The organism is Prevotellamassilia timonensis, from assembly GCF_900106785.1.
Taxonomy (GTDB): domain Bacteria; phylum Bacteroidota; class Bacteroidia; order Bacteroidales; family Bacteroidaceae; genus Alloprevotella; species Alloprevotella timonensis.
Map to the genome: position 1 here is coordinate 75,694 of NZ_LT629842.1, position 57,671 is coordinate 133,364.

The following is a 57,671-nucleotide window of genomic DNA, read 5'->3' on the forward strand; positions in this document are numbered from 1 at the left end:
TGGCGCACCCGACAAACCCTGTGGAGGGCTGTGCAGATGCTAACCCAAAAACTGAGTTGCCAAACGATACATGATTGCCCAAAAGTAGTACCTTTGCACTATGAATCAGAATGGCAATAAAAATATGTATGAGGGCCTCGCCTCATATTTCCTCCCCGAAGGAGTTCTTAAATATTTCGAGGTGACAGACTTTGCAACACAGCGTACTCTGGACAAGGATGTTCTTTACACAACAGAGCTTCACATCTATCTGGATGAGCGCGACAATCGCACACCAGACATGAAGGATTCCGTGAGCAATGGTTTTGGGGAAGAATCATGTTTACTTGACTATCCAGCCCGAGACAAGAAGGCGGTACTTCACATACGAAGAAGGCGTTGGACAATGCCGGATGGCACAACAAGAAGTGTTGACCTTGACAAGGAGTTTGAACTGAAGCATAAGGGCACTCGATACGCGAAGGACTTCGCGCTTTTTTAAAAGAGGGCGAATGGACTCTGAGACGATAACCGCTCGTCAGATTGGTTATACGTACATGATTAACAGCTCCACGTTTGCCAAAAGATACAAGGACGCCCTGAGTAACTTCGAGACGTGGGAGCAGAAGGATCACGCATCCAAGTGGATTCTTATTCCGCAAAACGTAGGTAAGGAGCAAGGCATAGACGAGACCTCCCTCCAGGGCGAACTGTACACTATCGTTCACAACAAGGATGCCCATGGTCGCAAGGGTGCAATCATAGCAGTAGTCAAGGGAACGAATCCTGCTGACGTACTGAAGGTTCTCATGCAACTACCTGCAGATAAGCGTGAAATGGTTGAGAATATCACGATGGATCTCTCAGATTGCATGCGTGTCATAGCCCGAGAGGCATTCCCTAAAGCCACAGTCATACGTGACTGCTTCCATGTCGTAAAACGCGGTGGAGAGGGCTGCGAAGAGATACGCCTGCGCCTGAAACGAAAAGCCGTAAAGGAGGCGAACAGACAGAAGGCAGAGTTTCGCAAATACCTCGAAAATCTGGCAGCGCAGAGAAAGGCTTACCGCGAGCGAATGAGGAAAAGGCATGGGAAGAACTGGAAGAAGAGCAAGCGCGGAAGAAAGCCTATGAGGCTGAACACTCGCTTTGAACCCAAAAGGCTTGAAAATGGCGAGACTCTTGTAGAGGCACAGACACGATGTCGCAAGCAATTGTCCATGAGCCGAGAGAAGTGGAGCGCAACGCAGAAAAAGCGTGCGAAGATACTTTTCGCACTCTACCCAAAACTTGAAGAAGCATACAATCTGATCAACTCCCTTAGAGCCATATTCAGAAACAAGAAACTCACAAAGGAGACTGCCAAACAGAATTTCAAGGGGTGGTATGAGAAAGTGGCTTCCTGCACTCTGCGTGAAATCAAGTCCGTACGCGATACCATCAGATTCTATGAGGATGAAATCCTGAACTACTTTGACGGACGTAAGACTAACGCTTCAGCTGAATCGTTGAACTCAAAGATCAAATGCTTTCGTGCACAAGTAAAAGGAGTCATAGACATACCATTCTTCATGTATCGTTTAGCAACAGTTTTGGGTTAGCATCTGCACGGCCTACTCCACAGGGTTTGTCGGGTGCGCCGCATTATGCGCGTATGGCTGTGGTGGCAGAAGCCATGCTCCATGCCGTTCCGCAGTTGGATTTGGTGCTTACACCCAATGGCTTTGGTGTCGTTTCAAACACCAATATAGCCCCTGCCAGTAAGGAGCGCGTGGAACGCTTGCTCCTTTCATTGGAGAAAATGCGTGATGACACGCTTGCGGTATTGTTTCCGTTACTGACGCAGGAAGTGGCATGGGCGACAAGCGACCCATGCCTATACTTCGAGCAAACGCTTTACCCGTGGTTGGATCTGCCTCGGAAACTCGGCAGTACCGACCACTCTTGGCTGCGTTATCAAGAATTGCATTCTAAACTCATCGCCATCGAGGAACGATTGGCGCATGACTTCTTCTCCTGTGAACTCTTGGAGACTCTGCGCCAAGCAGAGTTGTTGGGCAAATGGGGCGAGACCCCATCTGCACCACACTACAAGCGTGCCTGGAGGCACATCTTCGCAATAGAACTGTATATGTTACGGGAAGAAGGAGAAGTCCCCATACCATCTTGCATAGAGGTCGTGAACTCCCTCCGCAATGCTACCGATGGCATTTTTGAGGAGTGGAAGCAGTCGATGACCGCTGCTCTCTTTGAAAATCATGGGTACAAAAATGACAAAAGAAAAGGTGGGTATTGGTTCTAACTTGTCTTTTCTCTCAAATAGATGCTTCCATACTTTCGCGGTATGAAAGCATTTTCTATATCCCTGCCCAAGTCATGGTCGGAACTTTCCGACCAGCAATTGTTGTTCTTCTTTCGACAAGTCGCACGTGATTTGCTGATGAATGAGGTGTTAGCCCTTTGCGTTTGCAAATGGGCTGAAATTGTTGTGCTTTGTCGTGCAGACAAACACTCCTGTTTGGTCAAGAATAGAAAAAGCAAACGCCAAGTGGTGCTTGCCGATTGGCAAGTCACTTTTGCTGCGCGACAACTCGCATTCTTGGAGAGTTTTGCTCCCATGCCTGTGCGCATTGCTGTCATTGGCGGTGCATCGGCAGTCGCTGCCGATTTGCAAGCCGTCCCCTTTGAGGACTATCTTGCTTGCGAGAACTATTACCAAGGTTTTCTGCACACGCAAAGCATGGAATGCCTTGCGGAGATGGCGCATTTGCTTTATCCGAAACTTTCGGACAAAGCTTGTTTGGAGAACGCAGAACTGCTTTCTGTATTTTATTGGTTCGCTTCTGTCAAAGCGAACTTCACCCGTATGTTCCCACATTTCTTCACCAACATACCCCAAGAGAAAAGCAATCTCTTGGGGAGTGCTGATTTGGGGGTCGGAGAGGAACTCCGACAGGCGATGAACGCACAAATCCGTGCGCTTACAGGAGGGGACATTACCAAGGAAGCAGCCATTCTGCAAATGGACTGCTGGCGTGCCTTGACGGAGCTTGATGCCAAGGCACAGGAAGCACAAGAACTACGCAACCAACTTAAATAAAAAAGCCAAAGCAAATGCCTTGGCTGGAATGGGGGACGTGTCCCTAAAGGGATTAAACGCTCCCCCCACATCGCAAAGATAGTAATAAATATCTAATCATGTCACCTTATGAAATCAAATCTCAATTGGAATGCCACGGCATTCTTTCAAGACTTGGTTACCCGCAACAAGCTTGCCACCGCACAAGGCTTTGCCTTTGCCCGCGTGTCGGGCTTGGAAGGCTTTGAAGAGGCACTTCAAACCATGCAAAGCACCACGGCTTTTGTCTGCGTGAGCGACATGAGCCAAGGCTATATCGCACTCGCCAACACGCCACGCACAAGGCGCGTGAAAACCATCTTTCTTGCCATGCGCCATGCCATTGATGACATGGAGGCAAGGCTTTCCTGCATGGAAACACTCAGAGAAGTGTTCCGCCAATTCATGAGCCAACTCATTCTTGAACGGACACGATTAGAACAATCGTGCATTTACCTTGATGAACGCATCACGTTCAACGAGATGAACGAGTATTTCTTTTCGGGCTGCGCTTGTGCCTACTTCCAAATTGCTGTGGACACGTTTACGGATTTAAGATACAATGCCGATGAATGGGAATGACCAAGAACAAGCAGCATTAAGGGAACGCGAAAAATTCGTCACGGCTTTCAACGAAACCATGCTCAAAATATGGAAAGAGCAAATGACCTTGCTCGATGTGATAGACACAGGCGCCTTGCTCGCTTCGCCCAAGTCGTTACCGCTCCGTGCTGACGGACGGTTCATGGAACTCGGACTAAGTCAGTCTTTTTTAGAGTACGGACTTTGGCAGAACTTTGGTACGGGTAAGGAGATTCCTCGCGGTAACAATGGCGACATCGGCAGGGAGCGCAAGCGCAAGAAGAAACCTTGGTTCTCGCGTAAGTATTATGCTTCCGTCATGAACCTAAGGGACTTTCTTGCCGACAACATGGCAAAAGAATTTGTGGGCGTGGTAGCCCAATCTTTGGACGATAAGTACCTCAGATACAATCACTAAATAGTTTGGAGTTTTAAGGTTATGAGGTCATAAGATCAACTCTGCAAGCATTACGGACTTTATAACCTTATAACCTCCAAACTTAAAACTCAACTTATGAACACGACAAACATAACCAAGCAAATCACGGCTTTTCGGGCATTAAGCACCGAAGCAGCCATCATCCCCGAAAATTTGGGCGTGATATTGCAAGCCCTGGCAGACTTGCTTTCTGCTGCTGCAACAAACACGGACTTGCAGTCCCTCACGGCTTGGAAAGCCAATCTTCTGAAACTCTCCACGTTGTTGCAGAGCATCAGCCTCGGAACTGTCGGCACAGACAAGGTCTGTCTGTCCGTCATTCAGGGCAATACTGCAAGTGGCGTGCTGCAACGACAAGCAGACAATATAATCCTCAAAGCCGCCACCACCGCACAAGCCGGGGTGATGTCCGCGGCACAGGTGCAGAGCCTAACAAGTTGCACCGAGGACATGGCAAGGGCAAAGCTTGCCATATCCAACTGCAACACAAACATCGCTTCCCTAAAATCCTGGAAAGCCAAGTTGGGCGAAGCCAAGCAGGTCATTCAGCACTTCAAGTTGGGGGACGTGAACAAGGTGAGTGTGGCATTTTCTGCCACGCTCCTGAACATGGTCACGGGGGAAATGAAAAGCATCAACAATGCTTTTGCCCTCCCTGCCGCCACCTCTTCGAGTGCGGGCGTGATGACCGCTGCACAGGTGCAGCAGCTCAACAAGTATTATGACCATGTCTGCACCATCGACAAGGCGGTGTCCGCTGTCACAGACACCATAGCCACGTCCCTCGCTTATACAGGCAGTTCGCGCGTGTTGGCGGCAAGCAATGCCGCAGGCACACAGCTGTTCAGCGTCACATTGCCTATGGCTACGGCAAGCGTGCCGGGATTGACCACCACACGTGCCGTGACCGATGTGCAGAAGGCTTTGAACACGCGCGTCAAGGAGTTGGGCAATTTCTTGGAAGAGACAGCTGCGCTCAATGCCTTGCGCGACCCTTCAATTTCGGGCAATGCCGAAATCGTGGTGGCGCACCTCACGTATCAGAAGCACATGAGCATCACGCTCATTCAGAATATCGAGAACGACTACTGCCGACAAATCATATTCAACCATGCCAAGGTGTTCCAGCGTGCCATCTACTTTACGGGCAGCGACCGCAAAACGATAAGCTATGCCGAGGACTGGGGCTGTCTGTTCCCTGACCGCATGGCATGGGACGTGAACACGAACAAGTACGTGCTCTCGCAGTTTGGCATGAAGTTCAATGCGCTTTACACGGACGCCATTCCGTTGGCCAGTGCCACAACGGACGGTCTCATGAGCAAGGGGGATAAAAAGACGTTGGACGCCACTTCAACAGACTTGGTAAACCTCTACAACATGATCATGACGCTTGGCGAGCGCGTGGACGACTTGGAAAACAAGATGAAAACTGTTCAGACAAAGCTGAACGCTTGATAATACATATCTAAATGTAACGAACAATGACTAAACCCAAAGTAAGCATTCAATTTTGGTCCGCCCTCGCCATGCTTGTAGGCGGCTATGCCCTTGCAGTCGCAGGGTTCATCACACCGCCCAAAGGCGAAATCTCGGACTCTGTCCTGTGGATTTTCTCACAATGTCTCATCTATGCTGGCTCAATCTTCGGAGTAAGCATTTACTATGGTCGTAAGGTCACACAATTGCAAGACAAGATTGGTGAAACAATAGACAAGGCCATCAAGGAGGAGGAACAGAAGTTGAACAATCCTAACACTAAATCTCATGCGTAAAATCACCGAAATCATCATACACTGCAGTGCCACCCCCGAAGGCAAGGACTTCACGGTGGACGACATTCGTCGTTGGCACTTGGCACGCAAGTTTGCTGACATAGGTTATCACTATGTCATCTATCGGGACGGCAGCGTCCACAAGGGACGTGCTGAGAACATAGCTGGTGCCCATTGCCTGGGGCATAATGTCCACAGCATTGGCATCTGCTACATCGGTGGTGTGGCCAAGGACGGAAAAACGCCCAAGGACACACGCACGCCACAACAGAAGCAGGCACTTCGCCAACTCGTGCAGCAGCTTCAGTTCGTTTACCCCCATGCAACTGTGCATGGGCATAATGAGTATTCTAACAAGGCTTGCCCATCGTTTAACGTTCAAACAGAGTTATGAAGCCCTTTGTCTTTCCCATAATCATGTGGCTGTGCCTACTCACTTCGTGCCGCAGTATGCACAAAGTCACAAGTACGAACACGTTTGCCACGGACTCCGCTGTACAGGTGCAGCGGCATCAGTGGCAAACGTCACGCATTGATTCGGTGTGGCGGCACACCGAACTTTTGTTCGACAGCTGCATCGTGAGCTTCGGGGTTGGAGCAGAGACTCCAACTATCGAAGCTCCCCATGCGCTGCAAGGTGTTTCTAACGCCAAGGCGCAAAAGTATTCCCGGCAAAAGCCGCAATCCATTCGTATCTATGGCGCACACCTTTCGTCAAGCCGAAAGGAGAGCACCAAGACAGAGGCAGGGGAGGAAGACAGCCTCGCTGCGACTCGGCAATCTTCCTTACAACAAGTTCAGCAGAGGGAGTCCATGGCAAGACCATGGACTTTTCCTGTCAAGTTAATCTTGACCTTGGTATTTCTTGCAGCCTTGGTTGCCTTTTGGTGGTGCCATCGTCGGGACTCCGATGCTTGATTTTGCAGCGAAGCGAGACTTCGCTCTATTGTCTTGTAGCTTTGCTCTGTTTCTTTTAATGGGCTAAACACCTTTTCATGCTTCAAAGGAGATTAGCCCACGTTTCAGCGGAAAGGCTTCTCAGGGTTCAAAGCCATTCCGTTCAAGCCCAATCCACCCTTTCATGCTTCAAGGGAGGTTGGGCTTCTTTCATGCGCGGACCTACTTTTCATGCTTCAAAGTCAGTCCGTCAAGCCCACATCACCTTTCTCGTACCTCGAAAGAAGATGCAGGCTCTATTGGTGGCGGACAGGCTACGTGTCTCGCCAGTCCGTTTTACCGCATAGCGTGCCTTTTTTAGGCAACAAAGCGTGTTGTCGTGCTATGGCGGACAAGTCCGCTAAAACACGACAACACACTTTTTATGCCCTTCAGCGGTCGTCTGAGTACGTGCCTTCAAGTGCCTAACACTATGGCAGATTATCATCTGCTAAAGTGTTAGGCATTTTTCGGCACGTACACAGACGGATTACCGCCCGTTCGCGGTGGCGCGGGTGGTGGTCGGTCGAGACCCCCAAGGTGTGAAATTTCCCCTTGAAAGGTGGGGCTTTTGGAGGCTATCAGAGACCCCAAAATGCTTCGGGGGTGTGGGTGTTTGGTCGGGTGCGTTAGGTCGTTGGATAGTCAGAAACTCCCGAACCTCATGAGTATAAGGAAACTTGGAGGGTTGTTTTAGATAGTCAGAAACCTTGGATTTTGGCGCATTGTGAAACTTCGGGGTGCTTTGTTGCGTAGGTGGAAACTCGGAGGGTTGTTTTAGATAGTCCGAAACCTTGGATTTTGGCGCATTGCGAAACTTCGGGGTGCAAATTGGGGTGTGCGGAAACTTGGCATCTATGCACATGAGAAACTTGGAGTGTGCAATCGTGGTATTTGCGAAACTTCGGGGTGTATTCGTGGAAACTTCGGGGGTATTTTGTAGTGTGGGTATGGTGTGTGCGTTGTTTGCCTTTTCTTCTTTTTCAATGTGTTCAACCTTTTCGGCATTCGTGCATTTTGGGGACTTTTGTCGGGGTGAAGGAACTCAAAGAAGGGTATTATTTAAGATATGTTTACATATTCCGCTTTGGTGTGGGGGTGGTCGTGGTTTGACGATGTAGGGCGGTCGGGGGGTCTTCCGACGGAGGGGTTAAGGGGAAACCCCTTAACAACCCCCTAAAGCATTGATATTCAATGCTTTTATTTTTCTACCACTTAAATTTTTTCGGTTTTCATCAAAAATAGGCTTGATTTTTGAGCTTGAAACGCCTGATTTATCGTCTTTTGTGGGTGGCTCCCATAGCAGTATTTTCGTGATATTATTCACTTTCTAATTGTTAAAATTATGTCGGATATTAACGCAAATGCTACGGTCACGCTTACTGTGAACGGCAAACAGGCACAAAATATGCTCGAACAACTGAAAAAACAAGCTTCCGATTTGGAGGAACGCATCACAAAGGCGGCAGCTGCTGGGGATAAGGTGCAACTGAAGAAATTGCAAAGGGAGCTACGCCAGACACATCGCCAGATTGGGCAGATTGAGAGTGCAACCCAAGGAGTGGAGAATGTCATGAAGAGACTGGATAAAGCTTCGCCTAAGGAACTGAATAGAACGCTCAAGGAACTCAAAAAGTCCTTGAACGGCATCGAACGCGGTACGGACGAGTGGAACAAGCAGTGTGAGAGCATCAAGCGCGTAAAGGCTGAAATCGCGAATGTCAATGAGGAGCTAAGGGAAACCGAAAAGGAGAATGTGGGACTTGTGGACCGCATCAATGGTTTTGTGGACAAGTGGGGCAACATCATTGCAGGGGTGGCTGCTGTCGGCACGGGACTTGTCTTGGCAGGACGCAAGGCAGTGAACGCTTTTGCGGAGATGGACGCGGAAATGGCGAATGTGCGCAAGTTCACGGGGTTGGCTGATGACGAAGTGAAGGAACTGAATGAGGATTTTAAGAAGATGAACACCCGTACTTCGCGTGAGGACTTGAACAAACTCGCAGAGGAAGCGGGGCGACTCGGAAAATCTTCAAAAGAAGATGTCTTGGGCTTTGTCAAGGCAGCTGACCAAATCAATGTGGCTTTGGACGAGTTGGGAGATGGGGCGACCTTGACGCTTTCCAAACTCACCAACATATTTGGTGATGAAGCGAGACTTGGCACAGAAAAATCCTTGCTCGCTGTGGGTTCAGTGATTAACGACCTCTCGCAAAATTGTACAGCTTCTGCTGGCTACCTCGCGGAGTTTGGCAAGCGCATGGCTGGCGTGGGGGCGCAAGCTGGTATGACTATTCCGCAAATCATGGCTTTTGCAGCAGTATTGGATAGCCAGGGACAAGCTTGCGAGATGTCGGCAACGGCTTTATCTCAGTTGATAATGAACCTTTTTAAGGAGCCAAGCAAGATAGCCAAGGCAACGGGCATGGATTTGGACGAACTGAACAAGGCATTGAAACGCAGCACCAACGAGGGACTGCTTATGCTCCTTCAAAAGTTGAAGGAGTTGGGCAACATGGACGTACTCGCTCCTGTTTTCAAGAACATGGGTGAGAATGGCGCCCGTGCTTCACAAGTTTTGGCAACCTTAGCCGGCAATGTGGAAATGGTGAAGTGGCAACAGGAACAAGCGACACAGTCGTTTGAAGATGCCACCTCGGTGACGAATGAGTTTAATGTGCAGAACTCGACTGTAGAGGCGGAGCTGGATAAGGCAAGAAAGCGCGTCACGGAGTTGGCTATCGAATTGGGCGAAAAACTGATGCCCGTCATGAAGCATGTAATCAGTACTACGACCCTCACACTGAAGGCTATGAGTACGACAATAGACTTCCTTGCAAGAAACAAGGAAGCCATTATCGTATTGACTTCAATGGTGGTAGCTTACACCATTGCAGTCAAGGCAAATGCAATAGCTCTTAAAGCACAAGCGGCATGGCATGCCGTGTGCAAGGGTACGGCTATCGCGTACCATGCAGTGGTGAACACACTGCAAGCTGGACACATTGCTTTCAATTTGGTATTGGCGAAGCTGCAAGGAAATTGGGCGCGTCAATCCTCACTCATGGTGGACTTGAAGCGAAAGGGACTTTCGTTGGCAAGTGGTTGGGGTGTTTTGCTCGCTGCTGCTGTGGCGCTTGGCTATGGCATTTACAAGATGACTAAAAAAGTGAATGAAGCTGCCGAGGGCGAAAAGGCTTTAGCTGCTGTTCGCCTGAAAGGTCAAGAAGGTATTGTGGAGGAGAAGAACAAGATTGATGCACTGGTTAAGGTGGCACGTAATGAGAAACTTTCTTTGGACGATCGCCAAAAGGCGGTGCAAGCACTCAATAAAATAATACCCAATTATAATGCGCAGCTGGACGCGACCACGGGTAAGTACAAGGAGAACAAGGATGCTTTGGACGCTTATTTGCTTTCTCTTACGAAAAAGTATGAGATTGAGGGAGCAAAAGATATGCTCAAAGAGATTGGCAAACAAAAGGCGCAACTTACCATGGAAATTAAACAGCTGGACGAGGAAGCTGATGCGTATGATGCCAAACAAAAAAGTATCGAATCGGCAAGCTCGAACACGATGTATAGCTATGGTACAGCTGGCGGAACAATGGCGAGTTACAGCGGTATTGCTAATGGTTCACAAGCTGCACGCAAACGAAGTAAAGCGAACAGCAAACGCAAGGAACTGCAAAAACTGAATGCGCGTCAGAAAGCTATTACAGACACTTATGGCGATGATCTCGGCAAACAAGCTGCCGAGGAAACCAATCATAAACCTGTCGTCACAAACAATGGTGGAGGTGGTGGCGGTGCGCCTGTAGTGGACGATGATAAGAAGAATAAAAAGTCGGACAAGTTCAAGGCGGAACAAGATTGGCAGAAAGAACAGAATGCGCTCAACAAGAAAGCATACATGGAGGGGGAAAAGGACTATGAAGCCTATGTGGAGCGCATGGAGGAGATTGAGCAAGAATTTTATCAAAAAGTGCTTGCTAACAAGAAGATCACCGCGGAAGAGAAAGCCGAAGCGGAAGCGAACTTGGCGGAAGCAAAGAAAAAGCAGACTGACCGCAAAAACTCTCCCGATGATTGGAAAGCGAAAGAGGAAGCGCTTAACCGCATTGCGTATGCAAAGGGTGAGAAGGATTATGAGCAATACACCGCACGCATGGACGAGATCAACGTGCAGTATTGGAAAAAGAAGATGGAGCGTTCTGACGTTTCTGCTAAAGACCTCTTGGAGGCGCAAGCGCAATACCAGGAGGCTATGAAGAAACAGGAGGAGAACGCAACTTCTGCTTCTCGCGAACGAGAAGATAAAGCGTATAATGCCCAACTCGCGGAGTTGAAGCAACGCTATATTGATGGACTTTCTGACACAAAAACCTACGAAGATGCAGTGGGGTTGGCTGAGTTGGAACATCTTCGCAAAGTGGTGCAGCTTTATAAGGAAGGCTCCAAGGAAAGACTTGCAGCTGAAAAGGAATATCAGAACAAGGTATTTGCCAATCAGCAGAAGATTATCCAACGCCAGCAACAAGTGAAACAGCAACTTAAAGAGGAGTATTTTGGGGCAAATGCTGATGAACGACTTACGCAATACGATAGTGCGATGGCAGCTCTTCAACAAGTTTACAACGCTGAAGTAAAAGCAGCTGGCGACAATGCGGCAGAGAAACTGCGCATAGAGGAAGCGTTCGAGAAGGCAAAGCTGGCTTTGCGTAAGAAGTATGCCATTGATAGTATTGGTGTGACTAAGAACGGCATGGAGAAAGCCAATGAGAAATTGGCTAATTGGTTGGAGAGCGATGCCGGACAAGCCGTTACGCAATCGTTCTCCACTGTCATGAGTGGCATGGGTGAGATATTTAGTGGCGTTTCTTCTCTCGTCCAGGCGGAACTCGAGAAGGAAACTGCTGCCATCAATGCCCGCTATTCTGCGGAAATCTCTGCGGCAAAGGGTAATAACTACAAGGTGGCGAAGCTTGAAAAGGAGAAACAAGCCGCCCTTGCCAAAGCGAAGAACGAGGCAAACAAGAAACTATTTGCCATGCAGGTTATTCAAGCGGTGGCGCAGACGGCCCAAAACGCTATCTCTGCTTATGGTTCGGCAGCGGCTATTCCTGTGGTCGGTTATATCATGGCACCTATTGCAGCGGCTATGGCTATTGCTGCGGGCATGATACAGATTGCCGCGATCAAAAAACAACAACAGGCAAGTGAGGCACAAGGATATGCGCAAGGTGGTTTTACTCCGCAAGGCAGAGTAAACGAAGAAGTGGGCGTAGTTCATGCCGGGGAATGGGTGGCATCACAAAAGTTGCTCGCATCACCTGTGGCAAGACCTTTGATTAACGCTTTGGACTATGCACAAAGGACTAACACCATCGGATCCTTGCGAGCCGATGATGTTTCACGAACAATTGTGGGAACAGGTGCGGTGGCTTCGCCTTCACCGCAACCTGTAATTATTCAAGCGCCCACGGACAATGTCGCTTCGGCAGCTTTGGCACAGAGTGCAGCTGTACTCAGTAAGTACGAAGAAACAATGAATCGACTAAGCCAAAGATTGAATGAACCTTTTGTCACCGTGAATACAGTGACAGGGGACACAGGTATCAAGCAAGCACAAGACGAGTATGATACACTTATGCGCAACAAGTCTCCTAAATCAAGGAGAAAATGACTTAATTTCACTATATTTGCAGAAAAATCATTGTATTATGAAAATGAATGTAGAAGACTTTGAGTTAGAGCTTTATTTACCCGAGCCAACTCGCTTTTATTTTGATTCATCGCTGAAAGAATTTCATGATCTTACAGACCTTGAAAAAGTTCAACACTTAGCCTTTTGTTGTGCAAATGGTTGGAATATGCTTGAACATATAAAACTTATGTTTGAAGATTACGATGATGTAAACGCGTTCAAAATTCGCCTTAAAGAAACCCTCATTAGATATATTATTTTCTTGAGAGTACATGGCAATTGGGATAATGATGAACTTGTTGACAAAGCGTATAATATATTGCTTTCTTATACAGAAAAGTTTCATTCTTCTATAGAAGATCTTGTAGATATATTGAAGTCTGAATTGAATAGTTATGTTCATTGGACACTTGATAGAGGTAATATTGAATTTGAAGATGAATTAGATATCAAGCTTTGATGTCTTTTTTACATGAAATGTAATGTGCTACTTTTGCTAATAACAAAGGTAGCACATTACATTTATGGAAATCATCATCAACAACCAACAAGCCGTATTGAAGGAAGGCACATCGTTTGACTTCATTGCCGAGAATAGATTATTTACGGGAAGTGACAGCTATACGCTGACAATCACTTTCCCTTTGCGAGGGTGTGCCCAAAACATAGCGATATTTGGGCATATCCACCGCGCAGATGTGGCAAAGAACAAGGTGGTGTTCGATTGCGAAATTCGCGATCGTGACTTTTATCGGAGTGGCACCATCACCATCACGGAAATTTCTGATGTGGAAGTCAAAACGCAATTTTTGGAGGGACGCAGTGAGCAAAACTTTGATGAGACATTCGACGATATTTATTTGAATGAGCTGGATTTGGGTTATCCTACAAGCCGCGTGGCGGTTGCAGGGCATTGCATGGACGATATGCGTCCATACCCTGATAATTTCTGGGTCCCGTTGCCCTGGGTGAATAACACTTCGGGGAACATTCAGAATGAAATGGTGTGGAACGCAGACAAGAATGAATTTATTTGGCCGCATGAAACCAATGCGCAAACGGGAGCACAGGCTTTGTCGTTTCAGCCTTACTTGCTGTATATCCTTTACAGGATATGCAAGCAGGTGGGTTATAAGTGGGATTTCATGGCATTGGAAAACTCTGCCTTTGTTAATCTCCTTATATGCAACACCTTGCCTGCGGCATGGGGCGCTTATAACTTTGCACTTGCTTTGCCACATTGGACGCTGACGGAGTTCTTTGAAGAGCTGGAGAAGTTCCTGTTTGGGGATTTCACCATCAACCACAAGCAGAAAACGATTTCTTTCAAATTCTCTGATGCCATTGCCACGGAAGCAGATGAGGTTCTGTTGGACAAGGTGGTGGATAGTTATACCACCCAAGTTACACAGGAGGATAAGTCGGAATACTTGGGTAGCGTGAATGTGAAGTATGAGGACAATGGCAGTTTGCTTTGGGCATACTATTCGTGTGATTGGTACATTCGCAAATATGGCAAGGATGCCAAGGTTTATGATAAAATGGCAGATTTGTTGGAGGCGGCAAAGTCGCTTAAAATAAGTGGGGTGTACACAAGGCAAACAAGACCGAACGCCAGCAGCACGCAGTATGTGCGTGGCTACAAATATGGCTCTGATGGACACAAATTGTTTTATGTCAAGGAAAACCGCACATTCTTTGTCATGTACTGCTACAAATCGGAGTTTGTGATGGAGGGTACTTCGGGCTTTTCAGACAAGACGAAAACGAAGTGGTATCGCTATTATAATCGTTTGCTCCCTGTCAATGCCTATGGGGAACGCTTTGCGGACAAGAATGCAGAGGACTTGGAACTGAAGATTGTGCCTGCTTGGATTGAGGGGACGGGAGACAGTCACGGCAATATGCTTTTCATGAATTGTGGCGAGATGGGAAGCAGTGAGAATTGGACACTGACAGAAGATGGGAGCGGTTCTTCAAGCGGTAGTCGTTCTGACCGTGTGTTTGGCAGTTCAACGTCAGCCAACACCATTGACTACGATGCAGGAGATTTGGCGCAAGGTGCGGCAAGCCGTACCATTGCCAAGGGGGAGAACAAGAACACGGACGCTTACTTTGACCAAATATATATGGGCTTTTGGAACGGGGTGCAGTACTTCAAGCCGTATATGCCGCACCCTGTGGTGGATTTTGTGGAAGTTTCAGATGAGTTCCAGGCATTCGTCACGCCTTTTTCACTTCGCTTGAATGAGGGAATGTGGGAGGAGAAACGCGAAGTGTTATACAAAATAGATGGCAAGAAAAAGTATCAGTTCTCGTTCTTGTCTGATACTTTGCCCAATCCACGTGCCCTATATTATATAAGGGGAGGCAAGTATGTTTGCGAAAAAATAACTGCGACATTCAAGGAGAGTGGAATGTCGCAGCTATTGAAAGGCACGTTTTATCGTGTTTTAGATGAAGATGAATAAAGTTCAGATGATGGCGCCTTGGAGTGCGGTGGCATGGCGCTCGATGGTGGTACGCAAAACCTTTGCGTAAATCTGTGTGGTCCGAATGTCCTCGTGTCCGAGCATTCGGGCTACATTTTCGATGGGGACATCATGCGCCAAGGCGAGTGTGGCAAAGCTGTGGCGGGCAACGTGGAAGGTCAGATTCTTCTTGATGCCAAGCTGTGCTTGTATCAAGTGAAGGTAATCATTTGCCTTTTGGTTGGAAATCTTGGGCAATTTGAAGTCGTACTTTTTCAACACTTCCATGGCAGGCGCAAGGATAGGGGTGAAGAATTTCGTATCGGTCTTGATGCGGTTCCCGTCAATGAAAACCAAATCACCCTCCTTCACCGTCATGGACTGATAGTCAAAGTTCTGCACATCGCAGAAAGCAAGACCTGTGTAAGCGGAGAAGATGAAGAGGTCGCGCACCCGTTCCAACTTTCCATCAAAGGGATAGTCGCGCATTTTCTTCAATTCGCTTTCGAGCAGAGGTTGGCGCTCTTTGCTCTTGCCACGGGTGACACTCACAATTTTGTAAGGATTGCGTGGTATCTCGTCCAATCGTGCCAGTTCGCCCACCCATTTCTTCAGCCGTTTGTGGTAGCCATAAATGGTAACGTCACTCCGCTCGCCATTGTGCAGCCATCGGTCGAAGGCAAGAATGTTCTTGGGTGTCAAGTCACCATACGTCTTTAGTTTGCCGTAGGTTTTGACGGCATCAATCACTACTTGCTTGTGCTTGCGCGTGCCGATTTTAATGTCCTCGGCTGCCAAAGCTTCCTCGCAGTAGGCGATGAAATCTTTTTGAGCTAAAATCTCTTCGGGTGAAAGTTCTGGCTCATTGTTTTTTGCTTGTTCTTCGTAGAAATGCTTGTTGAAATTTTCAACATTCGATTCCTCACCAAGCACGTTCATGGTGACGAGAATGTTTTCACATTTCTCTACCACAGCTTTTACTTCTGAAGAATTGGAGTCTTTTTCCCATTCCTCGGGAGTTGATGTCCCTATAAGAACGTATTTACGGACCTTTTTGCCCAGATTTACTACAACATCAACGTAGCCATAACCCTTTTTGGCTGCTTCCTTTCTTCTGTCGAAAACGACTTTTACAGCTTTACTCTTCATGAGAATAGTAGGTGTTAAGCGGAAAAAAATCGCTCCGAGTAGAAAAAAATGCCTGTTTCGGCAATTTTTTTTGAAGGAAGTGAGGTGTATCACTTTTTATGTATCACCTTTTCCAAAGTTGTATCACCTATTGTATCACCTTTTTGGCTTATGAGGGCTTGTGGTGGCACATGTAGGCTACTTGGAGTAATTTTCAACCGCAGTAGTTGAACTTACCATCTCCTTAATTGAACATATACTTTTATGTTTTTGTTAGGCTAATCAAAGTGTGTAAATGCTTGATAACCAACGAAAAAGTGGACTCTACTTTCGTAAAATCCACTTGATACTTTTCTTTGGAATTGATTTTCCTTCGTGATTCTGCAATAGTCACTAAGTGACCCCGTTGGGAATATAAGTGACTTGCTTGGGGTTCGAACCCAAGACCCCAACATTAAAAGTGTTGTGCTCTACCAACTGAGCTAGCAAGTCAAACCGTTATTGCTGTTAAGCGAGTGCAAAGGTACGAAGATTGTACTAACGCACCAAATTATTTGCCAACTTTTTTTGTTTTTTCTGAAGTTTGAGGCTCCTCAGCGGGTGGAGCGGCGGGTTTGTGCGGCTTTTTGGCGTCCTCGTTTTCGTCCAGATAGATGCCAGCGGCCTTCTCCATGGCAATGGTTTCGGTGTCCAGTTCGTCGGTGATGCGCTCACTGCCCACCACGTAACGCCTGTAATATGATATGGCCAACGTGGTGACGGGCAAGGCAATGATAAGGCCGACAATGCCCAGAACGTAGCCCCATACCGACAGTGACAATAAAATGATGGCGGGGGGCAGCCCCATAATCTTGCCCATTATGCGCGGGGTGAAAATGGTGTCTTGCAACACCTGCACCACCAAATACACAATCAGTACCAGGCAGAGCAGCCACCAAAAGTTTTCGCCAGATTCGGCAGCCTTGAGCAGTGCCAGCAAGGCGGCAGGCACCATGCCGACCACTTGCAGGTAAGGCACAAAACTGATAACACCAATCAGGCAGCCAAGTCCTATGGGCATGGGAAACCCGATAATCAAAAATCCGATAGAGAACATCACACAGTTGCTCAGTGCCACCAGTGCTTGTCCGCGAAAGTAACCCGCCATGCCGTGTTCGATGTCGCTCACCAGTTGCGCGGCAAATGCGCGCTTGTTGCGTGGCACAAACTTTATCCAGCCGTTGGCATACTTCTCGTAGTCGGTAAGTATGAACAGCAAGTATAGCAAGGCTATGAGTGAGCAAACAATGTTAATGATGATGCCGGCCGTGCTCCACAACACATTCCACAGTTTGGGCAGAGTTGTCTTGAAGGCTGACATCACGTCCTTTTGCTGCAGCAGGTGCTCTATTTGGTATTCGTTGATGTGGCGGTGCAGAAATTGCTGCACAGGCACGGGTATGGTATTGTTGTTGATGCCCCCTTGTATGTACGAGAGAGCCACGTCTTTAAGGTGTCCAATCTCCTCAATCATGGGCGGCACCACAATATAAATGAATCCGGCTATGGCCCCGCATGTGAGCAGCAGGGTGATGATAATGGCCAGCAAGCGGTTGCGCAGCCTGCATTTGTTTTGCAAGAAACGCACCACCGGGTAGAGCAGATAAGCTACCATCCATGCTACAAAGAAAGGTATCAGCACCCCGCTCAAATAGTATAGCGCAGTGCCGAGTCCGGCAATGAGTAGCAGCCCGATTAGTCCGCGAATAAAGCGGTCGAAAGTAATGGGTGACTGTCCGCCCACCTTGAAGGCTGCATTATCAGGTGTGCCGTTGTTGGCAGAATTGTTCTGTGTCATAGGACGCATATTTAATAGAGTTTGAAAACCCTCTTTGGGCTTTCTGTGGCAAATATATCTATTTTATCTCAAAAAGGTGCAAGTCGAGCGCACAAAGTCAAACTTGTTTGAATTTTGTGCCGAGGCGCAGCCCCTTTTATTCAAAAAGGTGCAAGTCGAGCGCACAAAGTCAAACTTGTTTGAAATTTGTGCCGAGGCGCAGCCCGTCTTTACCCTAAAAAAGAGGAAAAGCCCCGCTTTTTGTTTGCACAACAACAAAATAGCTATATATTTGCACCATGGGAACACTCTATTTAGTACCCACACCCGTGGGAAATCTTGAAGACATAACCCTCCGAGCCTTGCGCATTTTGAAGGAGGCCGATGTGGTTCTGGCCGAAGACACCCGCACCTCGGGCATACTGCTCAAGCATTTTGAAATAAAGAATCAGCTGGTGTCGCACCACAAGTTCAACGAGCACCAAACGGCCGATGCCTTTGCCGCGCGCATGGCAGCCGGCGAGGTTATGGCACTCATTTCCGACGCTGGCACGCCGGGCATCTCCGACCCCGGCTTCATGTTGGTGCGGGCCTGCGTAGCCCGTGGCGTAACGGTGCAGTGCCTGCCTGGCCCCACCGCCTTTGTGCCGGCTCTTGTAGCATCGGGCCTGCCCTGCGAGCGTTTCACCTTCGAGGGCTTCTTGCCCCAAAAGAAAGGGCGTGCCACCCGTTTGGCCGCCCTGCAGGAGGAGCCCCGCACCATGATATTTTACGAATCGCCCTACCGCGTAGTAAAGACCCTCACCCAGTTCGTCGAGGTGTTTGGTCCAGAGCGTCACTGCTCGGCTTGTCGTGAAATATCAAAAATACACGAAGAGAGCGTGCGCGGCACCCTTGCCGAGGTGCTGGCCCACTTTACCGAAACCGAGCCGCGTGGCGAGTTCGTTATTGTGGTTGAAGGCTATGAAGCCCCCAAGAAAAAGAAAAAAGACACTAAACACGACGCAGAATAAACGTGCTAAGTCTGCAAATTATTCATATTCGCTAATATCTTTCCGTTATGAAGAAGTTAATCATGCTGCTTGCAGCAGTGTGCACCTTGTCGTTTGTCACATCGTGCAACACCAAAAAAGAAAAAGAGCAAGAGGCTCAGGACCCCAATGCGGCTACCATAGACTCTTTGCGCCAAGCACTTGCCCAGTCGCAGAACGAGTCGAGCGACATGTTTGAAACGCTGTCGCAGATACAGGACGGCTTTGACCAGATAAACGAAGCTGAGGGCATAGTAAATGTTGAAAACCGCCAGGGTGAAAAAGGCAACAAGCAGCGCATCATCGACAACATGACGCTCATTCAGAACAAACTGAAACTCAACCGCGAGCTTATAGCCAATCTGCAACAGCAGTTGCGTGCGTCAAACCAAAGCGACTCGCGCACCAAGGCCAAGCTCGAGGAGATGGTGGCCAACTTTAACAAGCAGCTCGAAGACAAGAGCAAGGAGATAGAAGACCTCCGTGCCCAGCTGGCTGAGAAGGACATCAAAATAGCCGAACAAGGCGAGCAAATTAACGCGTTAAACACCAATGTGAGTGACTTGACGCAAAAGAATGAGGAAAAGGCGCGCACTGTGGCTGCACAGGACAAGGAACTGAACACAGCCTACTATGTGTTTGGCACCAAGCGCGAGTTGCGTGAGCAGCGCATATTGCAACGTGGCGACGTGCTGAAGAGCAACGACTTTAACAAGGACTACTTTACGCGCATCGACCTGCGTGTGACCAGAACCATACGCCTCTATTCAAAGAGTGCCAAGCTCATGACCAGCCACCCGGCCAGTTCATATTCGCTCGACAAGGACGCCCAGGGACAGTACACCTTGCGCATAACCAATCCGCAAGCTTTCTGGAGCGTGAGCAAATACCTTGTCATTACTGTAAAATAAACCCGCACAAACCGCACTCTTTCCTACACAACTTTTTATTTGCAATAGTGCCTGCACTCTGTGCTAATTGTACTGAACGGTGTGATAATAAGGGCGTTATGTGACGTAGGTGACATCGAAAAATGCCTACACACTTGCCCACACTCGTCTGCACGTTTGTCTACACTTGCCTGCACTGTGCGCAAAAAGTTATGTAAGGTTGTAGCGCACGAGTCAACCACACCTTGGCAACACCCGTTGCGGAGCGTGTAAAAACTGTTGCGTGCGGTAAGAAATGGTAGAATGAACAGTCAAATGCGCTGTCGTTTCTGCCTCCCGTGACATGGTTTTCTATCTCCCGTAGTACGAACGGTTGCGGCACACGGTGCAAATGCGCAGAGCGTAGGCAAAATGTCGGACAACAAAGTGTAGAGACCATATCGGGGTAAAAGTGCATGCACTATGTACTGCACCCTGCACTCAACATACAATGTAAAATTTACAATCATGAACAGGATAAAGTTGTTAGCATACAAAGGCACAATGTCAGCCGCCATGGTGCTCAGCTTGGCCATGGGAGTGAGTTCGTGCAGCTACAACCAATTTGCGGGAGTGGCCACGGGCAGTTCGTTAGGTGGTATGCTCGGTTCGAGCATAGGCGGACTGATGGGCGGTCCGCGAGGTGCTGACAGAGGCACCTTGGCCGGCATGATAATAGGTGGTGCGGTAGGAGCCGCAGCCACTGCTCCCCATACACCAAAGGCTGACACGCAAAACGACAGTTACGCCTACGGCAACGATACCCCTGGCAGCGGCAACGATGTGCAGTATGGCACCTACAACAATCCGCGCTACAAGTCGGCTGTGGCTGTCCATAGCGATTTGCAGTCACTCGAGGTGAGCAACATACATTTTCTTGACGACAACAACAACCAGCGACTCGACGCCGATGAACAAGCCTGCATCGTGTTCGACATTTATAACCGTGGTTCACGCACTCTCTACAATGTAGCCCCCAACATTGTGTGCAGCAACAAGCGTGTAGGCATCTCGCCAGCCGCCACAGTGGCCAGCGTGCTGCCGGGGCAGGGCATACGCTACAAGGCCACCGTTGTGGCCCCCCATCGCCTGAAGGGGCAGCCATTGCGCTTCACCATCAGTTTTGGCACGGGCAAACAAGCCGTTGTGGCCAAGGAATTTAGCATTTAGCTTTATTGGTTGACAAGTTGACGGGTAAGTATCTCAAGTTTCGGATTTAGCAAGGGCGGGCTGAAAGCCCAATGGAGCCCATAGCCCAGGGCAAGCGAAGCGGCACCCTGGGTATCGCGTGTTGAAGCAGTCGCGCCCTGTAAGGGCAAAAGCTTTAAGACATGGTGCAGGTGTTGAACAAAACATACATGCGATATTCCACTTTAAGACCGCGAATTTATCTGTCATGTAAGAATAACAACATAAAGGATTAAGGCTTTTGCCCTTTCTGGGCGCGACTGCTCCAACACGGGGGCCCCAGGGTGTCGCTTCGCTTGCCCTGGGCTGTGTGCTACATTGGGCTTTTATTGACATCATCGGCTGCGGCTCAGCAATTCAAGCAAGCTTGATTGCATTCGCCTTGCACGATGATTCAGCCCGCCCTTGTTAAATCCGAAACTTCAGTAAGTATGCTTTACGCTGCTTATTACGTTAAAGTCAGAATGGTCAGAAACAAAACAAACTTACCCGTCAACCTGTCAACTCATCAACTCATCAACTCATCAACTCATCAACCCGCAAACCTGTCTACTAAGCACCGTAACTATATATGAATGCAACCACCGCCAACACCTGGAATCGCTATTACCGTCCCATATTGCAGCTTGGTGTGCCCATTGCCATAGGCCAGTTGGGCGTTATCATCATGGGTTTTGCCGACACCATGATGGTAGGGCGCTTCAGCACCGATGCACTGGCAGCCGCCTCGTTTGTCAACGCCGTGTTCAACCTTTTTGTCTACATGATGTTAGGTTATAGCTATGGTTTGACTCCCCTCATCAGTTCGTTGGTAGGGCAGGGGCGTCGGGCTGAGGCTGGCGGCACCTTGAAGTATGGCCTGATATGCAACCTCGTCTTTGCCCTGTTGCTCATGCTCATTTTGGGCGTAGGTTACTGCTTTATTGACCGCATGGGGCAGCCCGCCGAAATATTGCCATTGGTACGGCCCTATTACATAACCATTGGTGCCTCGCTCCTGTTTGTGGCACTGTTCAATGCCCTGCGCCAGTTTACCGACGGCATATCCGAAACCTCTACCGGCATGTGGGTCATACTTGTGGGCAATGTGCTCAACATTGTGGGCAACTTTGTGCTAATCTATGGTGTTGGACCCTTTCCGCGCCTCGGTTTGCTTGGTGCCGGTGTCAGCACACTCACGGCACGCATCATAATGGCCGTCATCATGGTGGCCTTGCTACTCGGGCGCAAGCGTTATGCCGCATATCGCCAGGGCTTCTGCCAGTCGGCAGTGCGCACCGCCAGTTTGTTGCACATCAACAGGCAGTCGTTCCCCATCTCCCTGCAAATGGGCATGGAGAGTGGTGCCTTCACCGTGAGCGGCATCATGGCCGGTTGGCTTGGTGCCGTCGATTTGGCCACCTACCAGGTGATGATAACCCTTGGCGGACTCGGTTTCCTGCTGTATTACAGTTTTGGGTCGGGCATCACCATACGTGTGGCCCACTTCTATGGCCAGAACGACTGGAGCAGTGTGCGCAGCACCACGCGTGCCGGCGTGTTCATATTGTTAGGCATGGCCGCCATATCGTCCATGATATTCTATTTCGGTGGCGAATTTATCATACACGGTTTCACCTCCGACCCCGCCGTCATATCATTGTCCCTCACCCTCATACTGCCCATGATACTCTATCAGTTGGGCGACTCCATGCAAATATGCTTTGCCAACGCCCTGCGAGGCACCTCGCACGTGATGGCCATGATGTGGGTAGCTTTTGTCAGCTACGTGGTAGTCAACATACCGGCTGGCTACTTGCTGGCCTTCCCCTGTGGTTTAGGCGTGGTGGGCCTGTATCTGGCGTTCAGCATCGGTCTTATTTTGGCCGCGAGCCTTTTTGCTTGGAACTTTTACAAGGTAATGCGCCGCGTGGCATGATGGGTAGACGGGTTGACAAGTTGACGGGTAAGTTTGCCAAGCTTCTTACCATTCCAGCATAATAAGTAGCATAACCGCACACTTACTTTTCAACCCGTAAACCAAGAATAGTAGCTAACGTTCAGCGGCATCTACACCTTGACATCGCAGTATTAAGTATTTAATTTATGAAGAAATGAAGAGGAATATTACTTGTTTGATAATGTGTGCAGTGTCTTGTGCCATGGTTGCACAAACCACCGGCGAGGAGGCTGGGCATACTTGGATTGATATGGGATTGCCCAGTGGCATTAAATGGGCTTCGGTCAATATCGGTGCCAATCGTCCTCAAGACGCAGGCAGTTACTATGCGTGGGGCGAAACGACCTCGAAAACAAGCTATCGGTGGGCTACCTACGCTCATGGCGCAGGTTATAAATCGCTCACGAAGTATTCAAATGCTGATGGTTTAATGTCGCTCGATGCCACCGATGATGCCGTTACCAGCACATGGGGTGGCACATGGCGTATGCCCACCAAGGCAGAGTGGGCAGAACTCCAAGCGAATTGCGATTGGACATGGACTGACGACTACAACCAAACAGGCGTTGCAGGATATGTGGTAGCAAGCAAAAGCAGCGAAGCCTCACTCTTTTTGCCTGCGGCAGGTTGTCGTTATGCCAATCAGTTTAACGAGAAAGGCGTACACGGATATTACTGGTCGAGTTCGCTCTACCAAACCTCTACTTACTGTGGCTCTGCCTACCAGTTGCAATTTACCCAAGTTTATGCCAAGCCAGATTGGAATTACGCCCGCTATTATGGCTCTTCTGTGCGTGGTGTGTGTAATCCCTAAACAACAAAGCGTGTGGGCGTCACACAATCTTCAGTGTGGAGAATGGCGCCTAAAATGATATTAAACATCTACTTGATACAGATAAAATGAGAAAGACATCAATTATATTTGCATTGATATTCGCGCTGAGCACCATGTTCCCCACTTCTTCGGCAAAAGCTAAGAGGGTGCAATATTGGGCAAAAGGCGTCAGCGTAGAGGGCGGCTGGTACAACACCTTCCAGTTTACGAATGGTTGCTGGGCTGCAGTTAGTAGCAACATGATAGCTTGGTGGCAAGATCGCATAAAGGAACGGTACATCTATACTGGTAAATGCTGGGACCCAGAGGAAATCAATCGGGAATTTGATCGCAACTCCTACTTTGGCGATAATGGTGACTATGTGTTTAAGGCCCTTGATTGGTATCTGAAAGAGACGCATCCAACCATTGTTTACTCACGTTCCGATATTTCTCAGAACTACCTCCCCGTGGGCGACTACGATAATCCAATCATCTTCACGCGAGGCTGGATAAATTCCAACGAAGAGATATTAACCGAGGTGTTGCTGAGGTATTTCACTACGGGTAACTACATTGCACAAATTCGTGACAACAACCACGCTTGGACATTGTGGGCGATTGAAATAGATACTGAAACTAACACCATCACGCGTATATGGGTGACCGATTCTGTGCCCAATGATCGCAGTAATCCCAAAAAGGAAATATTTGCCCTCGAACCCAAACACTGGAATGACTATTTCTATTTTGAACGAGGAATCTACGATGAGGAGAATAATGCTTGGGACGTTCAGGCCCTACACCCTGAGGAGTTGACCTTCTTTGGTATAGAAGGCCGATTCTTAGTCGATTCCGAAGGCGAACCCGTGTTCGAGTCAAACACGCCCGCAACTCCCACCCAAGTGGAAGTGAAGATGAGCGCAGCCACCCAACTGCAAGACGTGGCATCTGTTGCCACCTTTAGCGCACCCTTTAACGCGGTAGTGCCCAATGGTGCAAAAGCATGGTATGTTAAGCAAGTTGACGGCGACATGGCACAACTCACTGCGGTGCCCGAAGGCTATGCCATTCCTGCCGAGCAAGGCGTTTTGTTGACCACAAACTCTGCAACCGATGTGCTGGTTATGGAACAAGCTGACGCTTCGACCCCAGTGGCCGAACTCACAGACAACCGTTTGCAAGCCAACGCACAGGGCGACCACGTGATAGCATCAGACGACAATGCTTATGTGCTGGCTTCCCAACAGGGGCAAATGGCCTTTTACCGTGCCAAAGTGGGTAGCACATTGCCACGCTACAAGGCATATTTGCAATGGAACGCTACGCTACCTGCCATAACCATGAACTTTGGCGGCACGCAAACCTCGGTAAGCAATGTGGTGGAGACTGGCACAAACGTGCCCACCGCGGTTTATGGCATCGACGGACGTAAATGTTCAACCACTCAAGCCAAGGGCATGTACATTGTAAATGGTAAAAAGATAATGCTTAACCCCTAACGACATAAATATGACAACAACTATAAGAAAGGCGTACTCCGCCCCCAAATCGCAGCGATACGCTTTCGTTGCGGAACAATTATTGGCCATATCGCCCGGAATTGGCGTCAACGACGACGTTGAAGTTGATGCCGGAACCTCGTTTTCGAACGCTAAGAGTTGGGACGGCACGAGCTGGACAAACCACCCTGCTGAGGAATAATCATCAAACAACAATACATTCAAAACATGAACAATACCTTTTTACATCTGCGCTGGCTGACATTAGCCGTAGCGGTGTGTCTGTCAGTTTTGGGCGCAGGCGCCCAGAGCTTCAAGCCAGGCACACTCTACCACCTGGTGTCGGCGCTCAAAGGACAGGTGGTCGATGCCAATGGGCAGGGACACCTTGCGCTGTCAGCACTCAACGAAAAAGATGCCGGACAGCATTTCGTCATGTCAGAGCTTTCGGGCTCGTGGCGCATTATCAATCCCTTCAACAACCAGGCTGTGCGCTACAACGGCAACGGTGTGGAGGCTGGTGAGAATAACGGTTCTGACGAAGCCCAGCTGTGGCGCGTGGTGGCCGACGGCAGCCATTACAATCTGGTGCCAACCAACAATCCTGGCAAGGCTGCGGCTGTGCAAGGCAGCAAGCTTGTGCTGATAGACAAAGCCAAGGCGGCAGGCAACAAGGCCGCCCAATTCAGTCTGGCCGAAGCCGCACGTGCTGGTTTTGATGCCGAACTGACCTATCGCATACGTTCGGTGCAGCACCCCGACATGGTGCTCGGCAATGGCGACTCGGGTGAGAACAATGCCCATATAGTGGGCGAGACTACCGACAAGGACAACCGCGGGCAGTACTGGAACATCAAGATGCTCGACCTCGACCGCCGTGTGGTGGCAAATGCCTTTTACACCCAGAACTTTGACGATGGTGGCGGCAATGCCTCGATAGACTACCTGCTGCAGTGGCCGGCACAAGATGGTGTGTGGAACAATGCACAATTCTGCTTTGAACCCGTAAAGGGCCAGACCGGCACTTACATCATTCGCTCGGTGGGCAAAACCAAGGCCGGCAAAATGTACAGCCTCGTAAACGGCCAACTGAAGAGCGTGGCCTACAACGCCAAGGACAAAGCCGCATGGTTTACCTTCGAACAGGTGGAAAAACCAAAAATCAAATCCCCCTATTGGGAGGACGAAACACGCTTTGCCGAAAACAAAGAAACCGGCGTGGCCACCTACTTGCCCTATAACAATGAGCACGAGATGCTGGCCGACAAAGCCTACTACAACACTCCGTGGACCAAGCCCCAGACCGGACGCTATATGTCGCTCAACGGCACGTGGAAATTTCACTTTGTGCCCGAACCCTCGCAGCGCCCACTCGACTTTTGGCAAGAGAACTACGACGTGAGCCAGTGGGACACCATACCCGTGCCCTCAAACTGGGAAATGCTGGGCTACGACAAACCCATCTACTGCAATGTAGAGTATCCGCACGCCAACACGCCGCCGTTTATCAAGGCCCGTCCCGGCTTCAACGATGGTGGCAAGAACTATGGCATCGACCCCGTAGGCTCGTATGTGCGCACATTCACCGTGCCCGCCGATTGGGACGGCCGCCGCACCTTCATACATTTTGGTGGCATTTATTCGGCAGCCTTTGTGTGGCTCAACGGCCAGTATGTGGGTTACACCCAAGGCTCTAACAATGTGAGCGAGTTCGACATAACCAAATATCTGCACAAGGGTGGCGAAAACCGTCTGGCAGTGCAAGTGTTCCGCTGGAGCGATGGCTCATATCTTGAATGTCAGGATATGTTCCGCATGAGCGGTATCTTCCGCGAAGTGTATCTTTACAACACCCCCAAAATGGCCGTGCGCGACCATTACATCACGTCCGACATCACCTTTGACAAGGGGGGCGACATAGCCCAGGCAAAGGTGAATGTGCGCCTGACGCTCGACAATCGCGACAACCTTGCCGGCAAGAAGCAAGTGTGCGTCAAGATATTCAATCCTGAGGGCACCGAAATACAAGAGCAGCGCACGACACTTGGCGGTGCTGACGGCACACAGACCAACGTGGCACTCGATGTGCCAAATGCCGAGCTGTGGAGCGCCGAGCACCCCAATCTCTATACAGTACGTGTGGTGCAGAGCGATGAACAAGGCAATGAGGAAATGGCCTTCTCAACCAAATATGGTATATGCAAAGTGGAGGTAAAGAACTCGCTGCTTTATGTCAACAACAAGCGCGTGTTCCTTAAAGGCGTAAACCGTCATGACACATCGCCCAAGCACGGCCGTGCCGTTACTGTGGACGAAATGTTGCGCGACGTGACGCTCATGAAGCAGAACAACATCAATACCATACGTACCTCGCACTATCCTAACGATGCGCGTATGTATGCCATGTACGACTATTACGGACTTTACACCGTGGACGAGGCCGACCTTGAGGACCATGCCAACCAAAGCATTTCAGACCGCAAGAGCTGGATACCTGCCTTTGTCGACCGCATTGACCGCATGGTGCTGCGCGACCGCAACCACCCCTGCGTGGTGATGTGGAGCCTTGGCAACGAGGCTGGTGCTGGCGCCAACTTTAAGGATTGCTACGAGGCGGCCAAGCGTCTTGACACGCGCCCTGTACACTATGAGGGCACACGCATCAGTCTGCCCTATGGTGGCGAACGCTACTCCGACTTCTACTCGAAGATGTACCCCGGCATGGACTGGATGGCGCAGAACACCTCAAACCTCGACAAACCGATGTTTATCTGCGAGTATGCACATGCCATGGGTAATGCCATTGGCAACCTCGACCAGTATTGGGACGTAATAGAGAAATCGAATGCCACCATTGGCGGCTGCATCTGGGACTGGGTAGACCAGTCAATCTACAATCCGCAGCTGATGAAGCAGGGCATCTACCGCCTCACTACGGGCTATGACTATCCAGGTCCGCACCAGGGCAACTTCTGCTGCAACGGCATTATCAATAGCGAACGCCAAGAGGGTGCCAAACTGAAGGAGGTGAAGGCCGCTTACCAATATGTGAAATTCAACTTGGTGGGTGTGGACAAGCAGAAGAACACGGCCACTGTCACGCTGCGCAATACCTACTTGTTCCAGAATTTGAAGGACATGAACTTGTGCTACGAGGTGGTGAAGAACGGTCGTGTGGTAAGCACCAAGACCATTAAACTACCTGCTGTGGCTCCTGCCGACAGCACCACACTTGTACTCAAACTGGGTAAGGCCGATTTGGCCAAAGCTGAGGCCAATGGCCAGGAGGTGCTGCTCACACTGCACGTGGCTTTCCGCACAGCACAAAGCTATGCCGCAGCCGGTCACGAGGTGGCACTCAAGCAATTTACCTTGCAGCAGCGCGGCACGCTGCCTGCACTGAAGTCTGATGGCAAAGCGCCCGAAATGCTTTCAACGTTGTCGCTCGACCAAACTATTATTGGCAACGACAAGGTGCAGCTTACTTTTGACAATGAAACGGCACGTCTCACTTCATTAGCTCTTGGTGGTCGCAACATCATTGCCGACAACCAGGGCTTTGAATACAGCAACCACCGCTGGATTGAGAATGACCGCTTTGGCAACACTGCCAACGGCTTGCAGCCCAAGGGCGATGTGCGTGTGGAGCAGGTGAACGGCAACACTGTGGTGAAGACAACCCGCAAAGGCTCGCTTTGCGACACGGAGATAGACTACACCATCTACCCGCAGGGCGTGGTTGATGTGGAGGCTCGCTTTACACCGCATACTGCTGAGCTGCGACGCGCCGGACTGGTGTGTATGCTCGACTCGTCACTCTCGAAGGTGGACTATTACGCGCTCGGTCCGTGGGAGAACGCTTGCGACCGCCGCGATGGTGTGGTGGCTGGCCGCTATACCACAACCGTGGCAGGCATGGTAGAGCCTAACATGAAGCCGCAGAGCACTGGCAACCGTGAGGAGTTGCGCGAACTTACGCTCAGCGACAAGTCGGGCTTTGGTGTGAAAATCGAAACTGAGGGCCGTGTCAACTTCTCGGCACTGCCTTACACCGACGAGGACTTGATGAACGCCCAACACTATTGGGAGATGCAGCCGCGTCCCTACACCGTGCTGCACCTCGATGCTTGGTTGCGCGGTTTGGGCAACGCCTCGTGTGGCCCGGGCACACTGCACATGTTCTACGTGCCCGAAAAGCCGATGACCTATAAGCTGCGCATTTCAAAGAAATAACAACTGAATAAAAGTTTGGCGTTTCAGCAATGTATGGTTACTAAGTTTGTAACTTTGCAATCGTACATTGTTGAAACGCCAAACTCTTTTTTGTAAGGATATGAAAAGAACTATATTCGTGCTGCTTGTGCTGCTTTGCAGTTTGTGCGCCAAGGCGCAGACTGCGTGCTCGCCGGTGGCATCAGACATAAAATATGAGGTGCGCGCGGCATGGCTCACCACCCTTATGGGACTCGACTGGCCGCAGCGCCCCGCCACAACCGCAGCGCAAACTGCCGCACAGAAGCAAGCGCTGTGTGAAATGCTCGACCGCCTCAAGGCCATGGGCATTAACATGGTGCTGTTTCAGTCGCGCATACGTGCAACCACTGCCTACGCTTCGGCTATAGAACCTTGGGACGGTGTGTTTGCGGGGCGACCCGGACAACGGCCGCTTTATGACCCGCTGCAGTTTGCGGTGGACGAATGCCACAAGCGTGGCATGGAATGCCATGCCTGGGTGGTGGCGTTCCCCATCTGCAAGGTGGCGGTGGCCAAGCAACTTGGCAAACGCGCCCTGCCTGTGCAGCACCCCGAACTGTGCCAGCGGTGCGGTGACCAATGGCTGATGGACCCTGGAGTGCCGGGCTCTGCCGAATATCTGGCTAAGGTGTGTCGCGAAATTGTGCAAAACTACGAGGTGGACGGCATTCATCTCGACTACATACGTTACCCCGAGAGCAGTGTGCCCTTTAACGACGACCGCACTTATCGCCGCTATGGCCATGGGCAGAACAAGGCCGCATGGCGCACGGCAAACATTGACCGCTGTGTGCTGGCCATACATGATGCGGTGAGAGGGGTGCGCCCGTGGGTAAAGCTGAGCTGCTCGCCCGTGGGCAAGTATTCTGACTTGTCGCGCTACTCCTCTTACGGGTGGAACGCGCGCGACGCTGTGTCGCAAGATGCCCAGCGCTGGTTGCGCCTGGGGTGGATGGACATGCTCTTCCCGATGATGTACTTCGACGGCAATCATTATTATCCTTTCCTTGCCGACTGGAAGGAGCACGATGCCGGTCGCCCCGTTGTGCCCGGACTCGGCATTTTCTTTCTTAACTCCCGCGAAAAGGATTGGCCGCTCCTTACCGTGCAGCGCCAGATGAATGTGGCACGCAGCGAGGGCCTTGGCGGCCAGGCGTTTTTCCGTACACGTTTTTTGCTGAACAACGAGAAAGGGCTTGCCGACTGGTTGCAAACCTCGTTCTATGCGCGTCCCGCCTTGGTGCCCCCCATGCGTTGGCAGGACAGCATTCCGCCCGCATCGCCCCAGGTAACCCAGAGGCTTGATGGGCAGCACCTGCACCTTGAATGGTCTGCCGTGCACGATGCCGATGGCCCGGTGCGCTACAACGTTTACCGCCTCGACCCCACGTTTGGTAACGTCTTACTATCTGTGCGCACCACCGCCACCCATTACGACTGCATCCTCGCCCTGCCCGCCCTGCGCCACAGCCACTATGTGGTAACCGCCGTCGACGTGTATGGTAATGAGAGTGGGGGAGAGTAATACGGGTATGGACTTTTGTTCTTTAGTCATTATGTCCTCCGTGTTAGCGGATAACTATAAACATATGCCTGTGAGGGGAAAATGTGGCGTTTCTTTGTTCGTGAATTGTGAAATCTGCCGCTAACGCGGAGAACATAAGGACATAAGAACAAAAGAAATTACGTTTGTGTTAGCCGCTTAGCGCGGAAAACATAGGCAACATAAGTTTACATAAGACACACAAAAGGCCGCTGCGCGGCTGGCCACGGACTAACGTCCGGGTGGCCCAAGAGACATAAGGGCTACGCCGTAGCGTTTAATGCTATTGCTTTTTTGTTTATGACGCTCATGGTCGTAACGGCATAGCCCTTCTGTTCTTGAGGGCATATGGACGCAAGTCCATGCCCGTATGTCTTGAAGCACTTTTGTTCTTATGTCCTTTTGTTCTTATGTTCTCCGCGTTAGCGGCTCGCTACGGCGTCAGCCCTTATGTTTCTTGGGTCACGCGGACGTCAGTCCGTGGCCAGCCGCGCAGCGGCCTTTTGTGTATCTTATGTAAACTTCTGTTGCTTATGTTTTCCGCGCTAAGCGGCTAACACAAGCGTTATATCTTTTGTTCTTCAGCCCTTATGTTCTCCGCGTTAGCGGATAACTATAAACATATGCCTGTGAGGGGAAATGTAGCGTTTCTTTGTTCGTGAATTGTGAAATCTGCCGCTAACGCGGAGAACAAAAGGACATAAGAACATAAGAACAAAAGAGTTTCAAGACATACGGGCATGGACTTGCGTCCATGTGCCCTCAAGAACATAAGAGCTACGCCGTAGCGTTTAATGCTATTGCTTTTTTGTTTATGACGCTCATGGTCATAACGACGTAGCCCTTATGTTCTCCGCGTTAGCGGCTCGCTACGGCGTCAGCCCTTATGTTTCTTTGGCCACGCGGACGTTAGTCCGTGGCCAGCCGCGCAGCGGCCTTTTGTGTATCTTGTGTAAACTTCTGTTGCTTATGTTTTCCGCGCTAAGCGGCTAACACAAACGTTATGTCTTTTGTCCTTATGTCCTTTTGTTCTTATGCTCTCCGCGTTAGCGGCAAATCTCATTGAGTACCACATTCTTCTGACTCCATCACTTCCTGCGCCGTTGAATGGCGCGGTCACCATGGTGTTACGCACCAGTTTGCTCACGGGCACAAACCCTTTGTCAGCTTGGTCTCGCCGTTGCACCTCGGGCGTGCGGTCAAGCACATTATAGCGCGTATCGCACATCTCGTCCATAAGGGTGATGGCTTGTTCTGTCAGACCGCAGTTCGTCGTGTGGCCAGTTGTTTGCGGTGTACAATTAGTATCATTGCCCATGCGTTTTTGCTGTTGGGGTGTTTCAGCCTTTTCACTTTGCGGTTCCGCGCTATGTCCGATAGCGTCTATCAGTTTGTCAACGCCACGTTTCACAATGGCATCGGCATAGCGCAGCATTCTGTTAAGCATTCGTTTCATGGTAGTTACTACAATTTGGTTTGATATAAAAGCAAAGTGCTGCAAAGGTAACACCAAGGCATTGCACCCAACAAAAAAAGTGTACAATTTGTACACAAATATTTGCCCCCTCCCCGTCTGCCTACATGTAAAAGAGTGCGAGTAATTTTACTGCCATCTTACACTTTTTGCACATAACAAGTTGATATTCAGATATTTCAAGAGTGTAAGATGATTCCAAAGTATCTTACACTCCCCTGCATACATCTTACACATCACACCCCGTTGTCTTGCAGTCGGTTTTGTCGTATGCGGTGGGTTTTACGCCATAGGGACGTAGAGGTATCTGTCGGAGCAACAGACTTTTCTGCTCCCCTATGCCGTAATATCCTCCTCCCGTGCTTGTGTCGTGTGGCAGCATGTAGGTTGTGTAGGTTGCGTGTAAGTGGAATTTGTAACATCTTACACTGATTAAAGTATTGATAACCAATGAGTTGTAATGTGTTAGTGTAAGATGTAAGATGCTCGGCGTGTAAGTTATTGTAGTATGGTAAAGGCCTCAGGTACCACTTTTTCGTCTTGCACCTTTTAACGTAACCCATCGATTTTCAATACACGCCATTCGATGGCACAAAAAGTGATGGAGTTTGGAGTTCTCCACTATTCAGTCCAAATATTGTTTGCGGTGTACATTTGCAGACTTTCAGCGTAATGATAGGTTGGGTATGTTTTGTATGTTGCAAATGAAGCATAGTAAATATGGGGCAAGCACAGATGTTTTGTGCTTGCCCCATTACATTCAGCCTTTGATGTAAAGGCTTACTTAATTGCCAAACGTATAGTTTTAGTGCATACTCCGTCTGTTACACAGAGTAGGTACATTCCAGATTGCAGGTGTTGCGTTTGCATTTTTATGTTGCGTGTGTCAGAACCATTGTCTGTTGTCGAAGTGGTGGACAAGACCGTACCGCTTATGCTATATAATTTTGCGGAGATTTCGTTTCTCGTGCCATTAACAACAAAGTCCACTCCTTGTGCATTTGCTTTGTTTATGGTGACAGTCATTTCTCCAGACTGTGTATTGTCAAGTTTGACATTGCCGATAGCAGTCGGGGCGGGAGTAGAGAATATTTGTTCTTCGCCATATGTGGTGCCGTGCTCTGTTGTTACGTAGGCACGCACGCTGTAGGTTGTGTTTGGCTCAAGATTTTCAAGTGTGGCAGTCATGCGTTGGCCTGTAGATATAATCGTTTGATGGTTATCTTCTTTGGTCGCAGTAACGTAACGTGTAGAAGTGCTTTCTGTACTGCTGTGTTTCCAGTATTCAAAGCCTTGCTCTTTAATCTCATCAGAGCCGGCAATGACAAACGCTCTTACTGTTGCCGTTGTTTCGTTGTCGCAATTAACTTCAAACGTACGTACGGTGGGGTCAAAGTAAACGTATGCGTCAGCAGTTCCAAAGGCAGACCACTCACCATACCACGTCTTGCCACTATTACTTTTGTAGAATGGGCGGAATTTGTAGTAGGTGTTCGCACTCAAATTACGTAGAGCACCAGTCATGATTCCATCTATAATGGGGCAATTTGCCTTAGAGCTTGGTACAAGTTCGGGGGCGTCGTAGCGTCGCCATTCAAACCCTGCATTTGTCTCGTCATCACTCATGTTGGTTGTGGCACAAATGAGTGCCACTGTGTTTGATGTGGCTTTTGCCTCTGCTATGGTCTTGAGCTCTAAAGATGGGAAACTTTCGCCGAGGAAAGAAGGGGCCTTGCGATATAGCCTTGTCTCTTCTCCGTTTTTGACTATAACAGCATAGCTTGGCACATCTCCATCTGCTAAGGAAGTTCCAGGAGTTTGGCCTGAAACGAGTAACGTATTACCATGTTCGCTAATGGTGGCATTGTCGAAAGTCCACCCCTCGTCTATAATGTTTGCGTCATTGTCTCTCATTTCAATGTAATGTTGGTCAACAGACCCTTTTATGGTATAGGTTGTGGGGGTTATGGTTGTATTGTCAATCGAGGTTCGGATAAATACGCCATAAGTCTCAAAAGTCCAAAGAGGACACTTGTAAATAGGATCGCCATTGTTGTTAAATTCTATATAATTGATATGGCCACTTTCATTAGGCCATAAATTGGTGATCGTGACAGTTTGGGGCTTGCTGTCGTATTTTAATTCATGGTATTTATGGCCGCAATAGAGAGCGCATCTAACCGGCTTGTCTATTTCTGGATCAATGTCTATCCTTATGTCTTCAATCGTTACATATGTTTGTCCTTCAATAAGCCTACTGTAAGTGCCGAATGCCTTCGTCTTTATTTCTTGACTTGTAGCACCAATTATTGTTCCCTTTTTGTTAAAAGTTTCAATAAAAATTGTGTATGTCCGATAAGGGCTTAAATTGCGTAAGATGTAGCGTCCATTTTCGTTGCTTATAGGTTCTCCGTAGTCGTAGTTGAGACGAACAACAGTGCTGGTGCTGTCAAATGGAATGCTGAAATAGTCTTCCCAAAGATCGTTTCCCCTTAAGTTGAAAGCGATAGTACGTGAGTGAACAGTCTCATTGCATATTTGAGCTGCATCAATAGGTATAATATCTCTACCTATAGTGTATCTTTCGGAAGATGGTGCATATAGTTGGTTAATGGTGGCGCCAGATAATAAATTCCGATAAAAGTCTATAGTTTTGACAGAAGTAATACCTATTTTGTTGATATGTGCGTTGTGAAATGGCATTTCGCCTACTTCTGTGATACCTTTCCCTATAATTATTTTGTTCAGATTGTCACAACCCGCAAAGGCATTTGAAGCAATTGTTAAATCTGAAATGCCATCTTCAAATTGAAGATTGTGCAGGCTGTCACATTCGAAGAATGCGCATGGTATTATGGTTTTGACCGTTTTTGGAATGGTGTAATCTGCTATGCCGCCAGGAAAAATTATAAGACTGTCTTTCTTTGAGTTGAATAGTGCGGTTCCATCGGACGAATAGTGTGTATTACGCTTGTCAACTAAAATTGATTCCAACGAATAACACGTTGAAAGTCCTGAATTTAGAGGAAGCTTTGATAGGGAAGATGGAAGGGTTATTGTATGGAGGGAAGTACACTCTCCGAATGAAAAGTATCCAATTTCTAGAAGTCCTTCGTTCAGAGTTATTGATGCTAAATCTGTTTGTGAATGAAAAGCATGGTCTTTCAAAGTCTTAACGGTAGAGGGCACAACGTATTTGGTTAATGGTATTGCTGTGTAGAGGATGCTGCCATCTTTATTGAATATTGCTTTTCCGTCTGTTGATAGATAGGGGTTTGATTCATTGATTTTAATTAAACTAAGCGACTTGCATTTATTGAATACTTGAGATCCGATGTCGTGCAAACTGTCGGGAAGTGTAAGTTCGCTTAAAGACGTGCATCCACTGAATGCCTCTCCACTAATCCATTGTAAACTGTTGGGTAGCGTAATATGTCTTAATGATGTACAATCACTAAAAGCTTCCCCTCCTATGGTTCGCAGACTTTGAGGGAATTCAATCTCGTAAAGTGATGTGCAACCATTAAATCCCACCACAGATTCTATTCCCTCATTAAGCCGTAACTTTTGTAATTTAGTGCAATTTGAAAAAGCTTTCCAGGATATTTGGTGAATTGTACCAGGTAATGATAATTCTATTATGTCCTTGCTGTTTTCGACGCTAAGATCACCACGTCCAATGGCGTCAATTACGTAGTTCTTAGATTTGTATTGTATTTGTTCCGGGATGACCACAATGCCTTTAAGGTTGTTGTCAGAAGCAAGTCCCGTCATTGTCGCACGATTTTCACCATCAACTAATTCATATGTTATGCCATCTTGGGTAATGGTCTGTGCGGCTGTTGGCATAGATGCTGCCAAGCAAAGCAGTATTGTTGTAAGAATATTTTGTATATTAATCATATTAAGTGTGATTTTATGGTTAGAAGTTAGTAAACGATGTGGAAACTTTGGTCAAGAATATTTTTTCATCATAAGCGTAGGTTTTATTTTCCTATCAGTCTCCCATTAATAAGAATATTGAAAAAATGTGTACTTCATTCTGTTCGTCTATATACAAAAAAAGCGTGGGAGTCTGTATCTGTCACTTGTCCCACGTAACCAGGCCTTCGCATTGCCTTTCCCCGAGGACAAGCAACATTTAGAAACCCACGCCGATATGCGAGTATAGATACAATACGCCCAAAGTATTCGTGCCGCAAATAGGGCACGAATACAATAAGGGCTATCATACCTATGGTAAAGTATGCATACCCAATGGGCATCTATTGTTGCATTGTTCTTAACGGGGATTGAAGTTGCGAAGTTCGGTCACGTTCAGAACAAAGCGCAAATAAACGCCTTTCCATATATGGAACCCAACCCCTATAGTGCAATCACATGAGGAATGCACTCGGCGTGGATTCGGTGACAAAGGTAAGGACTAAAAGAGTAATATGCAAAAAATAGGGTGGAGATATGGAGGCTGCGGGCTAATATTAGTCATAAACGGAAAAAACTTTCCGAAAAAGTTTGGCAGTTCGGAGGAAATGCTTACCTTTGCACTCGCAAAACAGAAATAAACGCTGTTGAGCCGAAATGAATGCCTCTTTAGCTCAGTTGGCCAGAGCACGTGATTTGTAATCTCGGGGTCGTTGGTTCGAATCCGACAAGAGGCTCTTAAAAGAGTTAGGAAAGTGAACGCTCGCTTTTTCTAACTCTTTTTTTGTGTTTCATATTTGCTTGCGGTGGCTGCATTGATTACCTTTGCAGTATGAAACAGCATCTTACAATAGTTAAAGTGGGCGGAAAAATTGTTGAGGCGCCCGATACTCTCAACCAACTTTTGCAACGTTTCTCGGCACTCGAAGGGCCGAAAGTGCTGGTGCATGGTGGCGGACGTACTGCCACCGATGTGGCGGCGCAACTCGGCGTGGAAACTCGCATGGTGGACGGTCGTCGCATTACCGATGCCGAAATGTTGCGTGTGGTGACGATGGTGTATGGCGGACTGGTCAACAAAAATGTGGTGGCCAAACTGCAAGCTTGTGGCGTGAATGCGCTCGGGCTGACGGGCGCCGACATGAACGTGATACGCTCGCACCGACGCCCGTTGAAAAACGGCATAGATTATGGCTATGTGGGCGATGTGGACAAGGTGGACGCCGACCGTCTGCAACTGCTCATAGATGCTGGTATTACCCCGGTGATGGCTCCGCTCACGCACAATGGCGAGGGTGATTTGCTCAACACCAATGCCGATACCATAGCCGGCGAAACGGCCAAGGCTTTGGCGCAGCACTACGAGGTGACGCTCATTTACTGCTTTGAACATGCCGGTGTGCTGGCCGATGCCAATGACGAGGCCAGCGTGATACGCCGCATCACCCCCCAGACGTTTGAGCAACTCAAGGCAGACGGCATAGTGTCGGGCGGTATGTTGCCAAAGATAGAAAACAGCTTGATGGCGGTAAAGGCTGGTGTGAAGCGCGTGGTAATAACCAGCGCCGATAAAATAGGTACAAACGAAGGTACGAGCATAGAATAACGAATGAACAAATATGAAATAATGGCCCCGGTGGGGTCACGCGAGAGTTTGGCTGCTGCGCTCAAAGCCGGTGCCGACTCCATATACTTTGGCATAGAGGCACTTAATATGCGTGCCCATAGTGCCAGCAAATTTACTATTGACGATTTGCGCGACATAGCTGCACAATGTGCTGCACAGGGCGTAAAGTCATACCTGACGGTAAACACCATTATATATGATGAGGACATTGACCTCATGCACCGCATTTGCGATGCGGCACACGAGGCAGACATTTCAGCCATTATAGCCTGCGATGTGGCAGTGATGAGCTATTGCAACCGCATAGGCCAGGAGGTGCATCTGTCTACCCAACTCAACATATCAAATGCCGAGGCACTGAAGTTCTATGCCCAGTTTGCCGATGTGGCAGTTTTGGCGCGTGAACTCAACCTTGAGCAGGTGGCCAAAATACATGAGGCCATAGAGCGCGACCATATTTGCGGACCCTCGGGGCAGCCCATACGCATAGAAATGTTCTGCCATGGCGCTTTGTGCATGGCAGTGAGCGGCAAGTGCTACCTCTCGCTCGACAATCTTGGTCGTTCGGCCAACCGCGGGCAGTGCATGCAAGTATGCCGCCGCAGTTATACGGTGCGCGACCGCGAAACAGGCATAGAACTCGATGTGGACAACAAGTACATCATGAGTCCTAAAGATCTCAAAACCATTGGTTTCATAGATCAAATGATGAAGGCTGGCGTGCGCGTGTTCAAAATAGAGGGCCGCGCCCGCAGTGCCGAGTACGTTTACACCGTGGTGCAGTGCTACAAAGAGGCCATTGCCGCAGTAGAGGACGGCACCTTCACGCCCGACAAGGTGGCCCAGTGGGACGAGCGGCTGAAGTCGGTGTTCAACCGCGGTTTTTGGGACGGCTACTATCTCGGTCAGAAACTTGGCGAGTGGAGCAACGTGTACGGCTCGGCTGCTACCGAAAAGAAACAGTACATTGGCAAGGGTCAGAAATACTTTTCAAAGCTCGGCGTTGGCGAGTTTTATATTGAAGCCGGTGAGTTTGAGGTGGGCGACAAGTTGCTCATTGTAGGCCCAACAACCGGTGCGCTTTATGTGACCGCTACCGACATACATGGCGACCACGGCCATGTGGACAAGGCGCTCAAGGGCATGCGTGTGGCCATACCTGTGCCCGAGAAAGTGCGCCCGAGTGACAAACTTTATAAGATAGTAAAGACTGGTAATGAATAACCCCATATTGCTCTTCGACTTCGGTGGTGTGCTTGTCGACCTCAACCGTCCGCGTGTTGAGGCGGCGTTCGATGCTTTAGGTTTCGACATACGTCCGTACCTTGGCACTTACAAGCAGTCAGGCATATTCAGCCAGCTAGAGCAGGGTCGCATCACCACCCACGAGTTCTGCAACGAACTGCGTCGCTTGAGCGGCCATGCCAACTTGGACGACGAAGCCCTTGTGGCTGCGTGGCAGAGTTATCTCGACACGGTGCCGGCCGACCGCCTCGACATGTTGCTCAAAATCAAGCAACACTACCACGTGTGCTTGTTGAGCAATACCAACCACATACATTGGCGCATGGCCGAGGACACACTGTTCTGCTACAAAGGTTTGCACGTGACAGACTTTTTTGAGCATATATTCTTGTCGTGCGAGTTGGGCGTAGAGAAACCCGCCCCCGAAATATTTGCCAGAGTGGCAGAGGGCATAGGTGTGCCCGCCGGCGACATCTTGTTTTTCGACGACAGCGAAGTAAATTGTGAGGCGGCGCGCCAATGCGGCTTGCAGGCCCTTGTAGCCCCCGCCCACAGCGAATGGCTAAAATACTTTGACGAAAATGGCAAATTACACACTTCATACGTTCAAGCACAACCTTGATAATTCGACAGGTTGCTGCGCAGCCATAGGTTTTTTCGACGGTGTGCACCGCGGTCACTGCTACTTGATAGAGCAAGTAAAGGCCGAGGCTGCCCGCCGCGGACTCATGCCTATAGTCATCACCTTTGAGGAACACCCGCGCCTGGCCTTGTCGCAAACGCGCTATTGGCCAGAGTTGCTCACCACCAATGCGCAAAAGTTGCAACTGCTGGCACAGACGGGATTAGCCGCTTGTGCCATGTTGCACTTCGACCACACCATGTCGATGCTCACCTCGCGCGAGTTTATGGAGCTGGTGCTGAAAAAGGAACTCAACGTGCAGTGCCTGCTCATAGGCTACGATCACCATTTTGGTTCCGACCTTTCGGCCGGTTACAAAGACTACGTAAAGTATGGCAAGGAACTCGGCATAGAAGTGTTGCGCGAGCGCCCCTTCGACACCGACGACCTGCGCATCAGTTCGTCAGCCACACGCCGTTTCCTTACGGGTGGCAATGTCGAGATGGCGCGAGCCTGCCTCGGCCGTCCCTATCAGCTTGAGGGCAGCGTGGTTGAGGGCCGCCATGCCGGTTCGCTCATGGGGTATCCCACAGCCAACCTCCGTCCCGATTGTGCCGAACAACTTGTGCCCGGACGCGGTGTTTATGCTGCACGGGCCGAAATAGACGGTTTCCGCTATAAAGCCATGGTCAACATAGGCTGGCGGCCGACACTCGACAATGGCAGCGACCAAACCATCGAGGCCCACTTGCTCGACTATGACGGCGGCGACCTTTACGGCCACCATCTCAAACTCAGCTTTTACCGCCGCGTGCGCGACGAACACCGTTTCGACAGCATCGAAGCCCTGCAAAAGCAACTTGCCATTGATGCCGATGTGGTACGAGCCATGCTCGACGACGTAAATAGCTGACAACCGATGCCGCAATAACAACACACAAAACTAAACTAAATACACACTTATGACAGCAATAACTATGTTGGTACTGTTCGTCGCCGTTCAGTTGGTGACGGGCCTTGGGGCATTATTGTTTTCAAATCTCGACAAGTTGGGCACCGGTTATCCCATCGACCAACTTACCGTTTCACCCATGGCCACCGGCATCTCCATGCTGGTAGGCGAGGGGCTGTTGGCGTTAGGCCTGTGGCTATGGTTCTTCCGTTTTGAAAAGGGCGTGCGAGCCAAAGCCACCGAGCGCCCAGAGTTGTTAGGCATATTCAAGTTTCACAAGCTCAAGCGTGATGTGGTGCCCGTCAAGCCGACTTGGTGGCAAGTGTTGTCGGCCATTCTGGGCGTGCTGATGATGGCCATAGCCCTGTCGCAGGCCCTCACGACCCTCGGCATGAACAACGATGCCGACATGGCACTCTTTCAAGGCATGCTCGGCAACCCCTTGTGCTGGTTGTTGTTGTGCATAGTCGGGCCGGTGTGCGAGGAGCTTGTCTTCCGCGTAGGCATTGTGCGCACCCTCTACCGCCACAAAGTGCCTGGTTGGGCCGCTGCAGCCATAGGTGCATTAGCCTTTGCCCTGGTACACGGCAATGTGACACAAGGCATACCCGCCTTCATCATAGGCGTTGTGCTCGGCTTGTACTATTTGCGTTCGGGCAATTTACGTCTGTGCTTGCCGGCGCACATCGCCAACAACACGTTGGCTGTGGTACTCATGGCGTTAGGCCAGGACGATGCTCCCGTGTCGTGGTGGAGCATAACCATTCGCGTTGTAGTAGCCCTGCTGCTTGTGGCTGGTGCCCTGATGCCCTTGCACCGTACGGACAAGGCTGCACAGGCCGCTGCTTAGAACCGTGCCGGTGACTCTAAAAAAAGATATACAAAATCCCCACTTACAAACTACATATAAATGAAAATAGGAACGCTCGACCTTGGCGACCGCCCAGTGGTGTTAGCCCCCATGGAGGACGTAACCGACATCGGTTTCCGTTTGCTTTGTCGTCGTCTTGGTGCGTCAATGGTATATTCCGAATTTGTGGCAGCCGATGCCTTGGTGCGCATGGTCAACAAAAGTCTCGAAAAACTCACCGTGTGCCAGGCCGAGCGCCCAGTGGCCATACAGATATACGGCAAGGACCCCGTGGCTGTGCGCGATGCTGGGCAGATAGTAGTGGAGCGTGCCCACCCCGATGTGCTCGACATCAACTTTGGCTGTCCCGTCAAGCGTGTGGCAGGCAAGGGGGCTGGTGCTGGTTTGTTGCAGGACGTGCCCCGCATGCTCGAAATAACCCGTGCAGTGGTCGATGCTGTTGATGTGCCCGTCACCGCCAAAACCCGTTTGGGCTGGGACGCCGAGCACAAAATAATAGTGCCGTTGGCCGAGCAACTGCAGGACTGCGGCATACAGGCACTCACCATACATGGGCGCACCCGTGCCCAGATGTACACAGGCGAAGCCGACTGGAGCTTGATAGGCGAGGTCAAGCGCAATCCGCGCATGCGCATTCCCATCATAGGCAATGGCGACATCACTTCGGCGCAAGGTGCCGTCGGGGCATTTGAGCAGTTCGGGGTAGATGCCGTCATGGTAGGCCGCGCCACCTTTGGCCGCCCCTGGATATTTAAGGAGATACACGATGCCTTACACGAGGGCGACCACAGTGTCGATGATGTCATACCCAGCCAGTATGCGCCTATGACAGCCGATTGGAAACTCGATGTGCTCAAGGAGCAAGTGCGCCAAAGCGTGGCGCGCATTGACGAGTACCGCGGCATACTGCACATACGCCGTCATTTGGCAGCCACGCCTTTGTTTAAGGGACTTCCCAATTTCCGTCAGACGCGCATCAACATGTTGCGTGCCGAAACGGTAGAAGCCTTGTTCGACATTATGGAGAGCACCCGACCACTCATACGCGAGGCTGAGGCGGCAGGCACCGCATTGCAATCTTAAAACTGATACATACTATGGCAGATAAAACAATCAGCGACGATAAATATTATTACGTCATCAGCGAGGTGGCGCAGATACTCGGCGTGAGCGAGACCTTGTTGCGTTATTGGGAAAAAGAGTTTCCGCAGCAGATAACGCCCAAGAAAGGCTCACGTGGTGTGCGTCGTTACACCAAGGAGGACATAGAGAAGATACGTACCATTTACGACCTTGTAAAAGTGCGCGGTCTTAAACTGGCTGCTGCACGTGAGGTGCTCAAGCAAAACAAACAGGGTACTGCCCAACCGCTCGAAGCCATACAGCGCCTGCGCAAAGTGAAGGAAGAACTGGTGGCCATGAAGCGTGCCCTCGAAAGTATGTAAATTGGATTAGGGGGTTAGAGGGGTAGTGGGTTAGAGGGTTAGAGGGTTAGGAGGTTAAAAAGTCACTTTTATGAATTAGATAACCAAGAGTAATCTTTTAACCCAACTTTCGGATTTAGAAAGTGCGGGCTGAAAGCCCAATGGAGCACCCAGCCCAGGGCAAGCGAAGCGGCACCCTGGGTATCGCGTGTCGGAACAGTCGCGCCCTGAAAGGGCAAAAGCTTTAAGACATGGCGCAGGTATTGAAAGATATACATACGATGCTCCACTTTAAGTCCGCTAATTCAGCTATCAAGTAAGAATAACAAAATAAAGGCTTAAAGCTTTTGCCCTTACAGGGCGCGACTGCTCCAACACGCGATACCCAGGGTGTCGCTTCGCTTGCCCTGGGCTATGTGCTCCATTGGGCTTTCAGCCCGCACTTATTAAATCCGAAAGTTGAGTCTTTTAACCTCCTAACCCCTTAACCTCCTAACCCTCTAACCCCCTAACCCCCAAAAATGTCTGCAAAATCAAAAACAGTATACGTATGTTCAGAGTGTGGCATGGACTCGCCCAAATGGGTGGGGCGGTGCCCGTCGTGTGGTGCGTGGAACACCATGAAAGAAATGAGCATACGACCCGAAACATCGGCCGCCGTGAGCGAGCGTCAAGCCCGCCAGGCACTCACCGGCATAGACAAACACAGTCCACAGCCCGTGCCCCTGTCGCAAGTGTCGGCCACCGAAGAACCACGTATGCTCACCCACGATCATGAACTCGACCGCGTGTTGGGCGGAGGCGTGGTGCGAGGCTCCATGACACTGATAGGTGGCGAACCCGGCATAGGCAAGTCAACACTGCTGCTGCAAACCCTTGTGCGTATGCAAGGCTACAAGGTGCTCTACGTCAGCGGCGAGGAAAGCGAACGCCAAATAAAATTGCGCGCCGACCGCATATCCGACCGTTCAAGCGATGTGTTGCTGCTGTGCGAAACGCGGCTCGAACACATCTTTACACACATCAAGAATGTGCAGCCCGACCTCGTCGTTATCGACTCCATACAAACCATGTCGGTCGAAACCGTCGACTCGTCACCAGGCTCCATCACCCAAATACGCGAGTGCGCCGCCTCGTTGCTAAAGTATGCCAAGGAGAGCGGTGTGCCCGTCATATTGGTGGGCCACATCACCAAGGACGGTGCCATAGCCGGACCAAAAGTGCTGGAGCACATAGTCGACACCGTGCTACAGTTTGAGGGCGACCGCCATTACATGTACCGCATATTGCGCAGCATCAAAAACCGTTTCGGTTCAACCTCCGAACTCGGCATTTACGAAATGTGCAGCAACGGACTGCGCCCGGTTGACAATCCGTCGGAACTGCTCCTTACCCAAGGCGGCGACGAACTCAGCGGCATAGCCATTGCCGCAGCCATCGAGGGCGTGCGCCCCTTCCTTATCGAGACACAGGCCCTTGTGTCGACCGCGGCCTATGGCACCCCCCAGCGCTCTGCCACCGGGTTCGACCTGCGCCGCCTCAACATGCTGCTTGCAGTACTCGAAAAACGTGTCGGTTTCAAACTGGCACAGAAAGACGTGTTCCTCAACATAGCCGGAGGCATACGCGTCACCGACCCCGCCATCGACCTCTCAGTCATCGCGTCGGTACTGTCGAGCAATGTCGACACCGCCATAGAACGCAATGTGTGCATGGCCGGCGAGGTGGGTCTGAGCGGCGAGATACGTCCTGTCACGCGCATAGGCCAGCGTGTGGCCGAGGCTGCCAAGTTAGGTTTTACACGCATACTCATTCCCGAGGGCAATGTCAAAGGACTCGACACCCGGCAGCCCGGCATCGAAATTGTGCCAGTAAGCAGAGTCGAAGCCGCTCTGCGCGAACTGTTTGCATAGCAGACAGCAAGACGTTCGCGCCACGCACCACCATGCCAATAAGAAAGACACCCGTTCACCATATCCATAAGAACAATTATGTATAAAAAAGATAACAACTATAACCGAGGCAACCGTGACGCCCGCCGCGAGGGTAAAGGCAGTAACGCCCGTCGTGACTACAAAAGCGACCGCAATGGCGACCGCAAAGGCGACAGCAAGCACACTGCCCAGCGTCACGATGCCCCCCAGCGCAAGTTCCGTCCGCAGGCCCCCGGTGAGCGCAACCTCACTCCGCTGCCCACCATGACCATGGACGTGACCGACAACCGCCACATCACATTGCGTGTGCCGCCCCACATAGCCTATAACGAGGAGGCACTCAAGCAGTTCATAGCGCAGGAGCGCGGCATAGATGTGCGCACCATCAATGCCCTGCGCATACGCAAACGCAGCATTGACGCCCGCCAGCGCACCATTTTTGTCAACCTCACCGTCGAGGCTTACGTCAACGAAATGCCGCCCCAGCTCGACTTCGAGCCCGTCAGCTATCAAGATGTGAGCCGCGCCCCCCGTGTGGTGGTGGTAGGTGCCGGTCCTGGCGGACTTTTTGCTGCCTTGCGTTTGATAGAACTTGGCAAGCGTCCCGTGGTGCTTGAGCGTGGCAAAGATGTGCACGAGCGCCGCAAGGACATTGCCCTCATATCGCGCGAGCACAAGGTCGATGCCGAGAGCAACTACTCCTTTGGCGAGGGTGGGGCAGGAGCCTTCTCTGACGGCAAACTCTACACCCGTTCAAAGAAACGTGGCAATGTTGACAAAATATTGCGTGTATTCTGCCAGTTTGGTGCCAGCACCGACATCTTGATTGATGCCCACCCCCACATAGGCACCGACCGGCTGCCACGCATCATCGAGGCCATGCGCAACCAAATTATAGCCTGCGGTGGCGAGGTGCATTTCAACACTCGTGTAGATAGTCTGATCATCGAAGGCGAAGCCGTTAAAGGCGTCACCTGCCATAACGGACAAACCTACTTCGGCCCGGTCATTTTGGCCACGGGCCATTCGGCGCGCGACGTTTACCGCTATTTACACGCGCAAGGTGTGGCACTCGAGCAAAAAGGCATTGCCGTGGGCGTGCGCTTGGAACACCCCGCCACACTCATCGACCAAATACAGTATCACAACGCCAATGGGCGTGGCAAGTATTTGCCCGCAGCTGAGTATAGCTATGTGGCACAGAGCGGCGGCCGCGGCGTGTATAGTTTCTGCATGTGCCCGGGCGGCATAGTTGTGCCCGCAGCCAGCGGACCGCAGCAAATTGTGGTGAACGGCATGAGCCCCTCGTCGCGCAATTCCGCCTGGAGCAATTCGGGTATGGTGGTCGAAACACGTCCTGAGGACCTCGACGGCGAGCTTGCCCCCTTCCTTACTGAGGCCATGGCCGATGGCACCTTTGCCGAGACACACCAAGACATCAACAATCCGGCCAACCCTTTGCGCATGATGTACCTGCAAGAGGCACTCGAAAAGGCATGCTGGCAACAAGGCAACCGCAGCCAAACCGCCCCTGCACAGCGCATGGCCGACTTTGTCAACTGTCGTTTGAGTTACGACCTGCCCAAGTCGAGCTACTCGCCCGGTCTGGTGTCGTCGCCCCTCCACTTTTGGATGCCGCGTTTCATCACCACGCGTTTGATTGAAGGTTTCAACGCTTTTGGCCGCCGCAGCCGTGGTTTTCTTACCAACGAGGCCACCGTCATAGCTGTTGAAACCCGCACCTCGGCCCCAGTGCGCATATTGCGCAATCACGACACCTTGTGTCATGTCAGCATCAGCGGTCTCTACCCCTGTGGCGAGGGTGCCGGTTATGCGGGTGGCATAGTTAGTGCCGCTGTCGACGGCGAACGTTGTGCCGAGGCTGCTGCCGCGCAAATGGCCATGTAGTGTAGAATACGAGTGTAGACAAGTGCAGGCAAGTGTAGACGAGTGCAGACAAATTAGTGCATACACTCACCCCTACAATTTTTAATTTGCTGTTTTGTCTACACTCTACACTTTTAGAGGTTAAGCCACTGATAATCAAAACGTAACGGCGTGTAGACAAATGCGGAATTTGTATGCATTACTGTCTGCACACAGCCATCTGCACCATTGTGTGCACGTCACATTAACATATTGTTGTGCGGTGAAACTATTTTGATATATTGCAGTCCGCTAAAACATAAATATGCGAACGGACTCAAGCACCAAACGCAAACTCTAATGGGGGCGACGCGTCCCCGCGTCGGAAATTATGGCAAAGGCTCACAGACAGGCGTGTAATCAGTGTATGCACATTGCATTTTTCCGACGCGGGACGCGTCGCCCCCATTAGAGCTTGCGCTTGATGCTTGAGTCCGTTTGCGTGTTTACGCTTTTCCGAACAGCACTGATAAAACAATTTTGAACACCAACTTATAACATTACGCGCACGGTAAGCCATTTCTGTTGCATGAGAGCGGTTTTATGGTATAGGGCGAGCGGAATTTCTGTTGGACAAACAGTTTCTTCTGCCGCCCTATGCCGTAAAACCGCTCTCTTTTTGTGGTAAACTCGCATAGTGCAGAGGCGTGTGCACACAATGGTGCATACGGTTTTTGATAGTGTCTACACTGTGCAACATGCTGAATATCAATGATTATTGTGCGTTTAGTGCAGAGTGCAGACAGTTTGGCAAAAAAATAAATGTAGGTGTGTACACTGAGGTTCTTGTCTGCACCATGCACTTTTCCCCCTTACTAAGAATTAAAATCCATGCCTTATTGTGTTATAGAACATATATCGAGTAAAAAAATCATATTTCGGCAAAAAAAGTTGCCCGAAAACTTGCATGGTAATAACTAAGTCCGTACTTTTGCATCGTAATCATAATTGTAATCATTACAAATAATCGACGAATGGAAACGAACACGACGCTCAACTATCTTCAAGCCCATGGCATCAAGCCCTCGCTGCAACGCATGGCGGTGATGACCTACTTGATAGAGCACCGTACGCACCCCACCGCCGATGAAATTTACACGGCACTGCACCCCTCCATTCCGACCCTGTCGAAGACCACGGTGTACAACACCCTGAAGTTGCTCACCGAAAAGGGCGCCGCACTGCAGCTGACCATTGATGAGCGCAACTGCTGTTTTGATGCCGACACCTCGCCACATGCACACTTTCTGTGCACACGCTGTGGACGCGTGTACGACATGAAACTCAATCAGGCCGAATTGATAAAATGCGCCTGTGTGCCTGACAAATTTCAAACGGAGGACGCACAGCTTTACCTGCGCGGCTGCTGCCCAAGGTGCGCCGCACTGAACATGGATAATTAACTCAACAACGAAACATAACAACCGTTGCCAAGGCTCCCACCCACGGTGTGGCAAGGAACGAGGCAACAACAATCTACTAAAACTCAACTCATTATGAAAAAGAAATTTATTTGCACAGTTTGTGGTTACGTATACGAAGGTGAACATGCTCCCGAAAAATGCCCCATGTGTGGTGTGCCCGCTTCAAAGTTTAAGGAACTGAAGGAGGACGGTGCCATGCAGTTTGTGGCCGAACACGAAGTAGGTGTGGCCAAGGGCTGCGACGACGAGATGATTAAGGACCTCAACGCACACTTCAATGGCGAGTGCACCGAGGTGGGCATGTATCTGGCCATGAGCCGCCAGGCCGACCGCGAGGGTTATCCCGAAATAGCCGAGGCTTTCAAGCGCTATGCTTTTGAGGAGGCTGAGCACGCTTCAAAGTTTGCCGAATTGCTCGGCGACTGTGTGTGGGACACCAAGACCAACCTCGAAAAGCGTATGAACGCTGAGGCTGGTGCTTGCGAGGACAAGGCCCGTATTGCCAAGCGTGCCAAGGAACTGAACCTCGATGCCATTCACGACACCGTACACGAAATGGCACGTGACGAAGCTCGTCACGGTCGCGGTTTCGAGGGCTTGTACAAGCGCTACTTTGGTAACAAATAAGGCTTCACTTGTGTTGCCCGATTTGAAACTTTAATATTTCACGAGTCCCGCAAACTGCATGCCATGGCATCGCTACGGCTGTAAGTGCGGGACTCTCTTTTTTTACAATTTGACCAATATTATTGATATGAAAACACTTAAAGGAACCCGCACCGAAAAGAACCTCGAGGCAGCCTTTGCCGGTGAATCGCAGGCTCACACCAAGTACCAATACTATGCTTCGAAGGCCAAGAAGGACGGCTATGTACAGATGGCCAACATCTTTGAGGAGACCTCGCGCAACGAGAAGGAGCATGCTAAAATATGGTTCAAGTATCTGCATGGCGGCACAGTGCCCGGCACACCCGACAACTTGGCCGATGCTGCCAATGGCGAGAACTATGAGTGGACCGACATGTATGCCACCTTTGCCAAGGAGGCACGCGAGGAGGGCTTTGACGAGATAGCCGAAAAGTTTGAAATGGTAGGCGCCATCGAAAAGACGCATGAGGAACGCTACCGCCGTTTGCTCAAGAATATTGAGGACGCCATTGTGTTCAGCCGCGATGGCGACAGTGTATGGCAGTGCTCTAACTGTGGCCATATTGTGATAGGCCAGAAGGCTCCCGAAATCTGCCCCGTGTGCAACCACCCGCAGAGCTACTTTGAGCTGAGAGCCGAGAATTACTAATTGAAGTTCCGGATTCAGGCTCGTATGGCCTGAAACGCGCTGCGACAAAACGCAAGCACTAATGGGGGCGACGCGTCCCGCGTCGGGATAGAGAAAGGAGGAAAATACGAACGCTACTAAATAATAGCTGCCTCTTTTCCCGACGCGAGACGCGTCGCCCCCATTAGTGCTTGCGTTTTTTCAAGCATCAAACGCAGCCACAAAGCGCTACCACCAAACGCTACCGCTAATGGGCGCGACGTGTCCCGCATTGTGTAATTAAGGCATACCCAAAAGGGGGTATTTTGGCTGTCGCACAGCCTTGGCTTGTGCATAAAATACTATTTTTGTATTCACAACTTGGGCGGGTGAATTTGCCAACTAATATCTCCAACCAATTATTACTATCATTATGCTGAAAGATATCATACACCATTGGCGTACACATTGGGCCATGCGCGAGGGGTCGTTGCGTGGCGGACTTGACATACTGCGTCACATCGGTCCCGGACTGCTTGTGACGGTGGGCTTTATCGACCCCGGCAACTGGGCGTCGAACTTTGCAGCCGGTTCGCAATTTGGCTATGCACTGTTGTGGGTGGTTACGTTGTCAACCATCATGCTCATTGTGTTGCAGCATAACGTGGCACACTTGGGCATTGTGACGGGGCAGTGCTTGAGCGAGGCCACCACACGCCACCTGCCCCGGTGGGTGAGCCGCCCCGTGCTGTGGAGCGCCATGGGGGCATCGGTATCAACCTCGTTGGCCGAAATATTAGGCGCGGCCATTGCGCTGCAAATGCTCTTCGGCCTGCCCCTCATTGTGGGGGCCGCCATAGCCACGCTCACTTGCGGCGTGCTGCTGTTCACCAATTCGTACAAACGGGTGGAGCGCGGCATCATAGCCTTTGTGTCGCTCATAGGTTTCTCGTTTTTGTACGAACTTACCCTGACCGACACACATTGGGGCCAAGTGGCCGAGGCCATGGTAGTGCCATCGTTGCCGCAGGGCAGCATATTGGTGGTGATGAGCGTGTTGGGAGCTGTGGTGATGCCACACAACTTGTTTTTGCATTCCGAGGTAATTCAGAGTCGCCAAATACACCTTACGGGTGCCGACAAAATAAAGCATGCGCTGAAATATGAGTTTTACGACACACTGCTGGCCATGACCATAGGTTGGGCCATCAATTCGGCCATGATCATACTGGCGGCAGACACCTTCTTTGCACACGGCACCCTGGTGGACGAGTTGCCCAAGGCCGGTGCACTGCTCACCCCCATGCTTGGTGGCGGTGCGGCCGTGGTGTTTGCCATAGCCCTGTTGTTGGCTGGCATATCGAGCACGGTGACGAGTGGCATGGCGGCAGGCACCATATTTGCGGGCATCTATAATGAGCCATACGATGTGAAGGACGTGCATTCGCGTGCTGGCATATTGATATCGTTTGTAGGTGCTTTTGTGTTGTTGCTCTTTATTGGCGATGCCTTTAAGGCGCTTATTGTGTCGCAGGCCGTGCTGAGTTTGCAGTTGCCATTTACCATGTTCACCCAGGTGCGCCTCACGTCATCAGCCAAGGTGATGGGTGCTTATCGCAACAGCCGTTTTACCACCGTGTTGCTTTATGCCTTGGCGGCGCTGGTGAGTGGACTTAATGTATATTTGCTTTGGTCGCTGGTTTGCTGATATGCTAATGTGCTAATGGACTGACGCCGTAGTGTTTACTGCTGATTCGATGCTTTTGTAAACGCTACGGCGTCAGTCCATTAGCACATTAGCGCGAGCATTGCGAGCATTAGAACTGCAACAAATTTTAATATCTCGGTCAAAATCCTTAACTTTGCAGCACAATTACTAAATCACTTATAACTAACTCCTTTTAATGAGTAATTCTTACTTTGCGCCGCGCTTGCTGAGCGAGTTGCGGCATTACAACAAAGCCAAATTTGCAGCCGACCTCATGGCCGGCTTAATTGTTGGTATTGTGGCACTGCCATTGGCCATAGCCTTTGGTATAGCTTCGGGCGTATCGCCCTCGCAGGGCATATTGACCGCCATCATTGGCGGTTTTATTGTGTCGGCCCTTGGCGGTAGCCGTGTGCAGATTGGTGGCCCTACGGGTGCTTTCATCGTAATTATTTACGGTATTGTAAGCGACCCCAATTTGGGCTTGTCGGGATTGATGCTGGCCACTATGTTGGCGGGTATCTTCTTGATATTGTTGGGTGTTTGCCATCTTGGCACCATCATCAAGTTTATTCCGTACCCCATTGTGGTGGGCTTTACGAGCGGTATTGCCGTGACCATATTCACCACGCAAATCAAGGACTTGTTCGGCCTGACCATTGCGGGCAAAATGCCTGGCGACTTCCTGTCGAAATGGTTGGTGTACTTTCAGAATTTTGACACAGTAGACTGGGTGACCACTGCGATAGGTGTGTTGAGCATCGTGATAATAGCCCTTACACCCAAGGTGTCGAAAAAGGTGCCCGGCTCGCTCGTGGCCATTATTGTAATGACCATAGGCGTTTACTTTTTGAATACCTACACCGACATGAAGGTGCTCACCATCGGCGACCAGTTTGGCGAGATAAAGGCAAGCATTCCCTCGCTGCAGGTGCCCAACCTGAGCTGGGAGAGTGTGAAGAGCCTATTCCCCACAGCCATGGTTATTGCCGTGTTGGGCGCTATTGAGTCGTTGCTTTCGGCCACAGTGGCCGATGGTGTGTGTGGCGACCATCACAACTCAAACCAGGAACTCATAGGCCAAGGTGTGGCCAACCTTTGCACACCGTTGTTTGGTGGTATACCGTGTACAGGTGCCATTGCCCGCACCATGACCAACATCAACAATGGTGGCCGTACACCGGTGGCAGGTATTATTCACGCTGCCGTGCTGCTCGTCATCTTTTTGGTGCTGATGCCTTTGGCTGCTTATATCCCGATGTCGTGTCTGGCCGGTGTGCTGGTAATTGTGTCGTACAACATGAGTGGCTGGCGCACTTTCATGCAGCTGATGAAGAACCCCAAGAGCGATGTGATAGTGTTGTTCATCACCTTCTTGCTTACTGTCATTTTCGACCTCACCATAGCCATTGAGGTGGGTTTGCTCATAGCTTGCTTGTTGTTCATGAAACGTATGGCCGAGTCAACCCAAATCAAGGTGATAGCAGACGAGATTGACCCCAATGACGAGACTGATGCCGAGGTGCACGAGGAGCATTTGCGCATTCCGCAGGGTGTTGAGGTATACGAGATAAATGGTCCCTATTTCTTTGGCATAGCCAACAAGTTTGAGGAATTGATGACCGCCATGGAAGATCACCCCAAGGTGCGCATTATTCGTATGCGTCGTGTGCCGTTTATCGACTCAACGGGTATTCACAACCTGCAGAACTTGTGCGAGATGAGTCACCGCGAGGGCACCCACATTGTGCTTTCGGGTGTTACGCCCAATGTGTACAGTGTGCTTGAACACAATGGTTTCTGCCACTTGTTGGGCAAGGATCACATTTGTCCCAACATCAATGTGGCGCTTGAGCGTGCCTTGGCCATTGTGAAGCGCAAGATTGACTAAAGGGTATTACTACGATATGGAACCGCTTGACGGTTCCTAAGGCAAAGGCTCACAGACAGGCTTGTTATTAGTCCTGTCTGTGAGCCTTTATTTAGTGTACGAATAAGGCATTTTTCCTGTGGGACGAGGCTGTTGAAAAATGCCCCGACGCGGGACGCGTCGCCCCCATTAGAGGTAGCGTTTTCTATCAGATTTACAGGTTAAAAAGCAAATAAGGAGCCATGTAAAGGGCTGTTGTGCCAGGGCATTGCGCTCTAATGGGGGCAACGCGTCTCGCGTCGGGGCATTTTTCAGCAGCCTCGGGACGCGTCGCCCCCATTAGTGCTTGCGTTTTGTGACAGGGGAAGCAACATTGAAGTATAGCGGACAGTAATAATAACAAAATGCGAAACGACAGCGCCATGCAGCGCTGTCGTTTCGCATTTTAAGTATTTTACTAATTATCCGTTGGATAATTTATTTAAGCGTCTTTTGGCCGTCTTTGATAGACAATCCTTTGTAGTCCTCGGCTACCTTGCGGCCTGAGATATCGTAGCGGGTTGAGCCTTTTGAAGCGAGTGAGGTGTTAACACCTGAGAGTGAGGTGACGGTGGCCTTGTCGGTCAGTACGTATACCTTTGTTTCGCAGGGCTGGAGAGTGCCCGGGCTCAGTGTGTTTTCAATTTCAGACTCGGTGTTAGCCCAGATGTCACGGCAAGTGTATTTGTTGTCAGCCTTCAGGTAGATAGAGGTAAGCTGAATGTCGGGCACGCTAACAGCAGTTGTGCCACGGTTGGTTACAGAAACTGCCATGCGGCCGTCGGTCAAGTCCTTGACATAAACGTCGTAGCCTGTGTTAGAATAGTTGCTTGTGCCTGTTGACAGGGCCTCCATGTATTCAGCCTGCTGGCCAAGGGCATCTTGGTTGATGGCAAGAACCTCGGTGTTGGTCAGTGTGGCGATGTCGGCATCGGTTATCAGCGGGTTGGGCATCTGTACGTTGGCATTGGCCTCGCCCTTAGGCGTTTCGCGAAGGTCGCAAGTGAGGGCCAGGGGACTGGCAAACATACACCACAATGACATCTGTGAACGGGCCTGGGCATCGGTCAAACCTGTAATCTTTCCACCATTGCTTTGGTGACCAGCTGTGTTGTTGCTGGGGCCGCCAAGGCCGTGAAGGCCGATGCACATCATGTCGAGGTCGTTGAAGCGGTTGACACCGGCGTACATCCAGAGTTTGCGCACTTCGTCAACGCCACCAAGCACACCAGGACGTGAGTTGTTGCCTACCCAATCCTCGCGGGCATCGCTTGTGGCACGCCAGCTTGAGCCGCCGGCTTCGGCACCCCATTCCCAAGGCTTGGTCTTACCCCATTCGCAAATGTTGAACACAAAGGGAATTTCGCCCTTGGCTTGGCGTTCTTCGTTGAGTTTGGCCACGGCGTTACCCATTTGAGTGTAGCTCACCTTGGTGCCGGCCTGAGAGTTGCAGTAGTCGTATTTGAGCATGTCAACGCCCCATGAGTCGAACAGGGCAAGGTGTGCAGCCTCGTAGCCGTATGAGCCAGGCTGGTAGTTTTCGCAGGTCATAGAACCGGCGTCGCTGTAGATGCCCACTTTCAGTTTGTTGTTGATGCCCTTTAAGGCTGTTTTCAGACCGCTGATGCCGTTGGGGAACTTGGCAGGGTCGTAGGTCAGGGCTGCCTTGTCGTTGGTTGGGCTGGCCCAAGCATCGTCCAGTACGATGGTGTTGAAACCAGCTTCGATTAAGCCGTACTTTTCAAGACCCTTGGCTATTTCAACCATTTTGTCGTGGCTGATGGCGCGTGCAAACCAGTTCCATGTGAGCCAGGCCATCATGGGAGTGGGTGACTGCAGATGACTGCTGACAATGAGGCGTACCTTTGATTGAATTTCGTCGCCTGTTTCGTTAGTCAGGTTAAGGGTGTATTCGTATTCGCCCTCTTCGGCAGGTGCTGTACCGCTGATGTACTTGTATTTGTTGCCAATGGCCACGCGGTCGTCGTGCAGTGCAAGTGTTGAGATTGAGCCAAAGTCAACGCTTGTAACGGTCTCGCCAGTTTTGGTGGGCAACTTGTGAATGTATTGCGCACCGGGCAGGGCATACATCAGTGTGGCAAAAGGCATCGGAGTTTTTGAGGGGTCGATGAATTGCCAGGCCGAATTTCGGTCATTAGCGTTATACAGGTTAAGTACGGCGTTGTTGTCGATACCGCCAGTAAAGTTGAACGACGGTGTATTGCCCGTGGGGTTTTCTACCGAGCCAGGAATGATGGCTACTGTCTCTTCGGAGAGCATCATCAACTGCCAGGTGTTGGCAGTGGCCTTGTCGGTGGTGTACTTTACGTTACTGTTGGCAGTAGTAGTTTGATTGCTGCCGTTTGCCACATTGGTGTAGTAAATATAGCAACCAGCGGTGCGGTCGTAGATGTAGTACTTGCCCTGTTCAGCCTCGATAAGCACGAAGCGGTCGGCATCGCTGGCGCTTGTGGTGTGTACCAGGTTGTCGCCCGACTTTTTGATGTAGGCTGATGGCATCTTCAAAATGTAGGGATACTGCTTTTCGGCATCGATGCTCGCCGTGGGGGTGAAGTATTGTATGAACTTGAAGTCAATCTGATAGTTGGCATTGTCGATGGTTACTTTTGCCAAATAGCCTCCGCCCACCTTGACGGTGATGTCGCTTGTCTGTATATCTTCCTCAACATTGATAGACTGGTCGCCTTGGGCATTGAGTCCTGTAAAGCTTTGGCCGTTGATGATGACTGTAGCATTGCTCGGCATGCCATCGCTGAACAAGGTGTACTTTTGCTGCACACCAACCTCCTTGAGTGTCCAATTAGAACCTTTGTCCTTGGTGCCATTATCTGTCCAAAGACCAAGTGTGACGTTGCCGTTTACGGGGTTGTCATTACCGATACCCTTGTACCAATTGAGGTAGATGGCTGCTACGCCAGTAGTGGTGTAGGGCTGAATTTCGTAGGCGCCAGTGCTGAGTTCGTTGAATTTGTAGACCGCGGCATCTACTTTGCTGTCGGTCATCTTTACAAAACCAGTTTGTGCGCTGTAACTATCAGCCTGGTCGTAGCTCACCCATTTGCTGGCTGTTACGTTGTAGATGTAGTAAGTGTTGGCCTTGTCGCTGGCGGCATAAAAGGCAAACTGGGCATAGTTGTCCTTTGTCTGCGTGGGCGATGTGGTGGCGTTGCAGTAGTAGTTGTTGGCATTCATCATGGTGTAGCAATGCTCTGGCTTACCCGCAGAGGGTAGTGTCTGGCTCACCTTGATGCCAGCTACAGCCTTGACAGCCAACAGCATGGCTGATACAACAAGGCTTAGTAAACGTAAATAATGTGTCATTAAAATAGGTTTAAGTAAAAATAGATTTGTTGATACTTTGGTGTTAGTGCATTCGTGCTGCAAGGAACTTGCCTTTTGAATTGATTGTCAATTCTTCGCAAAGTAAATACTTATAATTTACCCCCCCCCAAGTGTTTTATTGACTTTCTTTAATCAAGGGTTCGGAATTTAAGTGTTTTTCAGAATATTGGTGCGTTTGTGGGAGAGGATACAATGAAATAACGGGTTAACAAGTATGCAGTTTATCATGTAAACGTCAGAATGCGAAGAAGCATGACAAACTTACCTGTCTCCCCCCTCCGCGAACTTGTCAACTTGTTTACTAATATCGCTAATGTGGTGGTAGGGTATGGACAGATGAAAAGTTGAAGGGCTGGCAGGTTGGCTTGTGTTGCCAGTGTCTGCCAGCCCTTCTGTCCGTTAGATTAGAGCTTTGCCAAATCGATAAAGTGGCCGCGCTTGCGACGCTCCTCAATGAGTTGATTGAGTTTGCGCTGGCGGTCTTTGGCCACCCAGCGGCGGGCAAAGACATTGGGTATGGCCACGCCAAGGGCGATGCACATGATGGTGATGGCTGATGCCATGCCAAATTTCATGGCGTTGGTGAGTTCGCCCACCACACCGTTCATTTCAATCAAGCCAACGAGGGCGCGGTACATCAGTACACCAGGCACCATGGGGATAACGCTCGGTATGGAGAGCACGTGGTTGGGGGCATGCACCCAGTGTACGGCCTTGACGGCAATTAAGCTGGCCAGGGCGCTGCCGGCAAGCGAGCCGATGGCAAGGCCCATGTCGAGGCCGATGTTGTCGTTGGACGGGCCAAGGTTGACAAAGTTGCGCGTGCACACGGCTATGATGCCGCCTATGGCCACAACCCATAACA

General features: G+C 50.2%; 42 protein-coding genes and 2 tRNA genes (1 of these 44 running past the window's edge). 36 read left to right on the forward strand and 8 right to left on the reverse strand.

Going from position 1 to position 57,671, the window contains the following annotated elements:
• Window positions 1-124: 124 nt before the first annotated feature.
• The 12 genes from BQ5453_RS03265 to BQ5453_RS03325 all read left to right on the forward strand — a co-directional run bounded on the left by BQ5453_RS03265 (window position 125) and on the right by BQ5453_RS03325 (window position 15,007).
• On the forward strand, window positions 125-481 hold the full coding sequence (locus BQ5453_RS03265) for an ISAon1 family transposase N-terminal region protein (RefSeq protein WP_143033282.1): 357 nt from the start codon (window positions 125-127) through the stop codon (window positions 479-481).
• 55 nt (window positions 482-536) lie between these two features.
• Window positions 537-1,580, forward strand: coding sequence for a transposase (locus BQ5453_RS03270; protein ID WP_074027632.1), 1,044 nt, complete (start codon window positions 537-539; stop codon window positions 1,578-1,580).
• A gap of 53 nt (window positions 1,581-1,633) precedes the next feature.
• Complete coding sequence (locus BQ5453_RS03275; protein ID WP_071122140.1) at window positions 1,634-2,281, forward strand: DUF6712 family protein; 648 nt, start codon at window positions 1,634-1,636, stop codon at window positions 2,279-2,281.
• A gap of 42 nt (window positions 2,282-2,323) precedes the next feature.
• The gene (locus BQ5453_RS03280) at window positions 2,324-3,079 is read left to right on the forward strand and encodes a hypothetical protein (RefSeq protein WP_143033283.1); all 756 of its coding nucleotides are present in this window, start codon (window positions 2,324-2,326) and stop codon (window positions 3,077-3,079) included.
• A gap of 108 nt (window positions 3,080-3,187) precedes the next feature.
• Entirely contained in the window at window positions 3,188-3,679 is a 492-nt protein-coding gene (locus tag BQ5453_RS03285) for a hypothetical protein (protein ID WP_071122142.1), read from the forward strand.
• Window positions 3,666-4,097 (forward strand): hypothetical protein, encoded by a 432-nt coding sequence (locus BQ5453_RS03290; protein WP_143033284.1) that lies wholly within the window; start codon window positions 3,666-3,668, stop codon window positions 4,095-4,097. The genes BQ5453_RS03285 and BQ5453_RS03290 overlap by 14 nt, the downstream gene beginning before the upstream one ends.
• A 96-nt stretch (window positions 4,098-4,193) precedes the next feature.
• A complete protein-coding gene (locus BQ5453_RS03295; protein ID WP_071122144.1) occupies window positions 4,194-5,576 on the forward strand; it encodes a hypothetical protein in 1,383 nt (460 codons plus the stop codon).
• A gap of 26 nt (window positions 5,577-5,602) precedes the next feature.
• On the forward strand, window positions 5,603-5,893 hold the full coding sequence (locus BQ5453_RS03300) for a hypothetical protein (protein WP_071122145.1): 291 nt from the start codon (window positions 5,603-5,605) through the stop codon (window positions 5,891-5,893).
• On the forward strand, window positions 5,886-6,287 hold the full coding sequence (locus tag BQ5453_RS03305; RefSeq protein WP_071122146.1) for an N-acetylmuramoyl-L-alanine amidase: 402 nt from the start codon (window positions 5,886-5,888) through the stop codon (window positions 6,285-6,287). The genes BQ5453_RS03300 and BQ5453_RS03305 overlap by 8 nt, the downstream gene beginning before the upstream one ends.
• A gap of 1,887 nt (window positions 6,288-8,174) precedes the next feature.
• Window positions 8,175-12,515, forward strand: coding sequence for a phage tail tape measure protein (locus BQ5453_RS03315; RefSeq protein ID WP_071122148.1), 4,341 nt, complete (start codon window positions 8,175-8,177; stop codon window positions 12,513-12,515).
• Between the two features lie 37 nt (window positions 12,516-12,552).
• Entirely contained in the window at window positions 12,553-12,996 is a 444-nt protein-coding gene (locus BQ5453_RS03320; protein WP_071122149.1) for a hypothetical protein, read from the forward strand.
• Window positions 12,997-13,060: 64 nt separating this feature from the next.
• Entirely contained in the window at window positions 13,061-15,007 is a 1,947-nt protein-coding gene (locus BQ5453_RS03325; RefSeq protein ID WP_071122150.1) for a hypothetical protein, read from the forward strand.
• Between the two features lie 3 nt (window positions 15,008-15,010).
• Here BQ5453_RS03325 and BQ5453_RS03330 read toward each other — a convergent pair whose 3' ends face one another.
• The 3 genes from BQ5453_RS03330 to BQ5453_RS03340 all read right to left on the reverse strand — a co-directional run bounded on the left by BQ5453_RS03330 (window position 15,011) and on the right by BQ5453_RS03340 (window position 17,972).
• The gene (locus BQ5453_RS03330; protein ID WP_071122151.1) at window positions 15,011-16,156 is read right to left on the reverse strand and encodes a site-specific integrase; all 1,146 of its coding nucleotides are present in this window, start codon (window positions 16,154-16,156) and stop codon (window positions 15,011-15,013) included.
• A 398-nt stretch (window positions 16,157-16,554) separates the two neighbouring features.
• Window positions 16,555-16,627 (reverse strand) — tRNA-Lys (locus tag BQ5453_RS03335).
• A gap of 58 nt (window positions 16,628-16,685) precedes the next feature.
• Window positions 16,686-17,972 (reverse strand): AI-2E family transporter, encoded by a 1,287-nt coding sequence (locus tag BQ5453_RS03340; RefSeq protein ID WP_071122152.1) that lies wholly within the window; start codon window positions 17,970-17,972, stop codon window positions 16,686-16,688.
• Window positions 17,973-18,250: 278 nt separating this feature from the next.
• Here BQ5453_RS03340 and rsmI point away from each other — a divergent pair, with 278 nt between their 5' ends.
• The 9 genes from rsmI (at window position 18,251) to BQ5453_RS03385 (ending at window position 31,133) form a co-directional block, all read left to right on the forward strand.
• Complete coding sequence (rsmI, locus tag BQ5453_RS03345; RefSeq protein ID WP_022101057.1) at window positions 18,251-18,964, forward strand: 16S rRNA (cytidine(1402)-2'-O)-methyltransferase; 714 nt, start codon at window positions 18,251-18,253, stop codon at window positions 18,962-18,964.
• Between the two features lie 47 nt (window positions 18,965-19,011).
• Window positions 19,012-19,893: a Cbp1 family collagen-binding glycoprotein adhesin gene (locus BQ5453_RS03350; protein ID WP_071122153.1), complete on the forward strand. Its 882-nt coding sequence runs from the start codon at window positions 19,012-19,014 to the stop codon at window positions 19,891-19,893.
• 486 nt (window positions 19,894-20,379) lie between these two features.
• Complete coding sequence (locus BQ5453_RS03355; protein ID WP_071122154.1) at window positions 20,380-21,081, forward strand: hypothetical protein; 702 nt, start codon at window positions 20,380-20,382, stop codon at window positions 21,079-21,081.
• A 589-nt stretch (window positions 21,082-21,670) separates the two neighbouring features.
• Window positions 21,671-23,017 carry an MATE family efflux transporter gene (locus BQ5453_RS03360; RefSeq protein WP_071122155.1) on the forward strand — a complete coding sequence of 449 codons (1,347 nt, stop codon included), beginning with the start codon at window positions 21,671-21,673 and terminating at the stop codon, window positions 23,015-23,017.
• 175 nt (window positions 23,018-23,192) lie between these two features.
• Window positions 23,193-23,852 carry a hypothetical protein gene (locus tag BQ5453_RS03365; RefSeq protein ID WP_143033285.1) on the forward strand — a complete coding sequence of 220 codons (660 nt, stop codon included), beginning with the start codon at window positions 23,193-23,195 and terminating at the stop codon, window positions 23,850-23,852.
• 86 nt (window positions 23,853-23,938) lie between these two features.
• Window positions 23,939-25,354 carry a hypothetical protein gene (locus BQ5453_RS03370; RefSeq protein ID WP_143033286.1) on the forward strand — a complete coding sequence of 472 codons (1,416 nt, stop codon included), beginning with the start codon at window positions 23,939-23,941 and terminating at the stop codon, window positions 25,352-25,354.
• 10 nt (window positions 25,355-25,364) lie between these two features.
• Window positions 25,365-25,556 carry a hypothetical protein gene (locus tag BQ5453_RS03375; RefSeq protein ID WP_071122158.1) on the forward strand — a complete coding sequence of 64 codons (192 nt, stop codon included), beginning with the start codon at window positions 25,365-25,367 and terminating at the stop codon, window positions 25,554-25,556.
• 26 nt (window positions 25,557-25,582) lie between these two features.
• Window positions 25,583-29,587: a glycoside hydrolase family 2 TIM barrel-domain containing protein gene (locus BQ5453_RS03380; protein ID WP_071122159.1), complete on the forward strand. Its 4,005-nt coding sequence runs from the start codon at window positions 25,583-25,585 to the stop codon at window positions 29,585-29,587.
• Window positions 29,588-29,687: 100 nt separating this feature from the next.
• A complete protein-coding gene (locus tag BQ5453_RS03385; RefSeq protein ID WP_071122160.1) occupies window positions 29,688-31,133 on the forward strand; it encodes a glycoside hydrolase family 10-like protein in 1,446 nt (481 codons plus the stop codon).
• A gap of 985 nt (window positions 31,134-32,118) precedes the next feature.
• Here BQ5453_RS03385 and BQ5453_RS03390 read toward each other — a convergent pair.
• The 3 genes from BQ5453_RS03390 to BQ5453_RS03395 all read right to left on the reverse strand — a co-directional run bounded on the left by BQ5453_RS03390 (window position 32,119) and on the right by BQ5453_RS03395 (window position 36,528).
• Window positions 32,119-32,607: a hypothetical protein gene (locus BQ5453_RS03390; RefSeq protein ID WP_143033287.1), complete on the reverse strand. Its 489-nt coding sequence runs from the start codon at window positions 32,605-32,607 to the stop codon at window positions 32,119-32,121.
• Between the two features lie 247 nt (window positions 32,608-32,854).
• Window positions 32,855-33,007, reverse strand: a complete 153-nt coding sequence (locus BQ5453_RS14320) for a hypothetical protein (RefSeq protein WP_154668736.1) — start codon at window positions 33,005-33,007, stop codon at window positions 32,855-32,857.
• A 398-nt stretch (window positions 33,008-33,405) separates the two neighbouring features.
• Complete coding sequence (locus BQ5453_RS03395) at window positions 33,406-36,528, reverse strand: leucine-rich repeat protein (RefSeq protein ID WP_071122162.1); 3,123 nt, start codon at window positions 36,526-36,528, stop codon at window positions 33,406-33,408.
• Between the two features lie 681 nt (window positions 36,529-37,209).
• Here BQ5453_RS03395 and BQ5453_RS03400 point away from each other — a divergent pair.
• The 15 genes from BQ5453_RS03400 to BQ5453_RS03470 all read left to right on the forward strand — a co-directional run bounded on the left by BQ5453_RS03400 (window position 37,210) and on the right by BQ5453_RS03470 (window position 53,425).
• Window positions 37,210-37,283: transfer RNA gene (locus tag BQ5453_RS03400), tRNA-Thr, on the forward strand.
• A 95-nt stretch (window positions 37,284-37,378) separates the two neighbouring features.
• Complete coding sequence (gene argB / locus BQ5453_RS03405; protein ID WP_071122163.1) at window positions 37,379-38,152, forward strand: acetylglutamate kinase; 774 nt, start codon at window positions 37,379-37,381, stop codon at window positions 38,150-38,152.
• A 3-nt stretch (window positions 38,153-38,155) separates the two neighbouring features.
• On the forward strand, window positions 38,156-39,397 hold the full coding sequence (locus BQ5453_RS03410; protein ID WP_071122164.1) for a peptidase U32 family protein: 1,242 nt from the start codon (window positions 38,156-38,158) through the stop codon (window positions 39,395-39,397).
• Window positions 39,390-40,040: an HAD family hydrolase gene (locus BQ5453_RS03415; RefSeq protein WP_071122165.1), complete on the forward strand. Its 651-nt coding sequence runs from the start codon at window positions 39,390-39,392 to the stop codon at window positions 40,038-40,040. The genes BQ5453_RS03410 and BQ5453_RS03415 overlap by 8 nt, the downstream gene beginning before the upstream one ends.
• Complete coding sequence (ribF, locus tag BQ5453_RS03420) at window positions 40,000-40,953, forward strand: riboflavin biosynthesis protein RibF (RefSeq protein ID WP_071122166.1); 954 nt, start codon at window positions 40,000-40,002, stop codon at window positions 40,951-40,953. Before BQ5453_RS03415 ends, ribF begins: the two co-directional genes overlap by 41 nt.
• Window positions 40,954-41,002: 49 nt before the next feature.
• Window positions 41,003-41,842, forward strand: coding sequence for a CPBP family intramembrane glutamic endopeptidase (locus BQ5453_RS03425; RefSeq protein WP_071122167.1), 840 nt, complete (start codon window positions 41,003-41,005; stop codon window positions 41,840-41,842).
• 60 nt (window positions 41,843-41,902) lie between these two features.
• Window positions 41,903-42,946 (forward strand): tRNA dihydrouridine synthase, encoded by a 1,044-nt coding sequence (locus tag BQ5453_RS03430; protein ID WP_071122168.1) that lies wholly within the window; start codon window positions 41,903-41,905, stop codon window positions 42,944-42,946.
• Between the two features lie 14 nt (window positions 42,947-42,960).
• Entirely contained in the window at window positions 42,961-43,308 is a 348-nt protein-coding gene (locus tag BQ5453_RS03435) for a MerR family transcriptional regulator (RefSeq protein WP_022101209.1), read from the forward strand.
• 500 nt (window positions 43,309-43,808) lie between these two features.
• Complete coding sequence (gene radA / locus BQ5453_RS03440; protein WP_022101210.1) at window positions 43,809-45,200, forward strand: DNA repair protein RadA; 1,392 nt, start codon at window positions 43,809-43,811, stop codon at window positions 45,198-45,200.
• 291 nt (window positions 45,201-45,491) lie between these two features.
• The gene (locus BQ5453_RS03445; RefSeq protein WP_071122270.1) at window positions 45,492-47,129 is read left to right on the forward strand and encodes an NAD(P)/FAD-dependent oxidoreductase; all 1,638 of its coding nucleotides are present in this window, start codon (window positions 45,492-45,494) and stop codon (window positions 47,127-47,129) included.
• Window positions 47,130-48,121: 992 nt separating this feature from the next.
• Entirely contained in the window at window positions 48,122-48,550 is a 429-nt protein-coding gene (locus tag BQ5453_RS03450; RefSeq protein WP_071122169.1) for a Fur family transcriptional regulator, read from the forward strand.
• A gap of 93 nt (window positions 48,551-48,643) precedes the next feature.
• Window positions 48,644-49,198 (forward strand): NADH peroxidase, encoded by a 555-nt coding sequence (locus BQ5453_RS03455; protein WP_022101197.1) that lies wholly within the window; start codon window positions 48,644-48,646, stop codon window positions 49,196-49,198.
• A gap of 127 nt (window positions 49,199-49,325) precedes the next feature.
• Complete coding sequence (rbr, locus tag BQ5453_RS03460) at window positions 49,326-49,868, forward strand: rubrerythrin (RefSeq protein WP_022101198.1); 543 nt, start codon at window positions 49,326-49,328, stop codon at window positions 49,866-49,868.
• Between the two features lie 433 nt (window positions 49,869-50,301).
• On the forward strand, window positions 50,302-51,534 hold the full coding sequence (locus tag BQ5453_RS03465) for an Nramp family divalent metal transporter (protein WP_071122271.1): 1,233 nt from the start codon (window positions 50,302-50,304) through the stop codon (window positions 51,532-51,534).
• A gap of 196 nt (window positions 51,535-51,730) precedes the next feature.
• Window positions 51,731-53,425 carry a SulP family inorganic anion transporter gene (locus BQ5453_RS03470; RefSeq protein ID WP_071122171.1) on the forward strand — a complete coding sequence of 565 codons (1,695 nt, stop codon included), beginning with the start codon at window positions 51,731-51,733 and terminating at the stop codon, window positions 53,423-53,425.
• Between the two features lie 456 nt (window positions 53,426-53,881).
• On the opposite strand, the gene BQ5453_RS03475 is transcribed toward BQ5453_RS03470, so the two are convergent.
• Both BQ5453_RS03475 and BQ5453_RS03480 read right to left on the reverse strand, forming a co-directional pair.
• A complete protein-coding gene (locus BQ5453_RS03475; RefSeq protein WP_071122172.1) occupies window positions 53,882-56,785 on the reverse strand; it encodes a glycoside hydrolase family 27 protein in 2,904 nt (967 codons plus the stop codon).
• Between the two features lie 425 nt (window positions 56,786-57,210).
• Window positions 57,211-57,671, reverse strand: partial view of a threonine/serine exporter family protein gene (locus tag BQ5453_RS03480; protein WP_071122173.1) — the 3' end only. 910 nt of this gene lie beyond the right edge of the window; the window shows 461 of its 1,371 coding nt (coding positions 911-1,371); its start codon lies off the right edge, out of view; its stop codon occupies window positions 57,211-57,213.

Coding starts and splice junctions, on each gene's coding strand:
- BQ5453_RS03265 (WP_143033282.1), top strand. CDS start 125: ATGTATGAGGGCCTCGCCTCATATTTCCTCCCCGAAGGAGTTCTTAAA.
- BQ5453_RS03270 (WP_074027632.1), top strand. CDS start 537: ATGATTAACAGCTCCACGTTTGCCAAAAGATACAAGGACGCCCTGAGT.
- BQ5453_RS03275 (WP_071122140.1), top strand. CDS start 1,634: ATGGCTGTGGTGGCAGAAGCCATGCTCCATGCCGTTCCGCAGTTGGAT.
- BQ5453_RS03280 (WP_143033283.1), top strand. CDS start 2,324: ATGAAAGCATTTTCTATATCCCTGCCCAAGTCATGGTCGGAACTTTCC.
- BQ5453_RS03285 (WP_071122142.1), top strand. CDS start 3,188: ATGAAATCAAATCTCAATTGGAATGCCACGGCATTCTTTCAAGACTTG.
- BQ5453_RS03290 (WP_143033284.1), top strand. CDS start 3,666: ATGAATGGGAATGACCAAGAACAAGCAGCATTAAGGGAACGCGAAAAA.
- BQ5453_RS03295 (WP_071122144.1), top strand. CDS start 4,194: ATGAACACGACAAACATAACCAAGCAAATCACGGCTTTTCGGGCATTA.
- BQ5453_RS03300 (WP_071122145.1), top strand. CDS start 5,603: ATGACTAAACCCAAAGTAAGCATTCAATTTTGGTCCGCCCTCGCCATG.
- BQ5453_RS03305 (WP_071122146.1), top strand. CDS start 5,886: ATGCGTAAAATCACCGAAATCATCATACACTGCAGTGCCACCCCCGAA.
- BQ5453_RS03315 (WP_071122148.1), top strand. CDS start 8,175: ATGTCGGATATTAACGCAAATGCTACGGTCACGCTTACTGTGAACGGC.
- BQ5453_RS03320 (WP_071122149.1), top strand. CDS start 12,553: ATGAAAATGAATGTAGAAGACTTTGAGTTAGAGCTTTATTTACCCGAG.
- BQ5453_RS03325 (WP_071122150.1), top strand. CDS start 13,061: ATGGAAATCATCATCAACAACCAACAAGCCGTATTGAAGGAAGGCACA.
- BQ5453_RS03330 (WP_071122151.1), bottom strand. CDS start 16,156: ATGAAGAGTAAAGCTGTAAAAGTCGTTTTCGACAGAAGAAAGGAAGCA.
- BQ5453_RS03340 (WP_071122152.1), bottom strand. CDS start 17,972: ATGACACAGAACAATTCTGCCAACAACGGCACACCTGATAATGCAGCC.
- rsmI (WP_022101057.1), top strand. CDS start 18,251: ATGGGAACACTCTATTTAGTACCCACACCCGTGGGAAATCTTGAAGAC.
- BQ5453_RS03350 (WP_071122153.1), top strand. CDS start 19,012: ATGAAGAAGTTAATCATGCTGCTTGCAGCAGTGTGCACCTTGTCGTTT.
- BQ5453_RS03355 (WP_071122154.1), top strand. CDS start 20,380: ATGAACAGGATAAAGTTGTTAGCATACAAAGGCACAATGTCAGCCGCC.
- BQ5453_RS03360 (WP_071122155.1), top strand. CDS start 21,671: ATGAATGCAACCACCGCCAACACCTGGAATCGCTATTACCGTCCCATA.
- BQ5453_RS03365 (WP_143033285.1), top strand. CDS start 23,193: ATGAAGAGGAATATTACTTGTTTGATAATGTGTGCAGTGTCTTGTGCC.
- BQ5453_RS03370 (WP_143033286.1), top strand. CDS start 23,939: ATGAGAAAGACATCAATTATATTTGCATTGATATTCGCGCTGAGCACC.
- BQ5453_RS03375 (WP_071122158.1), top strand. CDS start 25,365: ATGACAACAACTATAAGAAAGGCGTACTCCGCCCCCAAATCGCAGCGA.
- BQ5453_RS03380 (WP_071122159.1), top strand. CDS start 25,583: ATGAACAATACCTTTTTACATCTGCGCTGGCTGACATTAGCCGTAGCG.
- BQ5453_RS03385 (WP_071122160.1), top strand. CDS start 29,688: ATGAAAAGAACTATATTCGTGCTGCTTGTGCTGCTTTGCAGTTTGTGC.
- BQ5453_RS03390 (WP_143033287.1), bottom strand. CDS start 32,607: ATGAAACGAATGCTTAACAGAATGCTGCGCTATGCCGATGCCATTGTG.
- BQ5453_RS14320 (WP_154668736.1), bottom strand. CDS start 33,007: ATGCTGCCACACGACACAAGCACGGGAGGAGGATATTACGGCATAGGG.
- BQ5453_RS03395 (WP_071122162.1), bottom strand. CDS start 36,528: ATGATTAATATACAAAATATTCTTACAACAATACTGCTTTGCTTGGCA.
- argB (WP_071122163.1), top strand. CDS start 37,379: ATGAAACAGCATCTTACAATAGTTAAAGTGGGCGGAAAAATTGTTGAG.
- BQ5453_RS03410 (WP_071122164.1), top strand. CDS start 38,156: ATGAACAAATATGAAATAATGGCCCCGGTGGGGTCACGCGAGAGTTTG.
- BQ5453_RS03415 (WP_071122165.1), top strand. CDS start 39,390: ATGAATAACCCCATATTGCTCTTCGACTTCGGTGGTGTGCTTGTCGAC.
- ribF (WP_071122166.1), top strand. CDS start 40,000: ATGGCAAATTACACACTTCATACGTTCAAGCACAACCTTGATAATTCG.
- BQ5453_RS03425 (WP_071122167.1), top strand. CDS start 41,003: ATGACAGCAATAACTATGTTGGTACTGTTCGTCGCCGTTCAGTTGGTG.
- BQ5453_RS03430 (WP_071122168.1), top strand. CDS start 41,903: ATGAAAATAGGAACGCTCGACCTTGGCGACCGCCCAGTGGTGTTAGCC.
- BQ5453_RS03435 (WP_022101209.1), top strand. CDS start 42,961: ATGGCAGATAAAACAATCAGCGACGATAAATATTATTACGTCATCAGC.
- radA (WP_022101210.1), top strand. CDS start 43,809: ATGTCTGCAAAATCAAAAACAGTATACGTATGTTCAGAGTGTGGCATG.
- BQ5453_RS03445 (WP_071122270.1), top strand. CDS start 45,492: ATGGACGTGACCGACAACCGCCACATCACATTGCGTGTGCCGCCCCAC.
- BQ5453_RS03450 (WP_071122169.1), top strand. CDS start 48,122: ATGGAAACGAACACGACGCTCAACTATCTTCAAGCCCATGGCATCAAG.
- BQ5453_RS03455 (WP_022101197.1), top strand. CDS start 48,644: ATGAAAAAGAAATTTATTTGCACAGTTTGTGGTTACGTATACGAAGGT.
- rbr (WP_022101198.1), top strand. CDS start 49,326: ATGAAAACACTTAAAGGAACCCGCACCGAAAAGAACCTCGAGGCAGCC.
- BQ5453_RS03465 (WP_071122271.1), top strand. CDS start 50,302: ATGCGCGAGGGGTCGTTGCGTGGCGGACTTGACATACTGCGTCACATC.
- BQ5453_RS03470 (WP_071122171.1), top strand. CDS start 51,731: ATGAGTAATTCTTACTTTGCGCCGCGCTTGCTGAGCGAGTTGCGGCAT.
- BQ5453_RS03475 (WP_071122172.1), bottom strand. CDS start 56,785: ATGACACATTATTTACGTTTACTAAGCCTTGTTGTATCAGCCATGCTG.